Annotated in this window: 58 protein-coding genes and 1 tRNA gene (2 of these 59 only partly in view); 34 read left to right on the top strand and 25 right to left on the bottom strand. The window is 59.6% G+C overall.

The window, feature by feature from the left end:
- Together tpiA and secG are read left to right on the top strand one after the other, a co-directional pair.
- Positions 1-434, top strand: partial view of a triose-phosphate isomerase gene (gene tpiA, locus QP994_RS02360; protein WP_284855572.1) — the 3' portion only. Its footprint begins 352 nt before the window's first position; only the last 434 of its 786 coding nucleotides appear in the window; the start codon falls outside the window, past its left edge; its stop codon occupies positions 432-434.
- Positions 435-541: 107 nt separating this feature from the next.
- Positions 542-778: a preprotein translocase subunit SecG gene (gene secG / locus QP994_RS02355; RefSeq protein ID WP_102723281.1), complete on the top strand. Its 237-nt coding sequence runs from the start codon at positions 542-544 to the stop codon at positions 776-778.
- Positions 779-1097: 319 nt separating this feature from the next.
- On the opposite strand, the gene pgl is transcribed toward secG, so the two are convergent.
- From pgl to tkt, 5 genes are all read right to left on the bottom strand, one after another.
- Positions 1098-1829 carry a 6-phosphogluconolactonase gene (gene pgl, locus QP994_RS02350; RefSeq protein ID WP_284865236.1) on the bottom strand — a complete coding sequence of 244 codons (732 nt, stop codon included), beginning with the start codon at positions 1827-1829 and terminating at the stop codon, positions 1098-1100.
- A 40-nt stretch (positions 1830-1869) separates the two neighbouring features.
- Positions 1870-2805, bottom strand: coding sequence for a glucose-6-phosphate dehydrogenase assembly protein OpcA (locus QP994_RS02345; RefSeq protein ID WP_284865235.1), 936 nt, complete (start codon positions 2803-2805; stop codon positions 1870-1872).
- A gap of 23 nt (positions 2806-2828) precedes the next feature.
- The gene (gene zwf, locus QP994_RS02340; protein WP_284865234.1) at positions 2829-4367 is read right to left on the bottom strand and encodes a glucose-6-phosphate dehydrogenase; all 1539 of its coding nucleotides are present in this window, start codon (positions 4365-4367) and stop codon (positions 2829-2831) included.
- A 155-nt stretch (positions 4368-4522) separates the two neighbouring features.
- Positions 4523-5623: a transaldolase gene (gene tal, locus QP994_RS02335; protein ID WP_102723284.1), complete on the bottom strand. Its 1101-nt coding sequence runs from the start codon at positions 5621-5623 to the stop codon at positions 4523-4525.
- Between the two features lie 30 nt (positions 5624-5653).
- Positions 5654-7786 carry a transketolase gene (tkt, locus tag QP994_RS02330; RefSeq protein ID WP_284865299.1) on the bottom strand — a complete coding sequence of 711 codons (2133 nt, stop codon included), beginning with the start codon at positions 7784-7786 and terminating at the stop codon, positions 5654-5656.
- Between the two features lie 302 nt (positions 7787-8088).
- Here tkt and QP994_RS02325 point away from each other — a divergent pair, with 302 nt between their 5' ends.
- A complete protein-coding gene (locus QP994_RS02325) occupies positions 8089-9015 on the top strand; it encodes a heme o synthase (RefSeq protein WP_284855570.1) in 927 nt (308 codons plus the stop codon).
- On the opposite strand, the gene QP994_RS02320 is transcribed toward QP994_RS02325, so the two are convergent.
- The 5 genes from QP994_RS02320 to mptB all read right to left on the bottom strand — a co-directional run bounded on the left by QP994_RS02320 (position 9012) and on the right by mptB (position 14538).
- Positions 9012-9974 (bottom strand): quinone oxidoreductase family protein, encoded by a 963-nt coding sequence (locus tag QP994_RS02320; RefSeq protein ID WP_284865233.1) that lies wholly within the window; start codon positions 9972-9974, stop codon positions 9012-9014. The genes QP994_RS02325 and QP994_RS02320 overlap by 4 nt on opposite strands.
- A gap of 81 nt (positions 9975-10055) precedes the next feature.
- Positions 10056-10988 carry a COX15/CtaA family protein gene (locus tag QP994_RS02315; protein WP_284865298.1) on the bottom strand — a complete coding sequence of 311 codons (933 nt, stop codon included), beginning with the start codon at positions 10986-10988 and terminating at the stop codon, positions 10056-10058.
- A 161-nt stretch (positions 10989-11149) separates the two neighbouring features.
- On the bottom strand, positions 11150-11911 hold the full coding sequence (locus QP994_RS02310) for an ABC transporter permease (protein ID WP_284855568.1): 762 nt from the start codon (positions 11909-11911) through the stop codon (positions 11150-11152).
- 8 nt (positions 11912-11919) lie between these two features.
- Positions 11920-12885: an ABC transporter ATP-binding protein gene (locus QP994_RS02305; protein ID WP_284865232.1), complete on the bottom strand. Its 966-nt coding sequence runs from the start codon at positions 12883-12885 to the stop codon at positions 11920-11922.
- Between the two features lie 6 nt (positions 12886-12891).
- Complete coding sequence (gene mptB / locus QP994_RS02300; RefSeq protein ID WP_284855566.1) at positions 12892-14538, bottom strand: polyprenol phosphomannose-dependent alpha 1,6 mannosyltransferase MptB; 1647 nt, start codon at positions 14536-14538, stop codon at positions 12892-12894.
- Positions 14539-14626: 88 nt separating this feature from the next.
- Between mptB and QP994_RS02295 the strand changes: the two genes are divergently transcribed.
- The 10 genes from QP994_RS02295 to QP994_RS02250 all read left to right on the top strand — a co-directional run bounded on the left by QP994_RS02295 (position 14627) and on the right by QP994_RS02250 (position 23422).
- Positions 14627-15331 (top strand): helix-turn-helix transcriptional regulator, encoded by a 705-nt coding sequence (locus tag QP994_RS02295; protein WP_284865231.1) that lies wholly within the window; start codon positions 14627-14629, stop codon positions 15329-15331.
- Between the two features lie 31 nt (positions 15332-15362).
- A complete protein-coding gene (gene sufB / locus QP994_RS02290; protein ID WP_284865297.1) occupies positions 15363-16769 on the top strand; it encodes a Fe-S cluster assembly protein SufB in 1407 nt (468 codons plus the stop codon).
- Positions 16770-16772: 3 nt separating this feature from the next.
- Positions 16773-17951, top strand: coding sequence for a Fe-S cluster assembly protein SufD (gene sufD, locus QP994_RS02285; protein ID WP_284855564.1), 1179 nt, complete (start codon positions 16773-16775; stop codon positions 17949-17951).
- A gap of 66 nt (positions 17952-18017) precedes the next feature.
- Positions 18018-18773: a Fe-S cluster assembly ATPase SufC gene (gene sufC, locus QP994_RS02280; RefSeq protein WP_284855563.1), complete on the top strand. Its 756-nt coding sequence runs from the start codon at positions 18018-18020 to the stop codon at positions 18771-18773.
- 79 nt (positions 18774-18852) lie between these two features.
- The gene (locus tag QP994_RS02275) at positions 18853-20115 is read left to right on the top strand and encodes a cysteine desulfurase (RefSeq protein WP_284865230.1); all 1263 of its coding nucleotides are present in this window, start codon (positions 18853-18855) and stop codon (positions 20113-20115) included.
- Between the two features lie 64 nt (positions 20116-20179).
- On the top strand, positions 20180-20635 hold the full coding sequence (gene sufU / locus QP994_RS02270; protein ID WP_284865229.1) for a Fe-S cluster assembly sulfur transfer protein SufU: 456 nt from the start codon (positions 20180-20182) through the stop codon (positions 20633-20635).
- Between the two features lie 9 nt (positions 20636-20644).
- The gene (locus QP994_RS02265) at positions 20645-21049 is read left to right on the top strand and encodes a metal-sulfur cluster assembly factor (protein ID WP_284865228.1); all 405 of its coding nucleotides are present in this window, start codon (positions 20645-20647) and stop codon (positions 21047-21049) included.
- A 77-nt stretch (positions 21050-21126) separates the two neighbouring features.
- Positions 21127-21441, top strand: coding sequence for a hypothetical protein (locus tag QP994_RS02260; protein ID WP_284865227.1), 315 nt, complete (start codon positions 21127-21129; stop codon positions 21439-21441).
- Positions 21442-21443: 2 nt separating this feature from the next.
- Positions 21444-21758 (top strand): type II toxin-antitoxin system PemK/MazF family toxin, encoded by a 315-nt coding sequence (locus QP994_RS02255; RefSeq protein WP_284865226.1) that lies wholly within the window; start codon positions 21444-21446, stop codon positions 21756-21758.
- 35 nt (positions 21759-21793) lie between these two features.
- Entirely contained in the window at positions 21794-23422 is a 1629-nt protein-coding gene (locus QP994_RS02250; RefSeq protein WP_284865225.1) for an ABC-F family ATP-binding cassette domain-containing protein, read from the top strand.
- Here QP994_RS02250 and QP994_RS02245 read toward each other — a convergent pair.
- On the bottom strand, positions 23419-24153 hold the full coding sequence (locus tag QP994_RS02245; protein ID WP_284865224.1) for a glutamine amidotransferase-related protein: 735 nt from the start codon (positions 24151-24153) through the stop codon (positions 23419-23421). The two genes, QP994_RS02250 and QP994_RS02245, sit on opposite strands and share 4 nt — an antisense overlap.
- Before the next feature lie 29 nt (positions 24154-24182).
- Between QP994_RS02245 and QP994_RS02240 the strand changes: the two genes are divergently transcribed.
- Complete coding sequence (locus QP994_RS02240; RefSeq protein ID WP_284855557.1) at positions 24183-24416, top strand: hypothetical protein; 234 nt, start codon at positions 24183-24185, stop codon at positions 24414-24416.
- Here the strand turns inward: QP994_RS02240 and QP994_RS02235 are convergent.
- Genes QP994_RS02235 through QP994_RS02220 form a run of 4 tightly spaced genes read right to left on the bottom strand, consistent with a single transcriptional unit; the run spans position 24413 to position 27319 of the window.
- On the bottom strand, positions 24413-25000 hold the full coding sequence (locus QP994_RS02235) for a hypothetical protein (protein ID WP_284865223.1): 588 nt from the start codon (positions 24998-25000) through the stop codon (positions 24413-24415). The genes QP994_RS02240 and QP994_RS02235 overlap by 4 nt on opposite strands.
- On the bottom strand, positions 24993-25634 hold the full coding sequence (locus QP994_RS02230; protein WP_284865222.1) for a MerR family transcriptional regulator: 642 nt from the start codon (positions 25632-25634) through the stop codon (positions 24993-24995). Before QP994_RS02230 ends, QP994_RS02235 begins: the two co-directional genes overlap by 8 nt.
- A gap of 40 nt (positions 25635-25674) precedes the next feature.
- On the bottom strand, positions 25675-27045 hold the full coding sequence (locus QP994_RS02225; protein ID WP_284865296.1) for a PFL family protein: 1371 nt from the start codon (positions 27043-27045) through the stop codon (positions 25675-25677).
- A gap of 4 nt (positions 27046-27049) precedes the next feature.
- Complete coding sequence (locus QP994_RS02220; RefSeq protein WP_284855553.1) at positions 27050-27319, bottom strand: ACT domain-containing protein; 270 nt, start codon at positions 27317-27319, stop codon at positions 27050-27052.
- A 162-nt stretch (positions 27320-27481) separates the two neighbouring features.
- On the opposite strand from QP994_RS02220, the gene QP994_RS02215 reads away from it, so the two are divergent.
- The gene (locus QP994_RS02215; protein ID WP_284865221.1) at positions 27482-28564 is read left to right on the top strand and encodes an HNH endonuclease signature motif containing protein; all 1083 of its coding nucleotides are present in this window, start codon (positions 27482-27484) and stop codon (positions 28562-28564) included.
- Positions 28565-28574: 10 nt separating this feature from the next.
- Positions 28575-29243: an NAD(P)H-binding protein gene (locus QP994_RS02210; protein WP_284855551.1), complete on the top strand. Its 669-nt coding sequence runs from the start codon at positions 28575-28577 to the stop codon at positions 29241-29243.
- Here the strand turns inward: QP994_RS02210 and QP994_RS02205 are convergent.
- Together QP994_RS02205 and acnA are read right to left on the bottom strand one after the other, a co-directional pair.
- Positions 29232-29957 (bottom strand): glutamine amidotransferase-related protein, encoded by a 726-nt coding sequence (locus tag QP994_RS02205; RefSeq protein WP_284865220.1) that lies wholly within the window; start codon positions 29955-29957, stop codon positions 29232-29234. The two genes, QP994_RS02210 and QP994_RS02205, sit on opposite strands and share 12 nt — an antisense overlap.
- Positions 29958-30037: 80 nt before the next feature.
- On the bottom strand, positions 30038-32818 hold the full coding sequence (gene acnA / locus QP994_RS02200) for an aconitate hydratase AcnA (protein WP_284865219.1): 2781 nt from the start codon (positions 32816-32818) through the stop codon (positions 30038-30040).
- Between the two features lie 245 nt (positions 32819-33063).
- On the opposite strand from acnA, the gene QP994_RS02195 reads away from it, so the two are divergent.
- From QP994_RS02195 to QP994_RS02185, 3 genes are all read left to right on the top strand, one after another.
- Complete coding sequence (locus QP994_RS02195) at positions 33064-33546, top strand: Rv1476 family membrane protein (protein WP_284865218.1); 483 nt, start codon at positions 33064-33066, stop codon at positions 33544-33546.
- A gap of 607 nt (positions 33547-34153) precedes the next feature.
- A complete protein-coding gene (locus tag QP994_RS02190; RefSeq protein ID WP_284865217.1) occupies positions 34154-35683 on the top strand; it encodes a DIP1281 family NlpC/P60 protein in 1530 nt (509 codons plus the stop codon).
- A 46-nt stretch (positions 35684-35729) separates the two neighbouring features.
- A complete protein-coding gene (locus QP994_RS02185) occupies positions 35730-36758 on the top strand; it encodes a ferrochelatase (RefSeq protein ID WP_284865216.1) in 1029 nt (342 codons plus the stop codon).
- On the opposite strand, the gene QP994_RS02180 is transcribed toward QP994_RS02185, so the two are convergent.
- Entirely contained in the window at positions 36751-37506 is a 756-nt protein-coding gene (locus QP994_RS02180; protein ID WP_284865215.1) for an Rv1486c family protein, read from the bottom strand. The two genes, QP994_RS02185 and QP994_RS02180, sit on opposite strands and share 8 nt — an antisense overlap.
- A gap of 34 nt (positions 37507-37540) precedes the next feature.
- Here QP994_RS02180 and QP994_RS02175 point away from each other — a divergent pair, with 34 nt between their 5' ends.
- Genes QP994_RS02175 through QP994_RS02165 form a run of 3 tightly spaced genes read left to right on the top strand, consistent with a single transcriptional unit; the run spans position 37541 to position 40034 of the window.
- A complete protein-coding gene (locus QP994_RS02175; RefSeq protein WP_284855545.1) occupies positions 37541-38380 on the top strand; it encodes a DUF3097 domain-containing protein in 840 nt (279 codons plus the stop codon).
- Between the two features lie 17 nt (positions 38381-38397).
- Positions 38398-38823 carry an NfeD family protein gene (locus QP994_RS02170; protein WP_284855544.1) on the top strand — a complete coding sequence of 142 codons (426 nt, stop codon included), beginning with the start codon at positions 38398-38400 and terminating at the stop codon, positions 38821-38823.
- 2 nt (positions 38824-38825) lie between these two features.
- Positions 38826-40034, top strand: coding sequence for an SPFH domain-containing protein (locus QP994_RS02165; RefSeq protein ID WP_284855543.1), 1209 nt, complete (start codon positions 38826-38828; stop codon positions 40032-40034).
- On the opposite strand, the gene QP994_RS02160 is transcribed toward QP994_RS02165, so the two are convergent.
- Positions 40009-40566: a MarR family transcriptional regulator gene (locus QP994_RS02160; protein ID WP_284855542.1), complete on the bottom strand. Its 558-nt coding sequence runs from the start codon at positions 40564-40566 to the stop codon at positions 40009-40011. The genes QP994_RS02165 and QP994_RS02160 overlap by 26 nt on opposite strands.
- A gap of 17 nt (positions 40567-40583) precedes the next feature.
- Entirely contained in the window at positions 40584-41180 is a 597-nt protein-coding gene (locus QP994_RS02155) for a TVP38/TMEM64 family protein (RefSeq protein WP_284865295.1), read from the bottom strand.
- 258 nt (positions 41181-41438) lie between these two features.
- Here QP994_RS02155 and QP994_RS02150 point away from each other — a divergent pair, with 258 nt between their 5' ends.
- The gene (locus QP994_RS02150) at positions 41439-41825 is read left to right on the top strand and encodes a hypothetical protein (protein WP_284865214.1); all 387 of its coding nucleotides are present in this window, start codon (positions 41439-41441) and stop codon (positions 41823-41825) included.
- A gap of 57 nt (positions 41826-41882) precedes the next feature.
- On the opposite strand, the gene QP994_RS02145 is transcribed toward QP994_RS02150, so the two are convergent.
- Both QP994_RS02145 and QP994_RS02140 read right to left on the bottom strand, forming a co-directional pair.
- On the bottom strand, positions 41883-42977 hold the full coding sequence (locus QP994_RS02145) for an HNH endonuclease signature motif containing protein (RefSeq protein ID WP_284865213.1): 1095 nt from the start codon (positions 42975-42977) through the stop codon (positions 41883-41885).
- A gap of 266 nt (positions 42978-43243) precedes the next feature.
- A tRNA-Leu gene (locus QP994_RS02140) sits at positions 43244-43329 on the bottom strand.
- Between the two features lie 152 nt (positions 43330-43481).
- Between QP994_RS02140 and QP994_RS02135 the strand changes: the two genes are divergently transcribed.
- Together QP994_RS02135 and QP994_RS02130 are read left to right on the top strand one after the other, a co-directional pair.
- Positions 43482-44012, top strand: a complete 531-nt coding sequence (locus tag QP994_RS02135) for a YbhB/YbcL family Raf kinase inhibitor-like protein (protein WP_284865212.1) — start codon at positions 43482-43484, stop codon at positions 44010-44012.
- 57 nt (positions 44013-44069) lie between these two features.
- Positions 44070-44417: a hypothetical protein gene (locus QP994_RS02130; RefSeq protein ID WP_284865211.1), complete on the top strand. Its 348-nt coding sequence runs from the start codon at positions 44070-44072 to the stop codon at positions 44415-44417.
- Positions 44418-44446: 29 nt separating this feature from the next.
- Here the strand turns inward: QP994_RS02130 and QP994_RS02125 are convergent, their stop codons facing one another.
- Together QP994_RS02125 and QP994_RS02120 are read right to left on the bottom strand one after the other, a co-directional pair.
- Positions 44447-45523: a quinone-dependent dihydroorotate dehydrogenase gene (locus tag QP994_RS02125; protein ID WP_284865210.1), complete on the bottom strand. Its 1077-nt coding sequence runs from the start codon at positions 45521-45523 to the stop codon at positions 44447-44449.
- A 5-nt stretch (positions 45524-45528) separates the two neighbouring features.
- Positions 45529-46548, bottom strand: coding sequence for a WD40 repeat domain-containing protein (locus QP994_RS02120; RefSeq protein WP_284865208.1), 1020 nt, complete (start codon positions 46546-46548; stop codon positions 45529-45531).
- Positions 46549-46668: 120 nt separating this feature from the next.
- Here QP994_RS02120 and QP994_RS02115 point away from each other — a divergent pair, with 120 nt between their 5' ends.
- On the top strand, positions 46669-47511 hold the full coding sequence (locus QP994_RS02115) for an undecaprenyl-diphosphate phosphatase (RefSeq protein ID WP_284856366.1): 843 nt from the start codon (positions 46669-46671) through the stop codon (positions 47509-47511).
- Here the strand turns inward: QP994_RS02115 and QP994_RS02110 are convergent.
- Positions 47480-48826, bottom strand: coding sequence for a cutinase family protein (locus QP994_RS02110; RefSeq protein WP_284865207.1), 1347 nt, complete (start codon positions 48824-48826; stop codon positions 47480-47482). The genes QP994_RS02115 and QP994_RS02110 overlap by 32 nt on opposite strands.
- A 62-nt stretch (positions 48827-48888) precedes the next feature.
- On the opposite strand from QP994_RS02110, the gene mshC reads away from it, so the two are divergent.
- The 8 genes from mshC to QP994_RS02070 form a co-directional block, all read left to right on the top strand.
- Positions 48889-50097 (top strand): cysteine--1-D-myo-inosityl 2-amino-2-deoxy-alpha-D-glucopyranoside ligase, encoded by a 1209-nt coding sequence (mshC, locus tag QP994_RS02105; protein ID WP_284865205.1) that lies wholly within the window; start codon positions 48889-48891, stop codon positions 50095-50097.
- A 21-nt stretch (positions 50098-50118) separates the two neighbouring features.
- Entirely contained in the window at positions 50119-50499 is a 381-nt protein-coding gene (locus QP994_RS02100; protein WP_284865204.1) for a hypothetical protein, read from the top strand.
- The gene (locus tag QP994_RS02095; RefSeq protein ID WP_284865203.1) at positions 50492-51166 is read left to right on the top strand and encodes an HAD family hydrolase; all 675 of its coding nucleotides are present in this window, start codon (positions 50492-50494) and stop codon (positions 51164-51166) included. The genes QP994_RS02100 and QP994_RS02095 overlap by 8 nt, the downstream gene beginning before the upstream one ends.
- Positions 51167-51181: 15 nt before the next feature.
- Positions 51182-51445, top strand: coding sequence for a phosphoribosyl-ATP diphosphatase (locus QP994_RS02090; protein WP_284856357.1), 264 nt, complete (start codon positions 51182-51184; stop codon positions 51443-51445).
- A gap of 19 nt (positions 51446-51464) precedes the next feature.
- The gene (gene hisG, locus QP994_RS02085; protein WP_284856356.1) at positions 51465-52310 is read left to right on the top strand and encodes an ATP phosphoribosyltransferase; all 846 of its coding nucleotides are present in this window, start codon (positions 51465-51467) and stop codon (positions 52308-52310) included.
- A 20-nt stretch (positions 52311-52330) separates the two neighbouring features.
- Positions 52331-53749, top strand: coding sequence for an aspartate ammonia-lyase (gene aspA / locus QP994_RS02080; protein ID WP_284856355.1), 1419 nt, complete (start codon positions 52331-52333; stop codon positions 53747-53749).
- 134 nt (positions 53750-53883) lie between these two features.
- Positions 53884-55194, top strand: a complete 1311-nt coding sequence (locus QP994_RS02075) for an anaerobic C4-dicarboxylate transporter (RefSeq protein ID WP_284865202.1) — start codon at positions 53884-53886, stop codon at positions 55192-55194.
- A gap of 21 nt (positions 55195-55215) precedes the next feature.
- Positions 55216-55788, top strand: partial view of a formate--tetrahydrofolate ligase gene (locus tag QP994_RS02070; protein ID WP_284865201.1) — the beginning only. 1092 nt of this gene lie beyond the right edge of the window; the window shows 573 of its 1665 coding nt (coding positions 1-573); it begins with the start codon at positions 55216-55218; the stop codon falls past the right edge of the window.

Raw genomic sequence — 55788 nt, 5'->3', positions numbered from 1 at the left:
CCAAGGCAGCGTTGGGCCAGGGGATCACCCCGATCGTGTGTGTCGGCGAGCAGCTCGATGTGCGCGAGGCAGGTAACCACGTTGAATTCGTCGTTGAGCAAACCCGCGCGTCGCTCGCCGGGCTAGATGCCGCTGCGCTGGCAAACGTGGTTATTGCGTACGAGCCGGTCTGGGCGATCGGCACCGGTAAGAGCGCTTCCGCGGCTGATGCTCAGGAGATGTGCGCGGCAATTCGATCGCTCATTAGTGAGCTGGCAGGCCCCGACGTCGCCGCTGGCATCCGCATTCTTTACGGCGGCTCCGTGAAGACGGAGACGGTTGCTGAGATCATCGGCCAACCCGATGTTGATGGAGGCCTCGTCGGCGGAGCATCCCTCGACGGCGCTGACTTTGCCAAGTTGGTGGCGGTGGCCGGCGATGCAGTGCGCAGCTAAAACCACCCGGTACGCCACCACCGGGGCCAGCAATGCTGGAACTGTCCCGGCGCTGGTGTACCATATGACGAGTTAACCCGCACCCACATTTGGAGGCAGACACACCCATGACCCTGACACTGCAGATCATTCTGGTTATCGCATCAATCCTGATGAGTGTCTTTGTCCTCCTGCACCGCGGCAAAGGTGGCGGTCTGTCCAGCCTCTTCGGTGGCGGTGTCCAGGCAAATCTCTCTGGTTCGACCGTGGTGGAGAAGAACCTGAACCGCTACACCGTCATCGTCGCGGTTATCTGGATCCTCTGCATCATCGGCTTGAATCTCATTCAGGCGTACGGCCTCTAGCTCGTACAAGCAGTAAGCCGGGACGAAAATCGTCCCGGCTTTTTCACGTTCGAGAGGCAAAAATAAGCGTTAAGGGTGTGGCGAGGGGTGTCCTTGGTCACCGCTTTTAGCTGGGGCTGTGTAAAGATTTACATCGCGAAAAACTGGCACCGATAGAATCCCTGGTAGAAAATTTCTACTGCTTGGTAGTTACCGGTGCAATGTAAGCGTTTACACAGGGAGTTGGTGCTCAAGAGCTGAGCCGGGCTAAGCGGGGCCAAACAGGGATAAGCGGAGCCAAACAGAGCCAAATGGCGCACGGGCGGCGCCAAAGCAAGATCTAGATCTCTGGACTTGTGGCAGCGTCCTCGGTGATAAAAAGAACGGTGTACGCCAGCTCAGGGATGAGCGTGACGGGCCATTCGTCGGAGACTGTGCCGGCTATAAGCTGATGTGCTGCGGGGGCCTTCTCTGAACCGGAGACGAGCAGCCATACTTCGCGTGCGCGGGCCACGGCCGGCAAGGCGAGAGTGATGCGCTCTGCGGGTGGTTTCGGGGAGTCCTTCACAGCAACGACGAGCTGGTCACGCTCGGCCAGCTGCTTGGAGTGGGGGAACAGGGAATTGATGTGGCCGTCTGGGCCCATGCCCATCAGGTGAAGGTCAAAACCTAGCGGGGCGAATTGCTCGATTGCGCGCGCGTAGTTCTCCGCGGCGTCTTCCAACGTGGTGCTTCCGGCCCGGTAGCCATGAATGTTGGCTTCTGGGATGTGAACGTGGTTCAGCAGCGCGTAACGCGCCTGACCTTCGTTGGATTCTGGGTCATACACCGGCACGTTGCGCTCATCGCCGAAGAAGACGTGGATGCGGGACCAGTCGAGTGTCTTTGCTCGGACGAGGCGGGACAGCAGCTTGATGCCAGCACCGCCACCAGTGAAGACAACGCGCGCGATGCCATCCCCGTGGACGCCGCCGTCATCGGAGTTCACAACCTCCGCGACGGTGTCTACGAATCGACTGGATGCCTGATCAATCAAAACATCCAGGTTGGGGACTTTTTCGACGCTAACCATGTGCTCATCGCTCCTTGTGGTGCTTTACTGTCTTCCGACTTTAGACAACTTTCACGTTCGGTAGTGCTTTCAACGCCTGCGAGTACGCAAAGTCGGGATCAAGGTGCCGCAATTCTTCTGCCAAACAGTCTGCATCACTGCGCGTGCCAAGGGCTACGAATTGCGCGCCGATGCCGGGGACAGTGACGCGCACCGTTTTATCGTCCTTCACGCTGACTGTCACAGGGCCGGATTCGCGCTGCAGCGTAAGGCGGCGTACCGGGAAGTAGCGTGAGGGCTCGGAGCGCGTCTCCCCACTAGTCGTGCGGTGGACTTCGAGGTCAAGGCATGCTGCCAGCCAACCGGCTGCCATATCCACGCTCGGGTCATCGTTCGGCCCATCAATCTCCACCGCGGTGATCGGGTCGTGCGGGTACGCATCCACGGCTGAGGCAACAACGCCACGCCAGTTAGTGATGCGGGACCACATCATGTCCGAGTCCCCAGGGGAGTAGCCATTTGCCAGGCGCAGGAGGGTGTTGCCGTCCACATTCTCACGGGCATTCGTGATGCGCCGGTGGGCAAGGCGGCCCAATGGGTGCAGGATCGGATCCGCCGGTGCGGTTGATGGCCACCACGTCACAATCGGGGTGTCCGGTAGAAGCAAAGGCGTAACGACGGAATCAAGGTTGTTAGCCAAATCCCCGTGCAGATCCATCACGACGATCTCCGAAGCCCCAGCATCCGACGACAAGATAGCCTGCGCGTCCATTGAAGCTTCCCCGTCGGGGTTGCCTGTGATGAGCATGAGAACGCGTGCTGGGTGCTCATGGGAGGCGCTGCGGACGTTATCGAGGATGGATTCCACATCATCGGCGATATCCGCAACAACGATGAGGGTGAGTACTCGGCCCGTGGCCAAGGAGTGGTTTTCCTGATTGTCCAGGAGAAGTTTGGTGATCTCCCGGGTGGAGGTGTCAGACAGTGTGACGATCATGGTTTGTGACCTTTACTTGTCAGTTACGGACGGCGCCAGGACCTGCCGGAAGCGTGCATCATTTCATCAGCGGAAGTCGGACCCCATGTCCCAGCTGGGTACTCATCGGGGCGCCCGTTTTCAGCCCAGTAATCCAGGATCGGATCGAGGATTTCCCAACTGCGCTCGACTTCTTCGGAGGTGGGGAAGAGCCCGGTTTCGTCGAGAAGCGCATCAAGAATGAGACGCTCGTAGGCTTCCGGTGACTCTTCGGTGAAAGCCTCGGTGTAGGAGAAGTCCATGTTCACATCGCGGACTTCCATGGTGGAGCCCGGCACTTTGGAGCCAAAACGCATGAGGATGCCTTCGTCCGGCTGAATGCGGATGACCAAGGTGTTGGCGCCAAGCTGGCTAGTCAACCCTGGGTCGAACGGCTGGTGCGGCGCCTTTTTGAACACCATGGCAATCTCCGTCACACGGCGGCCAAGGCGCTTACCGGTGCGCAGGTAGAACGGCACGCCAGCCCAACGGCGGGAATTAATGCCCAGGGTGCAGGCAGCGTACGTTTCCGTTTTGGATTCAGGATCGAAGCCCTCCTCCTCCCGCAGGCCAACGACCTGCTCGGAGCCTTGCCACCCGGCGGTGTATTGGCCGCGCGCTGTCGTCTCCTCGAAAGGACCCACTGGTTTGGTGGCGCGCAAGATCTTCAACTTCTCGTAGCGCAGCTGCCGCGGCGAGAAAGACACCGGCTCATCCATAGCGACGAGGGCAAGGAGCTGCAGGAGGTGGTTCTGGATGACATCACGGGCAGCGCCGATGCCGTCGTAGTAACCAGCGCGCCCGCCGAGTCCGATGTCTTCCGCCATGGTGATCTGCACGTGGTCGACGTAGCGGGAGCTCCACACCGGTTCAAAGAGTTGGTTGGCAAAGCGGAAAGCCAAAATGTTCTGGACAGTTTCTTTGCCCAGGTAGTGGTCGATACGGAAGACCGCTCGCTCGGGGAAGACAGCATTGATCGTGGCATTGAGCTCTTTTGCCGACGCGAGGTCATGGCCGAAAGGCTTCTCAATGATCACACGGCGCCACTGTTCCTCCGTGGGGTGAGCCATGCCGGTGCGATCCAGCTGATCAATGACGTTGGAGAAGTACTCCGGCGGCACCGAGAGGTAAAACGCCCAGTTGCCGGCAGTGCCGCGGGTGCTATCCATTTTCTTGAGCAACGCCGCCATGTTGTCAAAGGCCTCGTCGTCATCGAAGGCGCCTTGGACAAAGTGCATGCCTTCAGCCAGGCGGGCCCACACATGCACATCAAAATCGGTGCGGGCACCCACCTCAACCTGCTCGCGCACGAAGGACTCAAATTCCTCTTTGGGCCAGGGTCGGCGGCCAAAGCCGACGAGGGTGAAACCGGCTGGCAACAAGCCACGGTAGGCAAGGTCATACACGGCTGGCAGAAGCTTGCGCTTGGCCAGGTCGCCGGTCACGCCGAAGATGACCATGCCGGATGCGCCAGCGATCCGGGGGAGTCGCCTGTCGGCGGGGGAACGGAGAGGGTTGACCCATTCGGGTGCCGGTTCCGACACGTCGAACACCTTTCGTCAGTTAAGCGGGTGCTTCCTTAATCTTCGAAGCTCCCCGCGCCAGTGCGATGTGATGGGAGGGGAGCTTCAGTGAAGTGGTGACCCAGATTACTTAAATAAAGTAAACCTCATTTTCGCGGCCACGACAAAGGTTTTGGTTATCCCAAGTTTTCGGACATGGAATCGAGCAATTCCTGCCACGCGTCGACGAATTTATCTACGCCCTCACGTTCAAGTACGCGCACGACATCAGCCACATCAATGCCGACCTGAGCTAGCCCGGCGAAGATCTCTGCAGCGCTATCTGCAGTACCCGTGAGGGTGTCGCCCGAGACGTTATCGCCAGCTAGAGCAGCATCAATCGTTGGTTCCGGCATCGTGTTCACGGTGTCTGGGCCAGCGAGCTGCGTGACGTACATGTCCGCTGGATAGTCTGGGTTCTTCACACCGGTGGAGGCCCACAGTGGGCGCTGCTTGTTGGTGCCCTGCGGCAGGGCAGCCATCGCGGCGGCATCGAATTCATCGAGGAAGAGCTGGTACGCCAGACGAGCATTGGCAATGCCAGACTTGCCCTTCAGTGCCTGTGCTTTCTCTACGTACTCGCCGGAGATGGTGTCAAGGCGGTTATCCACCTCGGTATCCATACGGGAGACGAAGAAGGACGCCACAGAGTGAATCTGGGACACGTCGTGCCCGTTCGCGGCAGCCTGGGTGATGCCGGCCTTGAACGCATCGATGACCTGCTTGTAGCGCTCGACGGAGAAAATCAAGGTGACGTTCACCGAGATACCCTCGGCCAGAGCAGCGGTGATCGCCGGCAGGGAAGCATCCGTTGCTGGGATCTTGATCATGGCGTTCGGGCGATCCACCTGCGCCCACAGTTCCTTCGCTTGAGCGACGGTAGCCGCCTCATCATCGGCATGGCGGGGATCCACCTCGATGGATACGCGACCGTCCTTGCCGCCGGTGGACTCGTAGACATCCATGAACAGGTCACACGCATCCTGCACGTCCTTGACGCTCATGGCGTATACAGCCTCATCGACGCTCGCGTTGCGCGCCTTGAGTTCTGCCAGTTGCGCATCATAGGCATTGCCCTTCGACATGGCTGCGGCAAAAATCGCCGGGTTCGTGGTCACTCCAACGATGGACTTGGTGGATTTCAGATCAACGATGTTGCCGGATGTGATGCGCTCCCGCGACAGATCATCCAGCCACGTGGAAGTGCCAAGGTCATACAGGCGGTCAATGGCGGTCATTGGAGGCAGCTCCTTAAAGCGAAGTGGGGTTTAGATCTGGTCGCCGCGGACGCGGTCAGCCTGTGGCTCCGATACGGACTCGGCCACGTTGCCCTGGGCGGAAGCAATGGACTCACGCGCAGCGGACACAACGGCATCCGTAGTGATGCCGAAGCGGGTGAACAGCTCGTCGCCTGGTGCGGAGGCGCCGAAGTGCTCGAGGGAGACGTTGCGTCCCTTGTCACCGGTGAAGCGGAACCATGGCATAGCAATGGCGGCCTCGACGGAGATGCGGGCAGGGACTGACGGCGGCAGGATCTCATCAATGTAGGAACGATCCTGTTCCAGGAACCATTCCATGCACGGCATGGACACAACGCGGGTGGCGGTCCCCTCGGCCTCGAGGGTCTTCGCTGCCTCAACTGCCAGCTGCACCTCCGAACCAGATGCCATGAGGATCACGTCCGGGGTTGGCTTGGAAGCCTCAACCAAGACGTAAGCGCCCTTTGACAGGCCGTCGAAAGCCTTCTCCTTCGTGCCCTCAAGCACCGGGAGATTCTGGCGGGACAGGGCCAAGATCTTCGGCTGCTCACGGCCTTCGATGGCGGACTTCCACGCAGCGGACGTCTCGTTCGCATCAGCTGGACGGATCACGGCGAGGTCCGGGATAGCGCGCAGCGCGGTAAGGGTTTCCACCGGCTGGTGGGTCGGGCCGTCCTCGCCCAGGCCGATCGAGTCGTGGGTGAACACGTAGTAGCCATCAATGCCGGACAAAGCTGCGACACGGATAGAGGGGTAGAGGTACTCCGAGAAGATAAGGAAGGTACCGCCGTAGACGCGGGTGCCACCGTGCAGAGCAATACCGTTCATGATCGCGCCCATGCCGTGCTCACGGATGCCAAAGTGCAGGTTACGGCCGTAAGGATGCGCCGTGAACATCTCAGTGGAGATTTCCTCTGGGCCGAAGGAGGGCTCGCCCTTGATCAGAGTGTTGTTAGAGCCAGCCAGGTCAGCGGAACCGCCCCACAGTTCGGGCAGGGTCTTTGCCAGCGCCTGGATGGCTGCCTCAGAAGCCTTACGGGTAGCCAGACCCTTGGCGTCCGGTTCCCACGTAGGCATCTCATCGGCCCAGCCATCGGGCAGGCCGCGGACGGTCATGCGGTCCAGCAGCTCCTTGTTGGCGGGGTTAGCGGCAGCCCAGTCGTCGAAAAGCTTCTGCCAATGAGCATGCGCCTGCGCACCGTGCTCAACGAGGCGACGGGTGTGGTTGATCACCTTCTCCTCGACCGGGAACATGACCTCCGGGTCAAAGCCCAGGATCTTCTTGGTTGCCGCAACTTCCTCCGCGCCGAGTGCTGCACCGTGGGCCGCGCCCGTGTTCATAAGGTTCGGGGCTGGGTAACCGATGACGGTTTTCACACGCACGAGAGTCGGACGGGAAGTTTCAGCCTTCGCCTGCTCGACAGCCTCCAGGATTGCAGCAACGTCCTCACCGGACTCCACGGTCAGCGTCTGCCAGCCGTAGGCCTCGTAGCGGGCCACCACGTCTTCGGTGAAGGCGATCTGTGTGTCATCCTCGATAGAAATACGGTTGTCATCCCAGAACGCAATCAGGTTGCCCAGCTTCTGCGTACCGGCCAAAGAGCAGGCCTCAGAGGTCACGCCCTCCTGCAGGTCGCCATCGCCCGCGATGACGTAAATGAAGTGATCAAAAGGAGACTGGCCCGGAGCAGCTTCTGGGTCGAAGAGGCCGCGCTCGCGGCGCGCAGCCATCGCCATGCCTACAGCGGATGCAAGGCCCTGACCTAGCGGACCAGTGGTGATCTCCACACCCGCAGTGTGGTTGTATTCCGGGTGACCCGGCGTCTTCGAGCCCCACGTGCGCAAGGACTGAAGGTCCTCAATCTCCAGCCCGAAACCGCCGAAGTACAGCTGAATATACTGAGTCAACGAAGAGTGACCGGCAGACAGCACGAAGCGGTCACGGCCCACCCAATTCGGATCGCTCGGATCATGGCGCATCACACGCTGGTACAAGGTGTAGGCCAGGGGAGCGAGAGACATCGCCGTGCCCGGGTGGCCAGACCCGCAGTTCTCAACGGAATCAGCAGCGAGGATGCGGGCGGTGTTCACCGCGCGGGTATCCACCTCCGTCCAGTCCTCCGGGTAGCGGGCCACGGTCATGGCCTTCAGCTCATCGGGCAGGTTGATCTCAGTGGAAGTCACGTGAAGTCCTCGCTTAAACAATCGTGCGAATATAACTTCCCCCACCCTAGTGCCAAAGGTCGAGCGGTTCAGCACCACCGTGCACAGTTGCTTATCGACGAAGGATTAGCGCCCAACGATGAACCGGCGGTAGCATGCCTTGGTGTCGCGGATAAACGAATGCTCTTTTCTGACACTGGGAACTATCTGCGCCTGCCCGGCGACTAATCAGAAAGACGTAAGCAAAAAGTGCGACGGTGCAGGATTAACGAGGAGATGTAGTGGAGATCATCAAGGCGTACTTCGGACTAACCAAGCCGAGGGTCATTGAACTCCTGCTCATCGCTGCAATCCCCGCGATGCTGCAGGCAGACCGCGGTGAAGTTCACGTTTGGCTGATCCTGGCAACTCTCTTTGGCGGCTGGATGGGTGCTGGTGCGGCGAACACCTTCAACATGGTCGCCGACTACGACATTGACCAGAAGATGGGACGTACCCGTGCGCGTCCGCTTGTGCGCCACAAAGTAACCAAACAACGTGCCCGCATTTTTGCGTGGGTGCTACTTGTCGCCTCCGTGCTGTGGCTTGGTTTTGTGTGTAAATCCTGGCTGGCCGCATTTTTCATCATTCTGACTAACGCCTTCTACATTTTCGTGTACACCAAGTGGCTCAAGCGCCGCACCTGGCAGAACGTCATTTGGGGTGGTGCTGCCGGCTGTATGCCGGTGATGGTTGGCTGGGCTGTGATCCGTGACAATGTCCACGATGGCAGCCCGGATCGCTGGTGGCAGGCGATCGTGCTCTTCCTCATCATCTTCTTCTGGACACCGCCGCACACCTGGGCGCTGGCCATGAAGTACCGCGAAGACTACGCCCGTGCAAACGTGCCCATGCTGCCCGTGGTGGCAACCGCGGAGGAAACAACCAAGCAGATCCTCATTTACTCCTGGGTAACCGTGCTGGTTTCCCTGCTGCTTGTGCCGGCCGCATCCTGGATCTACGCACTCATTGCTGTGCTCAGTGGCGGTGCCTTCCTAGTGATGGCGCAGCGTCTGCACACCGACATCAAAAATGGCGTGGACGTGAAACCGCTGAAGCTGTTCATCTTGTCGAACAACTACCTGGCTGTGCTCTTCCTTGGCCTGTCCTTCGACGCTGTTCTGGGCTTGAGCACCATGGCAGAGCTCTTCCCAGGTGGCCTGGGTTAGTTCACTTTCAGCACAACCGAACCAGTTGTCTTGCGCGCCTGGAGGTCCTCATGGGCCTGGCGCGCATTTTCTAATGCATAAGGCTCGTGGACACGGATGTTGAGTGTTCCGTCTTCCACAGCCCGCACGACAGCTTGGGCGCGCATCCGGAACTCATCTTCACTGGCGGTGTACGCACCGATGGACGGACGGGTGAGGAAGATGGACCCGTGTTTGTTGAGCAGCTGCGGATCGAACGGCTCCACCGGACCTGAGGCCGCCCCGAACAGACACACCAGCCCACGTGGCCTCACAGCTTCGAGGGATTCCGTGAACGTGTCCTTGCCCACGCCGTCATAGACAACGTCAACGCCTCTCCCGCCGCAGCGGCGCCTGACGGTTTCTGCCAGACCCTCGGAGTAGCGGAATACCTCCGTAGCGCCGGCGGCATAGGCGAGTTCCTCCTTCTCATCCGTGGACACGACGGAGAACACCGTTGCGCCCTCCGCCACGGCCATCTGTGTGAGCAGCAGACCCACACCACCAGCACCGGCGGTAAGCAGGATCGTGTCACCGGCTTTCGTCTCGCGCACTCCGTGCAGCAGGTAGTGCGCGGTGATGCCCTGCAGCAACATCGATGCGGCTACCTCGTGGGGGATGGACTGGGGGACGGCGACTAAGCGTGTGCGGTCCACGCAGACCTTTTCCGCATAAGAGCCTGGTGCGGATTCCCAGGCAACTAGAGTGCCTGGTGCGATCTCACCAGCCGGATCTTCGATGACCCGACCACAGCCTTCGGAACCGGGGATGAACGGCAATTGTGAGTGGTAGATCCCCTCGCGATAGTAGGTGTCAATGTAATTGACACCTGCATACTCCACGGCGATCAGCAATTGTCCTTCCGCGGGCTGAGGGTCCGCAACCTCAGCGGGGATAAGAACCTCTGGGCCACCGTTCTGAGTGATCTGAATTGCCTTCATGGCTTCCCAGGCTACGCAACCGACCCGCCCCAGTGGGGCAGGTCGGTTGGATTAGTCGAGGAATTCCGCTTAAGCGTGCGCTTAAGAGGTGGTGGTGTTGTACTGCTTTGGGCTCAGAATTGGCAGGCGGCGCTGTCCGTGGGCCCACAGGAATGCAGTGAAGGCAACCACGACGCTGGACATGATGATGTGCGCTGGCACGGTCCAACGCGGCACACCCAGGTAGAACTGGATCACGCCGATAGCCCACTGGACGACGATCATGGCCAGCAGAACCCATACTGTCTTCATGGCATCTTCCGGTGCCTTTTTCTTGCGCAGCACGAAGGCGGTAGCAAGGGTGAAAGCTAGGTAGACGTACATGCACGCCGCGTGGACGTATGCAAGCATCTTCGTATCCAGCTCGAGGCGACCTTCCATGCCCACGCCTGCATCGCCAGAGTGCGGGCCGGAACCCGTCACCATCGTGCCCGTGATCAGGACGAGGCACAGTGCGATGGCAGCGATGATCGCCAGGGTGCTTGCGGTCGAATCAAAGCGACGCTGCGGCTCCGCATCATCCGGCTCAGCCAGACGCATGTACAGCACTGCAGCAACCGCCACCAGAATCATCGACGGCAGGAAGTGCAGAGCAACCGCCCACCACTGCAGATCCAACTTCACCGAGATACCACCGATCACGGCCTGGACGATGACGCCAATGCCAGATGCAACGGCCAGGTCCACCAGACTCTTACGCCGGTCAGCCTTCTTCACCGCGTAGAATACCAAGATCGTGGCAGCGACCACGACAAAGGTGAGGGCGCGGTTGCCAAACTCGATGAACTGCTGAACCCACGGAGCAGCACCGCGTACAGGGAAGAGCGAACCTTCGTGGCACAGTGGCCACTCATTGCAGCCCAGCCCCGAACCAGTCACGCGAACGAGCGAGCCGGTGAAGGTAATGCCAGCCTGTACCACCAGCAGGATGAACGCGAAGATGCGCTGTGTCTTCACCGTGGGGACCTGCTTGATCCGTTCAGAGAAGGGGAGTGCTGCGGTATTCCCGTCGGCGGTTGTATCGAGGTGCGGTGCGGAGCTCACGAGGTTTCCGTGCCTTTCCTTAAGTTAAGAGCGGGTATTAAATCCGTTGGTATTCATTTTCGCAGAGGTGAGCGGGGGAGCCCAATTGGGCGCTAACCGTCAAAACGGAACCAGCGTATGGTGCCCAGCACACCCATCACGGTCCAGAACAACAGCGACATCCAGGCGGTGAGGTTGATAACGCCGTGAAGTGCGCCCGTCATGGCGCTAGCCAGAGCAACCGATGGTGCCAGATCCCACAGACCCGGTGCGCCCAGGTACCCGGAGTAGACAACCCAGCCAAGAATGCCCAGCAGGATGAACCAAATCAGGTTGGATACCGCCAGCACCACTTCGGAAGATTGCGTGCCACCCAGCAGCAAACCCAGCGCCGTAAAAGCAGTGACACCTATGAACAGCGCCACGATCCCCAACACAGCACCGGCAAGAGAGACCGTCCATCCGAGCAGGAAAGCGATCGTGCCCAAAACGACAATCTGCACGAGCACCGTGGTCAACACCGCGATAATTTTGCCCGCAATGATGGTCCACGTGGGCACACCAGAGGCGCCGGAACGTTTCAGGGCGCCATAGCGCCTATCAAAGGCAAGAGAGATGGCCTGGCCAGTGAAACCAGCGCTTGCAGCCGCAACAGCGAAGACCATCGGGACAAGTTCGTCCAAACTCGTGTCGCCACCGAAGATGTCCATCTTGGCGGCGCCGATGAGGATTGCGGCGGGGATGATCAGGCTAAGCAGCAGCTGTTCGCCGTGACGCAACATGAGCTTGGCCTCAATGCGCCCTTGTGCGGCAGCCATCCGCGCCACACTGGCGCGCTGAGGGGCGGGAGTGAAAGTTCCGGGTGCAAAATCCATGATGATTCCTAAGACCTCAACTCTCGTCCGGTGATATCTAAAAACACGTCCTCCAAGGTGTGGGGCCGCACGCCCAAGTGCTTGATCAGCACGTTCTGACGTGCCGCTTCAGTTGCCACCGAGGCGATGATCTGCGGGTCGGCGGCTGTATCAAGCCGATACACCAACTCTTCAGCAGACGGTTTGAGCTCAGCTGTTGATGATTCCGCCACCGCCTCCAAATCCAATGGTCGATCTGTGTGGAGTTCGAGGGCGGCAGGTGAGGTGCCGTCGATAAGCTCTGTGGGCGTGCCTTCGACGAGCAGCGACCCATGATCAATGATGGCTACGTAATCCGCTAGGGATTCGGCCTCATCCATGAGGTGCGTGGTCAAAATGACAGTGACGCCATCGCGTTTCAACGCGCGAATGAGATCCCACACTGCGCGACGCGATTGGGCATCCATGCCGGCAGTGGGCTCATCGAGGAAGATCATCTCCGGACGACCAATGAGCGCGAGTGCTAAAGACAAGCGCTGCTGCTGGCCGCCGGAAAGACGCCGGTAGGTCGTCTTAGCCACACCTTCAAGCCCCAGGACCTCCATGAGCCACGCGGGGTCCAGTGGGTCCTTGTTGTAGGAGGCGGTGAGATCCAGCATCTCTTTCACGCGGATGCCGGAATAAGACCCGCCACCTTGCAGCATGATGCCGATGCGCGAACGAACTTCCTCCGGTTGGCGCTGCGGATCAAAGCCAAGCACATTGATCTGGCCGGAGGTGGGGGTGGTGAAGCCCTCGCACATCTCAATCGTGGTCGACTTGCCGGCGCCATTGGGCCCAAGCAAAGCGAAAACCTCCCCGCGACGAGCGGACAGGCTTAAGTCGTTGACAGCAGTCTTAGGGCCGAACTTTTTAGTCACGCCCTCGATGAGCAGTGCAACTTCATCGTCAGACAACGAGCGTGACTGGGTTGGGCGAGAAACAGGTGCATTCATCGCACATCAGTCTAGGACGCGCGGGCGACGAAGCTTTAACCACACGATGACCAGAACAGCAAAGGTGAGCGCGGCAACGACTGCCATCGAGTAAATGACGGCCACTGTCGCTGGCGGCAAGGCGAGACCACGCGGCAACACGAGGAATGCAAAAACCGACGAATATATGGCCACACCTGCACGGAAGAACGTCCGGTTTGCCCACGCAGCAAGCGGCATGATGCCCCACAACGGGTACCACGGGTGCACGACGGGGAACAGAATGACCAACACGAGCGTGGCCACACCTAGCCCCCCAACGGGGTCAATCGTGCCCTTATAGGTTGCGAACAACATGCGTGCACAAAACGCCACAGCGACGAGCAGCGCCACCGTACGTGTGACGGTGAGCATGGCTACCGAATGATCCCCGAGGCCGAGAAGTTCGCCGAAAAAAGACGCGGCAAGACCGATGTCCGTGCTCAAAGACAGCCAACTGCGGATTGTTGCCGCACCCCCTTGGCCCGTGACCCAGCCGAGTCCAATACTCGTAGCCACGGTAATAACTGCGATGGTGCCCACCATGATTGCACTTTTCAGAACAGTTGCGCCCGCGATGCCGCGTACTCCGCCCCAGCGTCGCGCCAATGCCATTCCCACAAATCCGAGCGCCATAAACCCGGTGACTTTCACCATGCCAGCACAGCTGATCAGGGCGCCAGAGACAATAATCAAGCTGATTCCGTGCGCCGTACTGGTATCAAGCCGCTCAATTCCGCGCAGACCCAGCTCAAAACCAACGAGCAAAATGCCCATCATGATCGCCTCATTGTGAATGCCACCAATGAGGTGCAGAATCACCAGCGGGTTGAGCACGCCCAGCCACACCGCGACAGGGCCACTCACATTGCAGCGACGTGCCAAGGCGACGATGCCCCAGGCCGCAGCAGCCACGCCAAGAAGCGAGACCAGGCGGTGGCAGACCACGCCCCAAAAGATTGAGTTGCCGGTGAGCATAGAAATGCCTGCGGAAATGGCTAGAGCCACAGGACCGTACGGGCTCGGGGACTCCGCCCAAATGAACGGGACTGAACGCGCCAGTGGATTCTCACTCCCCAGCAATTCCACCGGCCCCGCGGAGTAAGGATCCAGCCCCTGTGCCACAATCGAGCCTTGCGCGAGATAGGAATAAATGTCCTGGGTAAATAGGGGAGCAGTGAACACCAACGGCAGGACCCATACGCCGAACGTGCGCAGCAACAGTGGCACACCCACGCGCGCACGCCCGCCATCCGCGCCCACAAATGAACCCATCAGGAGCCACGCCAGAACCAGGAAGCCAACGCCAAGCAGCACAATGCTTGACGACGCCACCATCATCCTCCCCATCAGCGCCCCGAAAGGAAAAGACCCATAGGGGTTATTCACCACCGGTAATGCACCAGCGCCGAGTCCGCCAAGACCGATGAGCAAAGTGCCCACCATGCCGAGGATGCGCAGAATCTCAAAGCGGTTGCGCTCCGCAATACTGGGGGGCAGTGGGGTCGTAGCGGACGTACCAGCAACTGTGCCGGCATGGAGCTCGGCTGAACGAGAACCGGGTTGCCCAAGGCGTGGCAATTCGCCAGTGAAGCGATACAGCTTCCGCCTTGGGGTCTCACGGTCCGTTTTCACAGGAAGCAGTCTACAAAACAGTGAAGGTTGAGGTCCGCACCGATTAAAGGCACACTAGTGTTGTCTAAAGGAGAGATCAGGAGGAGAGATGAACCAGGTCGCGCGATCCACCGACGGGGTGACCCGTGGGCGCATCATGTCGGCCATACTCACCTCCGCACCTGTGACAGCTTCACAGCTGGCGAAGGACATTGGGATCTCACCTGCTGGCGTTCGGCGCCACATAGACAAGTTGCTTGAGGAAGGTCTCGTTGAGCATAGCTCTCAGCCGTCCCGTTCCACCGGGAAGGCAGGGCGTGGTAGGCCAGCACAGCACTACCAACTCACTGAATCTGGCCGTGACAGCTTCGGCAGCGGTTACGACGAGTTGGCCCTAGAAGCCTTCGCGGCCGTCGAAGAAATCGGCGGGCGTGAGGCAGTGAAGAAGCTGGCCCGTAAACGAGCCGAGAAACTGCTCGGAGCCCTACGTAGTAAGCCACAGGGCGAGATCGCCGACGTGGCCAATGACGTAGCGGACACAATGGCAGCCCAAGGCTACGCAGCTGAAGCAAACCACGTAGGCTCGGGAATGCAATTGTGTCAGCATCACTGTCCGGTACACGCTGTTGCGGCGGAGTATCCGGAAATCTGTGAAGCAGAACACGAGCTGATTTCGGAGCTAGTGGGGTCCGCCGTCGCTCCCTTGGCCTTGATAGCCAATGGGGATGGCGTGTGTACAGCCCACATCAGCATGATCGAAAGCAGCACCTTTGCTGGAGGAACCACAATGGAAAGGAGCGGAGGACGTGACTAGCAGCACTCCCGCACCCGGCCTTGAAAGGCCGATGAATGATGATGAGATTATTGCGTCGATGGGCCCGTATAACTACGGGTGGCGCGACTCTGATACGGCAGGTGAGAATGCCCGCCGTGGTCTCGATGAGGATGTAGTTCGCTCCATCTCTGCCGCTAAGAATGAGCCGGAGTGGATGTTGGAGCAGCGCCTCAAGGCACTGGACATCTACAACAAGAAGCCGCTACCGAACTGGGGCCCGGACCTGACCGGCATTGACTTCGACCAGATTAAGTACTTCGTCCGTTCCACCGAGAAGCAGGCCACCAGCTGGGAAGACCTGCCGGAGGACATCAAGAACACCTACGACCGTCTGGGTATCCCGGACGCAGAGAAGCAGCGCCTCGTTGCTGGTGTCGCTGCTCAGTACGAATCTGAGGTTGTCTACCACAAGATCCGTGAGGACCTTGAGGAGCAGGGCGTGATCTTCGTGGACACCGATACGGGTCTGCGTGAGTACCCGGAGCTGTTCAAGGAGTACTTCGGTTCTGTCGTTCCGGCTGGTGACAACAAGTTCTCCGCACTGAACGCTGCCGTGTGGTCCGGAGGATCCTTCATCTACGTTCCGAAGGGCGTGCACGTGGAGATCCCGCTGCAGGCATACTTCCGCATCAACACCGAGAACATGGGTCAGTTCGAGCGCACCCTCATCGTTGTGGATGAGGACGCATACGTGCACTACGTCGAGGGCTGTACCGCCCCGATCTACAAGACGGACTCCCTGCACGCTGCGGTGGTGGAGATCATCGTGAAGAAGAACGCACGTTGCCGCTACACCACGATCCAGAACTGGTCCAACAACGTGTACAACCTGGTGACTCAGCGTGCCCGCGCCGAGGAAGGCGCCACCATGGAGTGGGTCGATGGCAACATCGGCTCCAAGGTCAACATGAAGTACCCGGCCGTCTGGATGACCGGCCCGAACGCTCGTGGTGAGGTCCTGTCCGCTCAGTTCTGTGGCGAGGGCCAGGTGCAGGACACCGGTGCAAAGGTCGTCCACATGGCGCCGAACACCTCCTCCAACATCGTGTCTAAGTCTGTGTCCCGCAATGGTGGTCGTGCTGCCTACCGTGGTCTGGTGCAGATCAACGCGAATGCGAAAAACTCCCACTCCAACATTGAGTGTGACGCGCTGCTGGTGGACAACATCTCCCGCACGGACACCTACCCATACAACGACATCCGCAATGACCACGTGACTCTGGGCCATGAGGCAAAGGTGTCCAAGGTGAGCGAGGAGCAGCTGTTCTACCTCATGTCCCGCGGTATTTCTGAGGAAGATGCGATGGCCATGATCGTGCGTGGCTTCATTGAGCCGATTGCGAAGGAACTCCCAATGGAGTATGCACTCGAGCTCAACCGTCTTATTGAGCTGCAGATGGAAGGATCGGTTGGTTAAACAATGACTGAAGCACCCGCAAAAAAGAGGGTCGGAAACGCGACCTTCCACGACAACAAGGGCGATCTTTTCGCCTCTTACGACGTCAACGACTTCGAGGTCCCGCAGGGCCGCGACGAGATCTGGCGCTTCGTGTCCTTGCGTCGTCTGCGTGGCCTGCACAACGGTACTTTCGCGCCGCAGGGTGAGGCCCAGGTCGAGGTTGCAGCACCGGCTGAGGTGACTGTGGAGAAGGTCGACAGCGATGACGCGCGTTTGAAGACCACGCCCGCACCAGTTGACCGCATCGCTGCACAGGCCTGGACCTCCATGCCGCACGCGACCGTCGTGACTGTTCCGGCGAACGCGGACATCGCTGAGCCGATCGTCATCACTACCACCGGTGCTGGCCTGGATGTGACCACGTTTGCTGGTATCCACATTGAGGTAGGGCAGGGCGCTCGCGCGACCTTCATCGTGCAGTACACCGGTTCCGGTACTCACGCTGACAACGTCAACTACAACATCGGTGACAACGCGCACGTGTCTGTCATCGTTGATGGCCAGTGGGCAAATGATGCCGTTCACGTCGGTGCGCAGAGCATCGTCGTTGGCCGTGACGCTGTGCTGCGCCACACCGCCGCTAACTTCGGTGGCGAAGTTGTCCGCAACACCCCGCGCGTGCGCTACGCCGGCTCTGGTGGCGACGCTGAGCTGCTGGGCGTCTACTACGCAGACGACGGCCAGTACATTGAGAACCGTCTCTTGGTGGACCACAACCACCCGTACTGCCGCTCCAACGTGCTGTACAAGGGCGCACTGCAGGGCGACAAGTCCTCCAAGCTGCCCGATGCACGTACGTGCTGGGTGGGCGACGTGCTCATCCGCTCCAACGCATCCGGTACTGAAACCTACGAGGCGAACCGCAACATCGTGCTGACCGACGGCGCACGTGCGGACGCCATCCCGAACCTGGAGATCGAAACCGGCGACATCCCTGGTGCTGGCCACGCCGCCACCGTTGGTCGCTTCGACGAAGAGCAGCTGTTCTACCTCAAGTCCCGCGGTATCCCGGACGGGGAGGCACGCCGCCTGATCGTTCGTGGTTTCTTCAACGAGGTGCTCAACCGCATCCCAGTTGAATCTGTACGCGACGAACTGATCAACCGCGTCTCCGGCGAACTCGAGCAGGTGAACCTGTAAGGCCGCACCCGCGGCCCCACAGGGGATCAACGACAGACAACACAGGTAAGTAGAAAGAAAGAATCTATGTCCACTCTGGAAATTAAGAACCTCCACGCATCTGTCCTGCCTCTCGAGGAGGGACAGGACCCGACCCCGATTCTCAAGGGCGTCAACCTGACCATCAAGTCCGGTGAGACCCACGCCATCATGGGCCCGAACGGCTCCGGCAAGTCCACCCTGGCCTACACCCTGGCCGGTCACCCGTCCTACGAGGTCACCGAGGGAGAGGTGCTTCTCGACGGCGAGAACATCCTCGAGATGGAAGTCGACGAGCGTGCCCGCGCTGGTCTCTTCCTGGCCATGCAGTACCCGGTTGAGGTCCCTGGTGTGTCCTCCTCCAACTTCATGCGCTCCGCTGTCACCGCTGTTCGCGGCGAGGCGCCGAAGCTGCGCGAGTGGGTACAGGAGCTCAACCAGGTGCGCGATGATCTGAAGATCGATCCGTCGTTTAGCGAGCGCTCCGTGAACGAGGGCTTCTCCGGCGGCGAGAAGAAGCGCCACGAGGTCATGCAGCTCTCCCTGATGAAGCCGAAGTTCGCTGTCATGGACGAGACTGACTCCGGCCTCGACGTTGACGCGCTACGCATCGTCTCGGACGGCATCAACCGTTACCAGGAGGAGACCAATGGCGGCATCCTCATGATTACGCACTACCAGCGCATTCTGAACTACGTGCGCCCGGATCATGTGCACATCTTCGACGACGGTGTGATCAAGCACACCGGTGGTTTCGAGCTGGCTGAGAAGCTCGAGGCCGAGGGTTACGAAGCATTCCTGTAAACCCTTCCAAACGGCCGGCCACGTATTTCGCTGGCCGTTTCCTTTTTCCTATATCCCACATACGCGAGAACCGAGTTCTATGACTGAGTACGTTAATCCCGATGGATCCTTGAACACCGACGCTATTCGCGCGGAGTTCCCAATCCTGTCGCGCACCGTGCGTGATAACACGCCGTTGGTGTACCTGGATTCGGGTGCGACGTCGCAGCGACCGGAGCGAGTGTGGCGTGCGGAGGAGGAGTTTGTGCTTCACACCTTCGCACCGGTTCACCGTGGCGCGTATCAGCTGGCCGAGGAGGCCACCGATGCGTACGAGTCCGCGCGCGGCAAGATCGCGGCATTCGTGGGGGCCCAGGATCATGAGATCGCGTTTACAAAGAATGCGACGGAAGCACTCAATCTCGTTGCTTTCACGCTTGGCGACGATCGCGCTGGCGACCTCTGCATCACCGCCGAGGACACAATCGTGGTCACCGAACTTGAGCACCACGCGAACCTGGTGCCGTGGCAGGAACTCGCACGACGCACCGGCGCCAGCTTGAAGTGGTACGGGTTGACAGATGACGGGCGCATTGACCTGGAGTCCCTCGAGTTGGATGAGACCGTCAAGGTTGTTGCCTTTACGCACCAGTCCAACGTGACGGGTGCCGTCGCTGATGTCGCGGAAATGGTGCGCCGTGCGAAGGCTGTCGGCGCGCTCACCGTGTTGGATGCGTGCCAGTCCGTGCCACACATGCCGGTGGACCTGCACGCTCTTGACGTGGGCTTTGCGGCGTTTTCCGGCCACAAGATGTGTGGTCCCTCCGGCGTCGGTGTTGTCTACGGTAAGGGGACGCTGCTGAACCAGCTGCCACCGTTTTTGACCGGTGGCTCCATGATCGAGGTTGTCCGCATGGATGGTTCCACCTTCGCCCCGGCACCGCAGCGCTTTGAGGCGGGCACGCAGATGACCAGCCAGGTCGTTGGTCTTGGTGCTGCCGTTGATTTCCTCCAGGAGATCGGTATGGACAACATCGCCGCCCATGAGCACAAGCTGACCGCGTATGCGCTGAAGCGTCTTCAGGAGATCGAAGGGCTGAAAATCACCGGGCCTCTTACAGCAGAGCAGCGCGGGGGCGCCATCTCCTTTGTGGTCGATGGAATCCACCCGCACGATCTCGGCCAGGTCCTAGATTCGAAGGGTGTGTGCATCCGCGTGGGCCACCACTGCGCATGGCCAGCACACCGCGGGCTGAACGCGCAGTCCACCGCGCGCGCCAGTTTCTACCTGTACAACACCACCGAAGAGATCGACGCGCTGATTGATGGCATCGAGGCTGCCAAGGAATTCTTCGGTGCCTAGCGCCGTTGAAACAAGGTAGAACTAAAACTAACCGTTTAAAGGTCAAGGCAGAAGAAAGAAGAGCATGAACCTAGAGGCGATGTACCAAGAGGTCATCCTCGACCACTACAAGAACCCGCAAAATGCGGGCCTGCGTGAGCCGTATGAGGCGGAGGTTCACCACGTCAACCCCTCTTGCGGTGATGAGCTCACGCTGCGTGTTCACCTGTCGCCGGATGGCAACACAGTGGAGGACATCTCGTATGACGCGGAGGGGTGTTCGATCTCTCAGGCGTCGACAAGCGTGCTCACAGAAGAAGTGATCGGCCTGCCTGTTGCTGAGGCGATGAAGAAACTCGACGCTTTCGAAGAGATGATTACCTCTAAGGGTGAGAAGGACGGCGACGCCAACCTCATCGGCGACGGCATCGCGTTTTCCGGCGTATCCAAATTCCCCGCACGCGTGAAATGTGCGCTGTTCGGCTGGAAGGCCTTCCAAGCGGCAACGAGCGACGCGATCACGAACCTCGAGAAAAACTAGGAGACACACATGGCTACCGACAACACCGACACCACAAGCCAGTCCAACTTCGACGGGCCCGGCGAGCGCCCTGAGCAAACCGAAAAGCAGATCCAGATTGCTTCCGATGTTGCCGAATACCTGCACGACGTCATCGACCCCGAGCTGGGCATCAACGTCGTTGATCTCGGCCTTGTGTACGACATCTGGATCGAAGAGGAAGGCGACAAGAAGACCGCCATTATCAGCATGACGCTGACCTCGCCGGCGTGCCCCCTTACGGACGTCATCGAGGAGCAAGTTGAAAACGCCGCTGTTGGCTCCGGCACCGTGGATGCCATTTCCCTCCACTGGGTGTGGATGCCACCGTGGGGCCCGCACATGATCACTGAGGACGGCCGCGAGCAGCTGCGCGCACTCGGCTTCGCCGTCTAGCTTCCGCCTTTTTAGCGCCGCACAATCTGCAGCAAAAACTGTTGCACATTGTGTGGCGTATTTTTTATGATGAAATCATGACTGCTTCAACCACCCGCAAATCCGTTGCCTTGACTGCCGGCGACCTCGACGTTGTTCAGCGCATTCGGGAGATTGGTAGCCCTGAACGCGACTATCTCGAATCCACTCTTGGTGAAATGCCGGTGAATCTTTCGGAATCTCAAGCGATCGCGGAACTGGTTGCGCTGGGCGCGCGTTCCGTGAGGGAGCGGGCGCTCGATTCTGCCTATGAGGCATACGCGCAAGAGCTTCTCGCTGAGGACGAAGAGTTTAAAAGTGCAGCCAAAAATCGTCGCCGAACCCGCGCTGATCGACGTGAGAATGGGTACTGAGCATGACATTTCTGCGGGGGCAGATCTACTGGCTCGATCTTGGATACGGAGAAAAACCGTGGATCGTGGTTTCTAATAACTCGCGCAACCGGGCCCTAGGGAGTGCACTCGTTGCGCGAGTGACCACTTCACACAAGCCACCGTTGCCAAGCATCGTCGAGCTCGATAGCCAGGATCCTGTAGTTGGTTCCGTTATTTGCGACGATATCGAAACAATCTATTTCGATGATGAGCCACGCTTCGGCGGGGCAGTATCGCTTGAAACTCTCAAACGAATTAATGCAGCGTTGCGCGTTGCCTTGGGGTTGGCCACTTAATCAGCGTGCAGTCGGCGCCGGTACACTGACCCGTTGTGATTGTCACCAACGACCTCGAAGTCCGCGTCGGCGCCCGGACCCTTTTGAACGCCCCCGGCCAGCACCTGCGTGTGCAGCCGGGGGATCGCATTGGTCTTGTCGGTCGCAACGGTGCGGGCAAGACCACCACGATGCGCATCCTGGCGGGGGAGACCGAGCCATACGGTGGTTCCGTGACGCGTTCCGGGGAGATTGGGTACCTGCCGCAGGATTCGCGCGAGGGCAATATTGAGCAGTCTGCGCGTGACCGCGTGCTTTCGGCACGTGGGCTTGACCAGCTGCGGTCCTCCATGGACCGGCAGCAGGAGATCATGGAGACCGAAGAGGGCTCCAAGCGCGATGCCGCGATTGCCAAATACTCCCGCTTTGAGGAGCGTTTTCAGGCCCTCGGCGGGTATGAGGCCGACGCGGAGGCCGCGCAGATCTGCGACAATCTCGGGCTGCCCGCGCGTATTTTGGACCAGCCACTCAAGACCCTGTCCGGTGGTCAGCGCCGTCGCGTGGAGCTCGCACAAATTCTCTTCGCCGCCAACGACGGTGCGGGCAAGTCCAAGACCACTTTGCTTCTCGACGAGCCCACCAACCACCTCGACGCCGACTCCATCACCTGGCTCCGCGATTTCCTGTCCAAGCATGAGGGCGGACTCATCATGATCTCCCACGACGTGGAACTGCTCGAAGCCGTGTGTAACAAGGTGTGGTTCCTCGACGCCGTGCGCGGGGAAGCGGACGTGTACAACATGGGCTTTGCCAAGTACAAGGATGCCCGTGCGCTCGACGAGGCACGTCGCCGGCGCGAGCGCGCCAATGCGGAGAAGAAAGCATCCGCCTTGCAGAAGCAGGCCGCCAAGCTCGGCGCGAAGGCGACGAAGGCTGCTGCTGCGAAGCAGATGCTTGCCCGTGCGGATCGCATGATGAATGAGCTGGATGAGGTGCGGGTGGCGGACAAGGTGGCGTCGATAAGCTTCCCTGAGCCCGCACCCTGTGGAAAGACCCCGCTGTTCGGCAAAGGTTTGACCAAGATGTACGGCTCGCTGGAAGTCTTCGCGGGTGTGGATCTGGCGATTGATAAAGGCTCCCGCGTGGTGGTGCTAGGCACAAACGGTGCCGGTAAAACGACGCTGCTTAAGTTGCTGGCAGGCGTGGAGCGCACCGATGGTGAGGGCGGCTTGGTCACCGGCCACGGCCTGAAGCTCGGCTACTTCGCCCAGGAGCACGACACGATTGACCCCGACAAGACCGTGTGGGAAAACACCATTCAAGCGTGCCCCGACGCCGGCCAACAGGACCTGCGCGGGTTGCTCGGCGCGTTCATGTTCTCCGGCGAGAAGCTCGAACAACCCGCCGGGACGCTTTCCGGCGGTGAGAAAACCCGCCTCGCGCTCGCGACCCTCGTGTCATCGCGCGCCAACGTGCTGCTTCTCGACGAGCCCACCAACAACCTCGACCCCCAATCCCGCGAACAAGTGTTGGATGCCCTGAAGACCTACACCGGTGCGGTTGTCCTCGTCACCCACGACCCCGGCGCGGTCAAAGCTCTGGAGCCTGAGCGCGTGATCATCATGCCGGAGGGCGATGAGGACATGTGGAGCGACGACTACATGGAAATCGTGGAGTTGGCCTAGCGCGCGTAGCGGGCGGCGAAATTAGCCAGGATGGCGTTGTTGGCGGAGTAGTCGTAGTCGTAGCCTTTCGCGATCTGGGATTCGAAGGTCTCTGTCGACGTGTACCCGTGGTGGGCGTAGAGGCGGAGGCGGAACTCGAGGGCTTCCGCGGTGAGCTCCGGATGGAACTGCGTGGCGTAGACATGCTGGCGGACGCGGAACATCTGGGTGGGGCAAGCCTCGCCGGTGACAAGCGTGGTGATGCGCGGGTCCTCCGGCATCTGTGCGATCGCTTCTTTGTGTCCGACGATGGTGTCGAACTGGACGGGTGTGTCACCCAGGACGTCGTCGTGCTCATTGGTACGTGACACCGTGACTGGGCCAGCTTCCTCCGCATACTGGTCCGACAAACGCGCACCGATCGCCGTGCCAATCGCACCGATGCCGTAGCACGCACCGAGCAACGGGAAATCCCGGTCAATGCACTCCGCGACTAAGGTCCCGATTTCCCGTTCCACGCGCAGCTGCAACGGGGACTTCATCAACTCCATGTTGTTGAACGGGCTGCCACCGAGCAGTACTGCCGAATAGTCGTCTAGGTTCACCTCGCCGAGTTCGGTTTGGTCGAGGCGACGTTGCTCGATGGAGGAGGCGCGGAGAAGCATGGCATTAGCGAAGCTCTCGAGCTCTTCCGCAGCGGCTTCATCTTCGGGACGCGTGCTCAACAGCAAAAACGGGCGGGGAGTGGTCACTCAAGTAAATCTAGACGATGATGGACTCTATGAACCCAATTGATTCACTCAAAGATGCCTGGAACTCCCTCAGCAAGGAAGAAAAGACAGTCGCCGGAATCTTCGGCGCACTCGACACCGCGCTCAAGGGCTACGCACTGTGGGACCTCGCGCGCACTGACGCCAACCGCCTCCGAGGCCCGAAATGGTTCTGGACCCCGTTCATCGGCGGTGTGAACACGATCGGGTGGGCGGCCTACTTCACGGTGGGCAAGAAGCGCTAACGAATAACCCCGCCTGAATAGAAGCGGACACGGCTGACCGGTTGTGTGCGCTTCTTTTGCCATGGGTAGGTGTCTTCGGCGGCGTCGATAGGCGTACGCAGAGTGAGTAGGGTGTCGGTGCCCGCAGGTCCACCGAGGGTGAGCTCCCCGTCGCTGACCACCGTCTCAGCAGCGTGACTGCGTGAGTGCGATTGCTTCGCGATGAGTTCCCGGGGGATGTCTGCGAAGATCTTCCGACCACGGCGAAGAACCACGCGTTCACTGTCAGAATAGGACGGGCGGATCCGCTCGCTTGCAATGAGCGCCCAGATGAACACAATGCCCCACACCGACAACAGCAGTGCGAGGATGCGGAGTGCACCTTCGGGTAACAGCAGGTGCACGACGACGATCTCGATAAGGATGACCACGGTGAACATGGCGACCAGCTGGAGCCGCCCGGGCTGGTGAGGAAGAGCCTCGGCGCTCGCCGGCACGAGCGTCTGGCCTCGGGCCCACCGCCAGAGGTCGCGGTAGAGGCTCCATTCGTACTGCGCCGCACGTATCGCCGGGTGACGGCGCACAAGCTGGAGCACCTTAGTCACGGAACTCACCCGCAAGCTTCTCCACGATATCCGGGGACTCGGTGTCACCAGCTGTTAGCGGAACATCGCCTGGTACAAGCGTGCCAGTGAGATCGCGCATGATTCCGCGCGGGAGAAGCTCCGCTAGCTTATCGACGTCCCCCGCCTCCCACGCCACCGCAAACTCGTCTGTTGCCTTGACGCAGTCGGGGTTGGCAAGGTTGGCACGTAGTTGATCCCATGTTGCGGGCGTGGCTACACCGGTGAGTGCCATGAGGTCGAAGCTCTCTATCTCGCCCCAGAGGAAATCAGTGTCGCCCAGCACTTCTAGCAAACGTGCGCGCACGTCTTCCGGCATTCCCAGGGGAGCGGCTTTCAGCGTGGTAAGACGCTCCCGTTGGCGGGTGAGGTGGGCAATCTGGGCGTCGATGAGGTCCAAAGAACGGTCGATGGCATTGGGAGAGTGGATGTGGGAGAGAGGAACTCCGGCGTCGATAAGCGCGCGGGCACGCAGTATCGCCGCGAGGTCGCGCACTGTGTAGTCGCGGTAGTTGCCCGGCGTGCGCGCGGGCTCCGGTACTGCTCCGGTTTCGTGCAAGTGGCGAATGGCGCGCACGGAGCAGCCGGCAGTGCGTGCAACGTCAGAGATCCTCATGCGGACATTCTGAACTATGACGCCACGTGAGGGTCAAGAGCTAGTTGCGGAAGCCGTGAACCGGGGCGGGGATGAAGCCGCCACGCTCGATGAACGGCGCGTTGCTCACCTGGTTCACGGGGATCACCGGCGCATAGCCGAGGAGGCCACCGAAGTTGACCTCGTCGCCAGGTTTCGTACCCGGCACAGGAATGAGGCGAGTGGCGGTGGTCTTGTGGTTCATCACGCCAATGGCGGCTTCATCAGCGATCATGCCGGAGATGGTCGCGGCGGTGGTGTCGCCGGGGATGGCGATCATGTCGAAACCCACCGAACAAATCGACGTCATCGCTTCGAGCTTGTCCATGGTGATCGAACCGGAGCGCACCGCGTCGATCATGCCCTGATCCTCCGACACGGGGATGAAGGAGCCGGATAGACCGCCGACGCGGGAGCAGGCCATCATGCCGCCTTTCTTGACGGCGTCGTTAAGCAATGCAAGCGCGGCAGTAGTGCCGTGCGTGCCCACTTGGTTTAGCCCCATGTGCTCGAGGATGTGCGCGACAGAATCGCCGACCTCGGCTGTCGGGGCGAGCGAAAGATCAACGATGCCGAACGGCACACCGAGCCGCTGCGCTGCGAGTGTGCCCACGAGCTGGCCCGCGCGCGTGATCTTAAACGCGGCCTTCTTGATCTCCTCGGCAACCTCATTGAGAGACTTGCCCTTCAACGGCGTGATCGCACGATCCACCACGCCCGGGCCGGAGACACCGACTGAAATCACGGTATCCGGCTCCTCAATACCGTGGAAAGCACCAGCCATGAAGGGGTTGTCACCCACAGCGTTCGCGAAAACAACGAGCTTCGCGCAGCTTATCGACGACCTCTCCGCCGTCAACTCTGCCGCCTCCTTCACCACCTCACCCATGATTTTCACTGCGTCCATGTTGACGCCGGCGCGGGAAGACGCGACGTTGACGGAACCGCAAACGAACTCTGTGTCGGACAGGGCTTCCGGGATGGAGGTGATGAGGCGCTCGTCGGCTTCCGTCGCGCCCTTTTCCACGAGCGCGGAGTACCCGCCGATGAAGTTCACGCCAAGCTCGCGGGCGGCTTTATCGAGGGCGTGGGCGATGTCAGCCGGGTTGCCCTCAACTCCCGCTGCGACAAGCGCGATCGGGGAGACAGAGACACGCTTGTTCACGATGGGGATGCCGAGTTCGCGTTCGATGTCCTGGCAGACGTCGACAAGCCGTGCGGCGCGCGTGGTCACCCGGTCGTAGACAGCCTGCGCAGTGGCAGCCATCGTGGAGCGCGTGCAGCCAATGAGCGAAATACCCATGGTGACGGTGCGGATGTCCAGGCGGTAGTCCTCGATCATCGAGATGACGTCGATAATGCTGGCAGACTTGAAGTTAAGTTCGTTGCCCATCGTGCTAGATCTCATTCATCGCGGTGAACAGGGCCTCGCTCTGGACGCGGATGTCCACGCCAAGGTCTGCGCCCACCGTAGTGAGCGTGTCCTGCAGCGCGGCAATGTCAAAGCCTTCTTCCGGCAGTGCAACGCGCATGATCATGGTGAAGAAATCACTCATGAGCGTCTGCGACAGGTCGACGATGTTGATGTTGTGGTCCGCCGCAGCCTGAGCGACTCCGGCGATGATGCCGGTCCGGTCCGGGCCGGTTGTGGTGATGATCGCGTACATGGTTTCCCATGCTAGACCCCAAACCGCCAGTCTACGACAGCGGGGCAGCAGGCGCGCGCGGTTTGCCGGAATCTGTGGATAACTTTCGCTGGTTCTGGAGTTATCCACAGGTTTTTGAGGTGGCCCTTTACAGCCGTTGGTGGCCGTGTCAGGGTGGCAGACATGAATGGTTTCGGAGAGTTCCTCGGCGCTGTCGCCGCTGGGGTGGACACCTTGGCGGGCTTTGACCGCCAGGCGGCGTTTGACGCCGGGGTGCAGCCGAAACGCGTGCGCGACTGGGCCAAGGTGCACGAGGTGTACTTCGGGTCGACGAGGTTGAAGCGGCAGCAGAGGGTGGGCGTGGCTAAGGCCCGCGCGAACCGTGTGTCCATGGACACTCTGATCCTGATCGAAGAGAGCACGAAGCTTATTACCGATCCCTTGGAGCGCTGGCGCCTCCGCCACACCCTGCTGGACGTGCGGGGCAATTATGAAACCGTGCGTCGGCGCGCGAAGGAGATCGTGCCAGCCGTGGAGCCGCCTCCGCCGGCAGATGGGGTCAGCTTCACTGGGTCACGCAGTACCAAGCGCACAATGATGGTGACGGGGCCGGAGCGCTTCATGGCTGACCTGGAGCACGCGATGAGTCAGGACATTGATCCTTCCCGGCCGCGGGGCCCACAGTTGTTTGAGGCGTTTAGGAAGCTAATGGAGTCCGGTGGTGGTGTTACGCGAGCCGTGCCGCGCCCGTTGGTGCTGGTGCCGTTGCCGGAGCACATCCGCATTGTGCGCCATGAGGGGGATGAGACGATCCTCGGTCTCACGGACGGCACCACAATGACTGGTGCGGAGTTCCTCGCTGCGTTCCACGGTGCTGACTTGGAAGTCGGTTTGTTCCACCCGCAGGAAGGCGCGGTGAACCTGTACCGCGGGCAGCGCTTGGCTAACCAGAAGCAGCGCGACTTAGCGCGGGCCGTGACGCCTACGTGTCCGGTGCCTGGCTGCCGGCACGGCGCAGATGCGTGCGAACTCCACCACATGACGGCCTGGAAGCACGGGGGAGAGACTAACCTGTCGAATTTGGTGCCACTGTGCCGCTATCACAATCGGGTCAATGACGATGATCCGTGGCGGCAGGCCCGCGGGCGCGTCGAACCGATCCGGGGTGCGCCGATCTGGGTGTCGCCCCGAGGCTATCCGGTGTTGAATGAACGTCACCCTTTTGGAGCGCTGCGCTCCCCCTTCGGCGTCCTCATTTTTCGCTAGCGTGGATGGCATGGAATTAGAGTTCACTCAGTTCGTTCTCGTCATTGGCGCTGGCGGAAAGGTCAGCCGGTTGAGCGTGCCGCTGCTCGTCGCGGAGGGGCACAAGGTCGCCGGCCTCGTGCGCAACCCTTCGCATGCGCAGCAGCTTATCGACGCCTCCGCCACCGCCATCGTCACCGACCTCACCCACCTGGACACGGAGGAGTGGGCGCGTCTTGTCACACCGTTTGATGTGGTGGTGTGGTCCGCTGGTGCCGGCGGAGGAGACCCGGAGCGAACGTATGCGGTGGATAGGGACGCCGCGCTGCGCCTGATCGATGCGCTGGAGGAATTGGGGGAGTTCGCACCGCGCCTGGTCATGGTGTCCTATGCGGGTGCCGCTCAGGCGACGGCGGAGGATGACGGAAGTAGCTGGTATGCGTATGTGGAGGCGAAGAAGGCCGTCGATAAGCGCCTGTTGGCGTCGGAGCTCGACTACATCATCTTGGGGCCAACGAGGTTGACCATGGAGCGCTCACGTGGCGGGCGAGCTGTCGATGAGCACACGGGCGCGGATTCGACCACGTCGCGTGAGCTCGTCGCGCAGGTGATTGTGGAGGCCGTTGGACGGGAGGCGATGCCGGCGAATCCTTTCGACTTCGAGGACGGGGACACCCCAGCGCGGGAGTTAGCGCTCTAGGCAGAATTCCGCGAAACGCTTCACGAGCGCGTTCGCCGCCGTGGTATCCACGCTGGGGAGGGCAGCGACGATGTTGTCGTACTCGTCCTGCGGGAAGTAGCCGTAGTCGTAATAGAAATCCATGCGCGTCTTCATTGCGGGGGCGTCCATCTCCGCGTGGAACTGCGTGGCCCACACGCGATCGCGGTAACGCAGAATCTGCACGGGGCACGAAGGGCCTTCCGCGAGCAACGTTGCGCCCTCGGGGGAGGCCAGTGGGTTTTCCGTGTGGCCTGTCAACGCGGTGAAAAGCTTGGGCAGGCCAGCCATGAGCGGATCCTCCTCCGCGGCAGGCAATGCGCTCACGATTGTCGGGCCCGAGTTCTCCGGATGGGAATGCCCCACCTGTCCACCCAAGTGGTGAGTGAGCCAGCTAATGCCGTAACAGACGAAGAAAACGGGAATGTCACCCTCCGCCAGTTCAGCGAGGATCTCATGAATATGCTTCTGCCACGGCGAATACTCCTCATTGGTGATGTTCAAGGAGCTGCCACCCACAAAGATGCCATTGATGCCGTCGAGGCTGCCCACCGTCGTCGTCTCGTCGGGGATGGAGCGCAGCTCGATGTCATCAGTGCTCAAACCGGTTGCACGCAACGTGTCGTGGTATTCAGCGTGGGACACCGCAGGGCCAATGGGGCCGTTGCGCAAAGACAGGAAAAGCAGTTTGGGCATAAAAGGGGATTGTAAGTGGGGGAACGTAGATAAGCGAAAAGCCGGCTCCCACAAGGGGAACCGGCCTTTAGCTATGCAGCTTAGTTCTTGACCATCTGGCGCAGAACGTACTGCAGAATGCCACCGTGGCGGTAGTACTCAGCCTCACCAGGTGTATCCACGCGAACCTTGGCGTCGAACTCAACCTTCTCGCCGCCGTCCTTCGTGGCGGTGACGTGGACAGTCTCCGGAATGGTGTCGCCCTCGTTGAAGGCGGTGATGCCGGTGATGTCGAAGGTTTCGGTGCCGTCCAGGCCAAGGGAAGCGTGGGTCTCACCCTCCGGGAACTGCAACGGCAGAACACCCATACCGATCAGGTTCGAGCGGTGAATACGCTCGAAGGACTCGGTAATGACAGCGCGGACGCCGAGCAGGTTGGTGCCCTTCGCAGCCCAGTCACGGGAGGAACCGGTGCCGTACTCCTTGCCAGCCAGGACGACCAGCGGGATGTTCTTCTCGGCGTAGTTCTGAGCAGCGTCGTAGATGAACGCCTGCGGTGCGCCTTCCTGGGTGAAGTCGCGGGTGTAACCGCCGGCCTCTTCCACCAGCTGGTTGCGCAGGCGGATGTTGGCGAAGGTACCGCGGACCATGACTTCGTGGTTACCACGACGGGAGCCGAAGGAGTTGTAGTCGTGGCGAGCCACACCGTTTGCATCCAGGTAGTTCGCAGCCGGGGTGCCCGGCTTGATGGAGGAAGCAGGGGAGATATGGTCCGTGGTCACGGAGTCGCCCAGCTTTGCCAGCACGCGTGCGCCTGTAATGTCCTGAACAGCCTCCGGCTGCTCCGGCATACCGTCGAAGTACGGTGCCTTGCGGATGTAGGTGGAGTCCTCGTTCCAGGAGAAGGTCTTGCCCTGCGGGATGTCGAGTTCCTGCCACTGCTTGTCGCCCTTGAAGACGTCAGCGTAGTCCTTCTCGTACATCTCACGGGAGATGGTGTCAGCGATGACACCCTCGATCTCGTCAGCGGACGGCCACACGTCCTTCAGGAAGACGTCGTTGCCGTCAGCGTCCTGGCCAAGCGGCTGGGTCTCGAAGTCGAAGTCCATGGTGCCGGCGATGGAGTACGCGATAACCAGCAGCGGGGATGCCAGGTAGTTCATCTTCACATCGGGGGAGATGCGTCCCTCGAAGTTACGGTTACCGGACAGGACTGCGGTTGCGGTCAGGTCGTACTCGTTGATCGCAGCGGAGATCTCGTTCGGCAGCGGGCCGGAGTTACCAATGCAGGAAGCGCAGCCGAAGCCGGAGAGGTAGAAGCCGACAGCCTCCAGGTCCTTCCACAGGTCAGCACGGTTGTAGTAACCGTCGACGACCTGGGAGCCCGGAGCCATAATGGTCTTCACCCATGGCTTGGCCTTCAGGCCCTTCTCAGCAGCCTTGCGTGCCAGCAGTGCCGCACCGACCATGACGGACGGGTTGGAGGTGTTGGTGCAGGAAGTGATGGCGGCGATAGCAACCATGCCGTGGTCGAGGGTGTACTCGCCACCCTGCGGGGACTCGACGATGACCGGCTTGGAAGCACGGCCCTCAGAGCCATCAGCAGCGGACTCGCCGTTTGCCGGCCAGGACTCGTTGTAGGAAACGGTCTCAACCTTCTCGGCGCGTACCGGCTCTGCGTGGCCGTCGCCAGCAGTGTTGTAGTCCGGCAGCTGCTTGCGGAAGGTTTCCTTGGACTCTGCGAGCAAGATGCGGTCCTGTGGGCGCTTCGGGCCAGCGATGGACGGCTTGACGGTGGACAGGTCGAGCTCGAGGTACTCGGAGTACTCGGCTTCCTTTGCACCCTGCTCGAGCCACATGCCCTGAGCCTTGGCGTAAGCCTCGACGCGGTCGATGGTCTCCTGGTCGCGGCCGGTGAGGTGCAGGTAGTTGATGGTCTCCTCGTCGATCGGGAAGATCGCACAGGTGGAGCCAAACTCCGGAGACATGTTGCCGATGGTGGCGCGGTTTGCCAGCGGAATCTCCTTGACACCATCGCCGTAGAACTCGACGAACTTCTGAACCACACCGTGGTCACGCAGCATCTCGGTGACGGTCAGCACCACGTCGGTAGCGGTCACGCCGACCGGGATCTCACCGGTGAGCTTGAAGCCGACGACGCGCGGGATGAGCATGGACACCGGCTGGCCGAGCATTGCTGCCTCAGCCTCGATGCCACCGACACCCCAGCCCAGGATGCCCAGACCGTTCTCCATGGTGGTGTGGGAGTCCGTACCAATACAGGTATCCGGGTACGCAACACCGTCGTTGTCAAAGACAACGCGGGACAGGTACTCGATGTTCACCTGGTGGACAATGCCGGTTCCCGGCGGGACGACGCGGAAGTTGGAGAAGTTCTCTGCACCCCAGCGCAGGAACTGGTAGCGCTCCTCGTTGCGCTCGTACTCAATCTCAACGTTCTTATCCAGAGCGCTCTCGGAGCCGAACGCCTCGATGATCACGGAGTGGTCAATGACCATCTCAGCCGGGTTCAGCGGGTTAACCTGGTCCGGGTTACCGCCGAGGGAGGAGACAGCCTCGCGCATGGTGGCGAGGTCAACCACACAGGGCACACCGGTGAAGTCCTGCATGAGGACGCGTGCCGGGGTGAACTGGATCTCAATGGACGGCTCTGCCGACGGATCCCAGTTAGCAATCGCCTTGATGTGCTCCTCGGTGACGTTCTTGCCATCTTCGGTGCGCAGCAGGTTCTCGCCCAGCACCTTCAGGGAGTAGGGGAGTTTCTCCATACCTTCGACTGCGTCGAGGGCGTAGTAGTCGTAGGACTTACCGCCGACCTCGAGAGTCTTCTTCGCGTTAAAGGAGTTCTTGCTCTCAGACACGTGAGCTCCGTTTCTCGTTGTCAAACTTAGAATCTGGGTGTTGCGACCCATAGGGGTCCCTACCAGCACATCCTAGGGCACTCGACCTTGAAAGTCGGTAATATGGCTCACCTAACGGCTTTCTATGGAACTTTTAGCTACCCCGTCATCGGAAAACCCCTCACATCGGGGGTCTCGGTGCCACCTGCTGCGTTGTCCTGCGCGCCTCCGGAAAGCAGGGGGAAAGAACGCTAACCTTTGCCGGTATGGCTCCTGTGAACGTCGATAAGGCTTCTTTGACTGCCCAGCTTGCGGATGATTGGGTTGCGTTTGAGACGGATAACCCGATGAATCTTGTTATCGAGCCGGAGTTGTTGCGGGCGGTCAATGACGCTAGTTCGCAGGAAGCCGGGCCTTTTGGTTATGTCGTGCTGGAAACGGTGGGGGCGGGCCCGGGCGCGCTGCGTGATCTCGCCCAAGAGCTTCTCGACGCCACCCAGGCCACCACCGTCATCGTCCGCGCCCCTGATGCGACCGCTGCAGTGAGCAACGAATTGACGCGCGCACAGATTGAAAAGGCTGAGTTCGCCTTGATCCGTGAGCCAGACTATGCGCTTGGGGTAGACGCCTTCGCGCAAGATGTGGCGAGCAACGGGGAACCGCAGTGGGGCGTTATTGGCGCGATTGTGGCGGTCGTTATCGCAGGGGCGGCCCTCATTACGCGTATGTCGGTCAAGCGTCACGCCTAGACTTACGCGACACGCCGGGCCGGGTAACTGTCCATCAAAGTGCTTCGTGTTAACGCGTGTTACGCGATAAACCCATTGATGTGATTGAGATCACACGTGTTTGCCATGCCGTTAAAGTCCCAGCGTGCCCAAAAGTAACAGTCATGTGATTTGGCTTGACCAATGTGAAAATTGGTAAAGGATATGCACCAGACATCTGAAGTGACCTATGGTTTCTATGTCAGCTCGCGGGCTGATAGCTGTTACTTCTAACGCACTCGTAACATTTTTTGAATAACGCAAAACTGAACTCTGGCCCCTGGCCGGTGGGAGGTTTGAATCAATTCGGGCATGTGGGGAAGCACGCCAAGAATTGAGCTCGTCTCCGTCGCTGTATTTGTTGGCGACGGGGCGAACTCGTGTTGCGGTCAAGTTTGAGGTACGGACGATTACCCGCGGGCTCACATCCGTGATCGTTCTAAAGTCCGTACGTCGGCCGGAGGGCCGGGCTTAGTTTGTGCTGCCGCACGCGCTGAGCTAGTGCGGTGAGAGGAATACCTCCGTGGTTTTCACAGTCCGTTCTAATCGTTCTGTGCAGTTTGGTTCCCGGTCGCAACGTTGCCTCCGGATGCTCTTGCCTGCAACGGCCTGCGCTGTGTCGCTGTCCGTGATGAGCAGTGCGACATCGGTGGCGCAAGAGTCCCCGATTACTGCACTCGTTTCTGACATCACTGGCTTTGAGGCTGATATCAATCGCATCAACCTTGAGCTTGGTGGGTTGCAGGAAGCGGTGAACCAGGCGCTCGTCGATCTGCACGATGCTCAGTCTTTGGCCGAGCAGGCTCGCCAGGGTGCTCAGGAGGCGAAGGAACGCCTTAATGCATCACAGGCCGACGTTGATCGTGCGCAAGAAGAGTTGGATGCGGTATCCCGCTCTTCGTACCGCGCGCAGAATTCTGCTTCTCCGGCCCAGTTGGGCTCGGGAGATGCACGGAAAGATTCGCTGGACCGTCAGACTTACCTGCGCCGTGAGTCCGATGAGAAGCGTGGTGCACTCGAGGAATTGGTGCGCAATCGCACCATCGCCGCAAATGATGAGTCCACCTTGCGTCAAGCGAGCAGGCTTGCCGACGATCGCGAGCGCCAAGCAACCCAAGCCGAGTCCGACGCCCGAGGGACGCTGGATAACGCGATGAACGAGCTTTCAAATAAGCTCGCCGCCCGTGATACGGCTTCGGCAGATCTCGCCAACGCTCAGAGCGAATTGGCGGAGCTGCGTCCAGATCACCCGCTCGCGGACACCACCCCGGAGCCGTCTGAGACCGCTGATGTCCCAGAGGAATCTCCGGTGCCGGCTGAGACTGAGACTCCAGCAGCACCAGCTGATCCATCGCCAGAGACATCTGCTGTAGAGACCCCGGCACAGCAGGAAGTGTCCGAAACCACCCCGAGTGTTGAACCCAGCACTGAGGCAACGGCGACCACGGACACACCCCAACAGGACACCGTGACCGCCGCAATGGATGCGTTGGCTGAGGCTGTGGGCAAATCTCAGGCTGACCACTCCACCTTTGAGGACCCGTATGGGAATGGGGCGACGGGGGAGATTGCGGCGACCTCGGGAAGCGAGTCTACGAATGACGCTGTCGAGGAATCTGTGGCGGAAGTGCTTCCGGAGGTGAAGGATAGCTCGGCAGTGACGGAAGAAATTCGCGAGGATTCTTCCTTGACGGTGGCTGATGGCAACCGTCAGCAGCAGATTGAGGCTGTTATTGCGCGTGCGGAGTCTCAGATTGGTACCCCCTACGTGTGGGGTGGTGGTGACGCGAATGGTCCGACTGCGGGCATTAGTGACGGCCGGACTCCGCGCACGGGTCAGCTTGGCTTCGACTGCTCTGGCCTAGTCTTGTACGCCTTTGCCGGTGTGGGGATTTCGCTTCCGCATTACACCGGTTATCAGTACCAGCGTGGTGAGAAGATCCCGGTGGCACAGGCTGAGCGCGGCGACCTGTTGTTCTGGGGTGATGGGGGTAGCCGTCACGTGGCTATTTACCTGGGTAACGGTCAGATGCTCGAAGCGCCACAGACCGGTATGAACGTGCAGAAGACTGCGGTGCGCCAGAGCGGTATGGCACCGTATGCGGTCCGACTCATTTAGCACAATCAGCCATCGGGGTAGTCACGGTTGATCTAGACTAGCGTCCATGTCGTTTAGTGATTTTGATGCACTCCTCGTTCTTTCTTTCGGTGGCCCCGAAGGGGAGGACGAGGTTATTCCATTTCTAGAGAACGTAACGAGAGGTCGGGGTATACCGCGCGAACGTCTTGCGGCTGTCGGTGAACACTATTTCCACTTCGGAGGTGTGAGCCCGATTAATGATCAGAATCGCACGATCATCAGCAATGTAGAGGCGGAGATCGCGCGTCGCGGGGAGTCTTTGCCGGTCTATTTCGGTAACCGTAATTGGCACCCTTTCGCACAAGAGGCTGCGGAGAAGATCAAGGCGGACGGTCACCGTAAGGTGGCAGTGTTCGCTACTTCCGCGTGGGGTGGCTATTCTGCGTGCCGTCAGTACGATGAGGACATCACGAAGCTCCGTGACTCCCACGGTGATATTGAGTTCACCAAGCTGTGGCAGTTCTACGGTCATCCGATCTTCGTCAAGCTCATGGCTGATCATGTGCGCGAGGCTTGGGAGTCAGCTGATCAGGACTCTACCCGTGTACTCTTCGCTGCTCACTCAGTGCCCAACGCAGCTGATGATGCGTCTGGCGGATCCAAGGATTCAAATCTTTATTCGCGCCAGGTAGAGGAAGCCTCCCGCCTCATTGCTGAAGCGGCGGGCGTGCCTTCCTATGAGGTCGTGTGGCAGTCACGGTCCGGTAATCCCGCGACACCGTGGCTTGATCCGGATGTAGTGGACCGTACCGAAGAACTTCATGCGTCAGATCCTTCGATTAAACACATCATTTGTGTCCCTGTCGGCTTCATCACGGATCACATGGAGGTTGTGTGGGACCTCGACACGGAACTCAAAGAGGCTTGTGAGGAGCGCGGTATGACACTCACGCGTACCGCAACTGTCGGGTTGGAGCCGGAGTTTGCCAACCTGATCCTTGACCTTGTGGAGAAAACTGCCGCCCGCAGTGTGCCTGAGACACTCTCGACAGTCACCGTGCAGGGCTGCACGCGTAACGGTGCGCCTTGTAAACCGGATTGCTGCGTTAGCTAGTCTGCTGGCAATTCAGCACCGCATCAGCAACTCCAGCCATGCGCGCTGTACGGATGTGGCGCCAAAGGCTGAAGAGTTGGGGGTCGAAGGAGTGATCGCCAAGCTTATCGACGACCACCTCAATCACCGCCGCCACCCGGTCCGTCCGAGCGAACAGCTTGGCGGCCCGCGGGGTGATGGAGCTTGGCAGACCGGGTGTGTCGTAGAAATCGGCGAGAGAACCAACCGTGAGTCGGGGATCGGGCAGATCTGAACGGGTGCCGCCGGTAGCTCGAATGAGCTCGGCGGCTTCTGTCGTTGCTTGGGAGAGCAACGCATCGGCCTCACCGGGGCTGAGCCAAGCGGGTTCTGGTAGACGCTTGTGTTCCTCAAACCAGCGCCACGTGGTTCCCTCGGGGGTGTAGTGCGGGAGCAGTACATGCGTGACACCGTCATAGCCACGAAGGGCGAGGGCAGCTTGTCCGGCTTCGTTGAGCGCCATAGCCGCGGGGGAGCCGGCGGGCAGTTCTGGGGGTTGACCGGGGCCCGACAGAATGAGTCTGACCGCAGGGCCTTCTACATCGAGGTTGGTGGCTTCGCGGATGTCTCGGAGGAGCGTCGTTAAGGCTTCGTCCTGGTAAACATGCGGGGCGCCAAGGTCATGCAGTGCCGAGATGACATTGTCCGTAGATTCGTGCCCGCACAACCACGCGGATAGCCACACGGCAGTGTTCTGGAGTGGGGAGAAGACTTCGGCGCGCGTACTCATTTGGGGGAGTATATCGGATACGCTGTGGCCCACTATGAGATCAACGGACCCGTACTCAGGCGATATCTTTGCAGGCCATGCACGTAACCAACCCCGCACCTTCCCGGAAGTGTCGGCGACACGTGACATTGTTGCGGAAGTGTTCGGCGATGACTTCGTCGGCGCGGTCATTGGCTGCGAGAGGACATACGACGGAGATTTTGTTCGCCTAGAGGACCGTCGAGGCGTGCAGCGCCTGTTCAAGCTATTGCCTGGGGCGTTTCTGGTGGAGGGCCAGCGGGTGACATTGAGGCGCCCGGTCGCTGCGCCCGTGCAACAGAAATCGAATTCGGGTTCCCGCAAGGTTGAAAATGTGCGGGCGAAGGTGGCCATGCCGTCGCGGATTTGGGTGGAGGGTGTGCATGATGCGGCGATCGTCGAAAAGATTTGGGGCCATGACTTGAGGGTTGAAGGCGTGGTCGTGGAATATCTCGAAGGGCTGGACAACCTTCCGGAGCGACTCGCGGAATTCCAGCCGGGGCCCGGCCGTCGCATTGGTGTGCTGGCCGATCACCTCATCGAAGGGACGAAGGAATCGCGTCTTGTTGAAGGTGTCGGGCCTCACGTGTTGGTTACCGGCCACCCCTACGTGGATATTTGGGCGGCAGTGAAACCAGAACGGCTGGGGATGCGAGCGTGGCCCGAGGTGCCAAAGGGGGAGGACTGGAAGACAGGCATCTGCCAACGTTTGGGATGGTCTGATCCGCGGGAAGGCTGGAGCCGTGTGTACAACGCGGTGGAATCCTTCCGGGATGTAGACCATACGCTCATCGGGGCAGTAGAACGCCTCGTGGATTTTGTTACGAACCCAGATCTGAGCAAGCACGATCTGTAGCCGGTAGAGTTACTTCCGTGGGTGCAATTATTTGGCTAATAGGAGCGCTAGGACTCGCTGGCCTTGAGCTTGCGGTCGGCGAATTTACTTTTCTCATGCTCGCTAGTGGTGCACTGGTGACATCGGGGGCATCTTTGCTGGGGCTGCCCGTTTGGGCCGAATTGGTTATTTTCGGCGTCTCCTCTGCAGCCCTCATCTTGTTCTTGCGCCCATTTTTGCACCGCCGTTATTTGACCCCCAGCAAGTTGGACACCTCGCCGAAAGCTCTTGTTGGCAAAGGCGCAGTTGTGGTGGAGGACATCACACCGACCAGCGGGCAAGTTCGCCTGGATGGCTCGATCTGGTCTGCCCGTGCGGTGGATCCTGCCCACACTATTCCTGAGGGGGATCATGTGACGGTCGCCGACATTGACGGAATCATTGCAGTCGTTTGGAAGGACTAGCTATGGCAGCAACTATTTTTCTAGTTGTCCTCTTCATCTTTATTATCTCGGTGATCTTCCGCGCTATTGCGCTGATCCCGCAGGGTGAAGCAGCGGTTATTGAGAGGTTGGGGCGCTACACGCGCACCGTGTCCGGGGGAATCACGTTGCTGGTTCCATTCGTCGATAGGGTGCGTGAGCGTGTGGATACGCGTGAACGTGTTGTGTCCTTCCCACCGCAAGCTGTGATTACGCAGGATAACTTGACGGTGGCCATCGATACGGTGGTGACCTTCCAGATCAACGATCCGGCCCGCGCAATCTACGGCGTGGATAACTACATCGTTGGTGTGGAGCAGATTTCTACCGCAACTCTCCGTGACGTCGTGGGTGGTATGACCCTGGAAGAAACCCTGACCTCGCGCGAGACGATTAATCGCCGGCTGCGCGGTGAGCTCGATGCTGCAACAGCCAAGTGGGGCCTACGCATCAGCCGAGTTGAGCTCAAGGCAATTGATCCGCCACCATCGATCCAGCAGTCGATGGAGATGCAGATGAAGGCAGACCGTGAGAAGCGCGCGATGATCCTCACCGCTGAGGGTCGCCGTGAGTCTGACATTAAGACTGCTGAGGGTGAGAAGCAGGCGCGCATCCTGGCCGCTGAGGGTGAGAAGCATGCGTCGATTCTCGCGGCTGAAGCTGAGCGCCAGGCAGCGATCTTGCGCGCGGAAGGTGAGCGCGCCGCGAAGTTCCTGGAGGCACAGGGTGAGGCCCGCGCGATCCAGAAGGTCAACGCAGCGATCAAGTCGTCCGGCGTCACGCCAGAGCTGCTGGCCTACCAGTACATGGAGAAGTTGCCCAAGATCGCCGAGGGCAATGGCTCTTCGATGTGGATGATCCCGTCCCAGTTCGGTGATTCGCTGGAGAGCTTTGCCAAGGCGTTTGCTAAGAAGGACGATGACGGTGTCTTCCGCTACGAGCCGGGCCAGGTTGATCCGCAGGCTCAGGAGATCGCCTCCCAGGATGACACGGACCAGTGGTTCGAAATGTCCTCCGACCCGGAGATTGCTAAGGCTGTGGCTGAGGCTCGCGCCGTGGCCAACAAGCCGGTTGATGGTGCTCTCGAGGAACCCCAAGAGGTGCAGAGCTACCAGCCGCCGAGCCAGGAGCAGCCTAACTTTGAGCAGTCTGGCTGGGAGCAGCCGTCTACTGAGTATCCCCGGCAGCTCTAGACATCAAGTTCACGGCTAGCTGCCATCCCGCTTGCTCGGCTTGCCATCCGGCTGCTTGCAGGCGTTGGCTCATTGCCTGTTTGGAAATACCGAGCTGTGCTGCCGCTTCGTTTTGATTGAGTCCGGAGCGGACAAGTGCTGTTGCCTCGCGGCCCTCAACCGTGCGCTTGGCCAGCACATGACCGAGCAGAGCAAAAGCCGAAGCAATGTCTGCCGCATCAGTGCCGGGTTGTTGCTTTTCGACGACAACCCCCACAGCCCCCGCCTTCACCCCAACCGCATCCGTTGCGGCGTAGATGGCGGGGCCTTTGCGTGTGATGCCGATGCCGATGGCCCAATTGCCATCAGATAGCAACGCCATCCCGAGCATGCATGCTGCCTCCGCATCATCAACGTGCGCGCGAATATCTTCCACGCCCACAACCTCGAAGCGCCCGACGCCGTCAAGGGTGGACAGTGCTTCGGCGGAACGTTTCACCAAATCGGCACGACGAGAATCGTGGCCTCGGTAGCGAGCGTGGACGGCAATCATGGGGAACAGTGTAGACCCTAAGAAGGGTTGTCTACGGTAGGGACTTGACGGAGGGGTGTTGTGGCGTCGATAAGCAAGCCCGTGCACCCAACAACCGCGAGTATCACCATGATGGCAACGAAGGTGGAGTCGGGGCGGTCGGTGAGAGTATCCCCGAACATAGTGACCAGTATCGTGCCTGGTGCTGAGCCGATAAAAGTGGCGATGGCGAACGGCACGACGGGTACGCGGGTGAGCGCCGCGGCGTAATTCATGATGGAAAACGGGATCCCAGCAATCATGCGCAGACTCGTGACTGCCAACCAGCCGCGCTGCTCCAGACGTTGGTTGATGCGCTGAACCGACGGGTGCGTAAGTCGGGGTTCGACCCATTCTCGAAGTAGGAAGCGCACGAGGAGCAGGGAGATCACCGCGGACACCGTCGTCGCCGTGAGAGCCAACAGTACGCCTTTGACCGCACCGAATAGGATCCCCGCAGAGACCGTCAGCAGAGTGCGGGGGATAGGGAACTGGGTGATGGCCACGTACGCGAGCCAGAAGACCACGGGGAACCATGCGCCGGTTGTGTCGGACCAGGAGCGGAGTTGGGGGAGGGAGGGGACGTCGATAAGCATCCACGCGGCGATGAAAAGCGCGGCCGCAACGATGACGAGAAGAGTTTTGTTGCGGGTGCTTGATGGACGAAGACTCACGGCAACATCTTCCCCCGCAGGTACCCTGGGGCCAAACTCGACGGGACACACGATGGTCTGCGAAGGCCCGAAAGCCCTCCCGTCCATATTGTTCATGGCAGGCCTGGTGTTCATCGCGGTGGCGCTTTTGCTGCGGAAGAAGAACCTGATTTTGCCCTGGTGTTGAGTGAACTCGCTGCGGTGTTCGGACTGACCTTCCTGGGGTTACCCTTCGCCTGCGCTACCTTTGCGGTGCTAATGGTGCTGTCCTCGAACATCATCCTTATGCTCTTGTATCCCGTGCTGAAAGTGGGGGTTAGAAGCTGCTTTTTGATGGGCATGATCGTCCAAGCAGTTGTGAGTCTGGTGATGCTTGCTGCCTTTGTGCTTGGTGTGAAAAACGTCGTGGTCGGACCTACACAAGGCCGCAGCTTGAGTGGGGAAGCGATGGACTTTGGGGTCCAGCACCACGCTGTCCAAGGTCAGCTTTTCCTCGCTGCTGGGGCCTTGGCGTGGTTGGGCTGGTTTGACTATCGTGCTTTGCGCCGATCCGCGACCTGCGGTTTTGCCGTGCGTGATTTGCGATAGTCAAACCAATCTTTTCTAGGCACACCAAATGGCCGGGCATGCCGGCTACTTGGTGGGTTACCGCCCGTACAGGAGTGTCATGGCTCCGTAGGGGTGGATGGTGTTGGGGATGAGGTGTCCGTTTTGTGATCTCCATATGGGTGCGCCCCGGATGTTCTCCACTCTGCCGTAGTGGGATCTGGTGGGGTCATCGTCGTTGGTGCGGTTGTGATACCGGCACAGCATGGCCAGGTTGTCAATGTTGGTTAACCCACCCTGTGACCAGGCTTTGATGTGGTGGACCTGACAGTTATCCGCCGCATGCCGGCAATCCGGTACTGGACACGTTGGTGACAACGCTCTGGCTAGGTCGCGTTGTTTCTGGTTGGCAAACCGTTGCGTGTCATACAGGTTGACCGCACCAGCTTGTGGGTGGAATACCGCTACTTCGAGTACGTCCCCAAAATTCTGGGCCAAGTATTCCGCACCTGTCATGGTGGTGCCGTCGGTCAGCCCCAGGATGATGTCATCGCCAACACCACGGATGATCTTGATGTGTTCTTCTAGTGGGATCAGGATCAAGGGGCGGGGAACAGCAGGAGCAATCCGAGCTGGAGTCTCGCCCACAGTGTCGGGGCGAAGACCCAGGATGGTCATGAATGCTTCGTACATCTGTGGCCCGGTCGGCCCATCACCAGTGATTTTTTGGCGTAGTGCGTACTCGATGGCTGCCATGTCGTGTTCTGGGCCCATGACGTTCATGGGGCGGGACTGTTTACGTGAGCGACCAAACCGGATTGTTGGTTTCGGGGCAGGTGTGTCTACCTCGGGGACGATGTCTTTTGCACGACGTTTGAGTGTGTCGTAGTTCCCGGGAATGGACAGCAACGCTAGGCGCAGCCGCCATTTCTCGTGGGGATTGTTGATCTCCACGAGGCGGGATTCGATGTAGGCAAGCTGATCCAAGGACTTCTTCGTCGAGCGTGCCACTGTGATCGCGTTGGCTTGTTTGCGGGTGAACTTGGTGGGCCCGTAGTAGACCTTGTGAACTTTGGTCCATTCGCGTACAAGGGTGGGTTTGCAGCCAGCGTCGAGGAGGACCTGGGCATCAAAGGATGCCAGGGTCTCGATCGGGTTGGTTAAACCCGTAACTAGTGCTGCAAAAGTGTTCATGCCACGCACACTAAACCGAAAACCAAAAACGTGCAGATAGGGGCCAAAAAGCCTGTGGATAACCCAAAAACTATCCACAGGGGGCGAGCGCTAAAGCGCACACCCGATCACGTAAAGAAGCCACATAACCAGCGTGAACGGATCGGGTTCCCGCCAAAGCCAAAAAAGTTTCAGACACTTGAAGCGGAATCAACCAGCTGGCCCCAACTGTCGTTTGGAAGAATGCAGAACACCCCTCCGAATCGCTTCGGAAGGGTGTTGGGCCGTGCCCGGAGGGGGACTTGAACCCCCACGTCCGTTAATAGGACACTAGCACCTCAAGCTAGCGCGTCTGCCATTCCGCCACCCGGGCTTTGGGTGTTGTCAGCCTTGGAGGCTGGGCACTCGTAGAACTATAGGACGTTGCGCATGAGTCCGCCAAATCGGCATTACAAACTATGAATCCTGCGAGTGTTATTTGCTCAATTCGTAGCCAGCGAGTCAGTTCATCGGTACAAAGGAACCATGACTGCTTCATATGTATCTGATCGCTTCCCAGGCCCTGACCCGTACGAGCCACTCGTTGACGTGCCGGCATTCCCCGTTTCCTCATCTGATTTGGTGGAAGGGGAGCAGCTTCCCGTCGCCCAGCGGGGCGATGAGGGTGTCTCCCCGCAGTTGTCGTGGTCTGATCTTCCGGAAGGCACGAAGAGTATTGCTATCACGTGTTTTGACCCGGATGCGCCGACCGCTTCGGGTTTCTGGCACTGGGCTGCGTATAACATTCCCGTTGATGTTACGGAGCTTCCAGCTGATGCCGGATCCAAGGATGGTCTCGGCGTGGGTGCCGTTGTGTTGACCGGTTGCTCCGGTATCAAGGGGTACTACGGCTCTAATCCGCCTGCAGGCCACGGCCCGCATCGTTACTTGTTTGCGGTGCACGCTGTGGATACGGTCCTGCCTGCTGATGGTATTGCCAACCCGACACAGCTTGGTTTCAACCTGAATTTCCATTCGCTCGGTCGCGCGATTATCTGGGGCTGGGACGAAAACTAGGCAAACGCGGCATCAACCTGACCGTGTTGTGGTGCCTCGCCAGGTAGTATCTGCACAATGGTTCCGATTCAGATGCGTGCTGGCGGGGCATTTATCGCCCTTGCCGTAGTTTTGGTGATTTTGGCTGTTATCGCATTCTTCACAGGTAACGCCTTGTTCACATTCACTCCGGCAACGGTGTTGATCTGTATCGCTGCGCTCCTCTTCGGGGCGTTCGTGGTTATTTCGCCAGACGGCAAAGGTACCCGCACCCGCTTTGTCGCGCAGTTGGCGGCGACCGTGATGATTATCGTGTCGCTGTTCATTCCGGACACGGCGCTGTTTGTCACACAGACTTATTGGTTGGTGCTGTGGGCAGGTGCAGCGGTGCTGTGCGCGCTGGTGCTGCGTCGTTCCATCGCCTAATAGTGGGTCCTAGCCCAGTACTGGTTGGGTTAGTTCTTCCATGCCAAGCCGCTTCCCACGGCTTCGCTAATGTTTGACAGCCCGTGTCCTCGGACTTGGCTGGCCAAGCCGCGGTGGATGCCGCTGATCCATCCGATGCCGCCGTAAATAAACGGTGTGTATCCCTGCAAGAGGCTTGCACCATTGGTGATGCGTTCCCAGGCTTGCTGCGGTGTGGAGATGCCTCCCACGCTGATGAGCACAATCTGGTCGCCCACACGGGTATGCAGGCGCTTGAGTACGTCCAATGAACGGGCCTGGACAGGGGCGCCAGAGATGCCACCAGCGCCCATGGCTTTGACCTCAGCGGGATCGGTTTTCAGGCCGTCCCGGCTGATGGTGGTGTTCGTGGCCACGATGCCGTCGAGGCCAAGTTCAATGGCTAAGTCCGCCACGGCATCGATGTCCTCGTCGCTTAGATCGGGGGCGATCTTGACTAGAACGGGGGTGTCCGTGGCGTCTTTGACCGCGGACAGAATTGGACGCAGCTCTTCAATGGCTTGCAAATCGCGCAGACCAGGGGTGTTCGGGGAGGAGACATTGACCACCAAGTAGTCCGCGAGTGGGCCGAGCAGGCTTGCGCCGGAGCGGTAGTCGGCCACAGCGTCAGTAGCTGTTTTGTTCTTGCCAATGTTGATGCCCACCACGTTGCCGGGGCGACGTTGCTTTAAGTTGCTGGCAACGGTGAGAGCACCTGAATTATTGAACCCCATGCGGTTGAGAATTGCTTTGTCCGCGGGTAAACGGAAGAGGCGCGGGGCTGGGTTGCCAGGTTGACCTTTCGGGGTGACGGTGCCCATCTCGGCGTAGCCGAAGCCGAGAGCAGACCACGCGTTGATGGCTGTGGCGTTCTTGTCAAAGCCGGCGGCCAGGCCCAGTGGAGCCGGAAACTGCACACCGAAGACCTCTTGCGAAAGTACAGGGTCGCGGTGGGGCAGGATGCGGCTCAGTCCATCGCTGACAATGCGGGAGCGGCTCACACCGCTAAACACTGTGCTCAAGATGCCGTGGATGCGCTCTGGGGGGAGCAGGAACATTGCCTTAAGCAAGAGGTCGTATGGTCGCATGACGGTTACTCCTTGTCCGCGCTGTCAGGGTTGATTACTTGGAGGCCGTCACCGGTGGCGGACCCAATGATCAGCGTGCCGTTGTCCACCACGGCAAGGCTTTGTGGTGCGGCCACGGTGTTAAAACGCATTTTCTCTAGGGGTACGCCTTGGGAGATGTCGTAGCCAACGACGGTGTTATCGGCGGTGGAGGTTACCCACGCGAGCTTCCGCTTGCTGTCCCAAGCGACAGCCCAGGGGCGGCCGTCCGTGGGAACCATTTGGTGCAGGCGCACGACCTCATCGGTGGTGTAGATGAACAACCTGTCGCCAGTGGCGTCAGCCGCGAGGACCACACCATCTTCAGCAAAAGCTACCTTGCCCACGCCAAGGCCAACGCGCAGCGTGCCGCCCTGGTTGCCTTCAGACACGTGAAGGTCCTGGATCGTGGTGTCAAAGCGATTCACGCGCACGACTCGGTCCTCACCATCAAGCGATTGCGCAAGGATGTGATCAGAGGGCCGCGCCACTTTGAACGTGGCCTTCTCCATGCCGTCCTTGGAGTACACCCACACGCGTTCAACGGAGTCAGAGCCGGCAACGATGCTGTCCGAGGTCAAGGGGGCAGCCACCGTGATGTCGTCTCCGACGGGAATGCGGGTGGAGGAGTGGCCCGTGGAAGCGTCGATAAGCTCCACCGTGTTGCTTTCTGTGCAGACGACGGCAAAGCGCCCCGCATTCGCGGAGATGTCGCCGACAGAAGCATCCACGCCGATCGACTGCACCGTGCCAGAGCGGAAAGCCGCCAGGTCGCCGACCTGCAATGCGTCTGCCAGGCGCACGCCCAAGATGTCCCCGGTCGCATCAATATCCGCGATCGCGGGCGCCGGGATGATCTCTCCATCCGGCGCCGTGGAGGCAGGGGATTGAGCGGGTTCGGCGTTACCCATGTTCAGCGCTTGTTCGGTTTTGTCCTGCACTGCTGGGGAGCACCCGGCAAGAAGCAGACATGTCGCGGCAAGGGGCACAAGACGGAGAGTTTTCACGCGGTTAAGCCTATCAACCTTGTTTGGTCACGCCGCGCCATGCCAGCGTTGACGGTTCGCGGTTGTAGGGTGTCCACCGTGATGGATTTCAGTGCACCAGCATTAGCCGCCCCTGAAGCCATGTCGTGGGCCCAGGTGGTTGTTTTGTCGATCGTGCAGGGACTCACGGAGTTTCTGCCTGTCTCTTCCTCCGGTCACCTGCGTATTGTGTCCGAGTTGTTTTGGGGGCAAGATGCGGGCGCCAGTTTCACTGCGGTCATTCAGTTGGGAACTGAGCTTGCTGTTCTCGTGTTCTTTGCCAAGGAGATTTGGCAGATTCTCACGGGGTGGTTCGCTGGCTTGTTCAATCCGGAGAAGCGTGGCTTTGATTACCGGATGGGGTGGATGGTCATCGTGGGCACGATCCCCGTCGCGGTTGCGGGTCTGCTGCTCAAGGACCTGATTCGTGAGAACTTCCGCAATCTGTGGATCACCGCCGCGGTGCTCATCCTGTTTTCGTTCGTGTTCATATTCGCGGAGCGAGTGGGCAAGAAGACACGCGGGTATGAGGAACTGACCATGAAGGATGCCGTTGCTATGGGTTTGTGGCAGTGCCTCGCGCTCATCCCGGGTGTCTCGCGCTCAGGTGGCACAATTTCGGGTGGTCTCTTCCGTGGTCTGGACCGTGAGGTGGCCACGCGTTTCAGCTTCCTGCTCGCCATCCCGGCTGTCCTCGCATCAGGGCTCTTTTCGCTTCCCGACGCCTTCGCCCCCCAAGCCGGTCAAGCCGCATCAGGCGGTCAGCTCCTCGTGGGCTCCGTCATCGCGTTTGCGTTGGGGTACGCGTCGATCGCGTGGCTGCTCAAGTTCGTGTCCCACCATTCCTTCGCCTGGTTCGCTGCGTATCGCATCCCGCTGGGCATCATTGTGATGATTTTGCTGGCTACCGGGGTCATGGATGCTTCAGGAGGGGCTGTGCTCTAGCCCCCCCAATAATCCTCGCCTCCATATCATCGCGCATCCACTTATCGACGACTTTCCCACCCACCGTGTACGGCCCAGTGCCATCCTGGCTGGAATTGTTCGAACCTGTAGGGTCTTCCGTGAAATAGTGCACATGGTGGTGTCCTTTGAGCATCTGAGTCACGGCAACACTGCTTAAGCGGGAGGACTGGGAGCTCCCGCCGTCAGTGGACAGTTTGTCTACTTCGGGGTCGAAAGGTGTGACAGCAGGCCCCGTGTTCGAAGACTGCGCTTGGTGGTACGTATTGGTCACGTGTCCGATCAGGGTAATTTCGCTGGCCACTGCGCGTACAGCAGCCCTCTGCGCAGCGTTGAGACTAATCAGGCCTGCAACTGAATCGATGAGTTTCGGGATGGGGGAGTAGAACCCGAGTGACGTGAGAATGAGTAGTGGCAGACTAACGAGGAAAAGGGCACCGAGCACTTTGGGGTCTGACATAGCGTCCTTCGCCGCCAACGTGTGATCGGGCGTATCTTCCCACTCATTGAGCGTTTTCCCTAGGTTTTGTGGAAGACGGTGAGATGCAGTTGCACAGGCGGAGTCAAGGGGGTGGCAGAAAGACAGGACTCGGTCCCCAAAGGGAGAAAAGGAGCCAGCTGCACGAGGCCCAGTGAGCCCGTCGTAGGTAGCGGGTGGTAGGCCTTGGTCGACGGGGACGAGGATTTCTCCGGTGGCGCTGCGGAGTCCCCGCGTGCCGTCCTGCAATAGTACTTCCTCATTGGTGGTCCGAGAGCGTCCCGGATCCGCAAGAAGGTATGCGCCGAGGATTGCATCGGCAGTGACCCCTGGGACCGCGCCACGTCCAGCAGCAGCAACAGCGTCACCGATGACAGAAGCGCCCTGCGAGTACCCGGCGAGAATGAACTGCACGTCAGGGCACCGGCTCACAAATTCTGACATGTGTTCCGCAGTCAGGCGCACGCCTTCCGCACGGGACGCTCCGTAAGGGAGATAGCCCTTGTCACGTTCCGCGAGGGTGCGATTGTCCAATGCGGAGCCCATCGCGGTCACAGTGGATGGATAGGGCAGCTGCCAGGCACTCACGGTTCCTGGGTACGCGTCTTGTAGTTCAGCAGCGAAATTAACACCATGTGCAAAACCGCGGATGTCTTGCGGTGAGTCTGCCGTGGTTGATTCATGCGCTCCGGAGACCACGACGATGTGTACCGACGGGCAGGAAGGTGCAGTGCTGGGCTCTGTAGCCATTGCTGGGATGGTGGATGCGGTGAGGGCAATCGCGGTGGTAAACGCGGTAATCACGGAGCGCTTCTTCATGCAGGTGACTCTAGCGCCCCCACTGGACACGCGAATCTACATGGGCTTGTAGGCTGGCCACCATGCGTTCTTGGCCAACTCCCGTAGTGCCTACCGTTGCTGGTGGGCCAGTCCCTTTGTCCCTCTTTGATACTGCTGATCAGCAGGTCAAGGAGGTTCACGTCCGCGATGGGGAAGTGGGAATGTACGTCTGCGGCATTACTCCCTACGATTCGACGCATCTAGGTCACGCGGCCACCTACCTGGCTTTTGATCTGGTGTACCGCCAACTGCTGGCTAATGGTCACAATGTGACGTACGTGCAGAACATCACGGATGTGGATGACCCGCTGTTTGAGCGTGCGGAGCGCGATGGCGTGGATTGGCGTGAGCTGGGCACAAGCCAAATTGATCTTTTCCGCAGCGATATGGAGATTCTGTCTGTCATCCCGCCACGCGATTACATCGGTGCGATGGAATCGGTCGACGAGGTCATCGGGATGGTGCAGATGCTTCTCGATGCAGGCAGTGCCTACCAACTTGACCACGGCGATATCTACGCCCCGATCACCGCCACTGAGCAGTTCGGTTACGAATCCAATTTGGATCGCGCAACGATGGAGGAGTACTTCGCCGAGCGTGGTGGGGACCCGGAGCGTGAGGGCAAGCGCGACCCGCTCGATGCGTTGTTGTGGCGCGGTCATCGTCCTGGCGAGCCATCATGGGATGCCCCTTTTGGCGCAGGAAGGCCGGGTTGGCACATCGAGTGCTCAGCCATTGCGACGAACCGTTTGGGGCGCAGCTTTGCCATCCAGGGGGGTGGCTCGGACCTGGCTTTCCCGCATCATGAGTTCTCTGCCGCCCATGCTGAGTCGGCTTATGGTGTGGACCGCATGGCGGAGCACTACGTGCACACAGGAATGATTGCCCTCAACGGGGTGAAGATGTCCAAGTCCCTGGGCAACCTTGTCTTCGTGCACAAGCTCACCGAAGCGGGACATGAGGCCGGCGCCATCCGCCTCGCTGTGTTTGCCGGCCACTACCGCCAGGATCGCGATTTCTCGTATGAGGCCCTTGACGTCGCAGCTAAGCGTCTCGCTGCGTGGCGGGAGGCGTTCGGCACAGAGGTGAGTGAGGAGGTGGCGCTGGGCGTCGTCGATAAGCTACGTGCTGCTTTGGCTGATGATCTGAACACGCCGCTGGCCCTTGAGATCATTGATGGTGCACCCGGTGACCACGGGGGATTGATCGCGGACGCGGTTTATGGATTGCTTGGTGTGCAGCTGTACTAATTCTGGGCGACAATAGCGACTATGACGATCCGTGAACAGTTCCAGGACGATGTCAACGAGTTCATCGACGACCTGACCACCTTTGCCACTGGCTCCTACCTCAACGAGGGTGACAAGGAGTTCTGGGACGAGCCTTTTGATCCGGCTGTGCTGCCTGATCTGAAGCGACTTTTGGAAATGTACCTTGATGCCCTCGATCTCGTCGATGCTGACCCGGGTGCGGACAAGCTGAATGCCGTGGTGGAACCGTTTTTCACGAACCTCCATGAGTTCAACGCGCAGCACGCGGATGCGGTGCTCGAGCCAGAAGAGAAGGCTGATCTCCAGGACTTCGCTTACCGTGCGGCGGCAGCAACGGGCGCTACTGAGGACGCCCTGAATTCCCTGCCTGAGCTTGACTAGCGCGCGGCCTGCCGCTGTCTTTTGGGACATGGACGGCACGATGGTGGATACGGAGCCTCTGTGGGGCATAGCCACGTTTGAGCTTTCTGAAAAGCTTGGTCGCAGACTCGATGCAGAACAGCGCGAGCGGACTGTCGGTGGCAGCTTTGCCAACACGCTGCGCGTGTGTGCCGAGTGGGCAGGCGTGGAGCTTCAGCCCGGTGACTATGAGCATTACCGCGCGTGGATGTATGAGCGGATGGGTGAGCTGTTGTCAGCGGATGTGCAGCCGAATCCGGGAGTGCGGGAATTGCTCGCATCGTTGCTTATCGACGGCATCCCCATGATGGTCACCACCAACACCGAACGCGAGTTGGCGGATCGTTGCATCGATGCAGTGGGGCGTGAATTCTTCTGTGGTTCTGTGACTGGGGATGAGGTGCTCAACCCGAAGCCGGCCCCGGATATGTATCTGGCTGCTGCTCAAGCAGTGGGGCAGGACCCCAAGGATTGCCTCGTGTTTGAGGATTCGTGGGCAGGAATGAGCGCTGCCGCTGCGGCTGGATGCGTGGGCCTTGGTCTTGCAGAGAAGGTTCCGGAGGGTGTTGTGCCGCTGGACCCGCAGGAATTTGTGGGTGCTGATGCGGAGTGGGTTTATGCCCGGTTCCGTGCAGCAAGCTCGCAATAGATTAGAGTGATCTGCGTGAAAAACTTCGATGAACTCTTCGCAGAACTATCCACTAAAGCTGTCGAGCGTCCTACTGGTTCCGGCACGGTAGAGGCACTGGATAAAGGCCCGCATGCGATTGGCAAGAAGATCATCGAGGAAGCTGGCGAGGTGTGGATCGCCTCCGAGTACCAGTCCGATGAGGAACTCGCCGAGGAAATGAGCCAGCTCATCTACTGGACGCAGGTGATGATGGTCTCCCGTGGCCTGACCCCCGACGACATTTACAAGTACCTCTAGAGGAGAACACACCGCCGCCATGATCAAGATCGCTGTTCCCAACAAGGGTTCCCTGTCTGAAGCTGCCACTGAGATTCTCAAGGAGGCCGGCTACAAGGGCCGCGGAATCTCCAAGGCGTTGAATATTGTCGACGAAGCCAATGACGTCGAGTTCTTCTTCCTGCGTCCGAAGGACATTGCCATCTACGTCGCTGGTGGTCACCTTGACCTCGGTATTACCGGCCGTGATCTTGCCAAGGACTCCCGCGCGGAAGTAGAAGAGGTTTTGAGCCTCGGGTTCGGCGGTTCGACCTTCCGCTTCGCTGCGCCAGCAGATGAAACCTGGACGGTGGAGGATCTGCACGGAAAGCGCCTGGCTACCTCCTACCCGCACTTGGCGGCTGACTACCTCGCTGAACGTGGCGTTGAGGCAGAGGTCATCCGTCTTGATGGTGCGGTGGAGATCGCCATCAAGCTCGGTGTTGCAGATGCGATTGCGGACGTGGTGTCCACAGGTGCAACGCTGCGCCAACAGGGGCTGGCTCCGTTTGGGGAGCCGATTGTGAAGAGTGAGGCTGTCGTCGTGAAGCGAAAAGGCCGTGAACTCACCGCGAACGATGAGGTGGTGCTTTCCCGCATTCGGGGTATTCTCACTGCTCACAACTTCCTCATGCTCGACTACAACATCTCGCGCGAGAACCTGGATGCAGCAGTGGCGGTGACCCCAGGGTTAACCGGTCCGACCGTGTCGCCACTTCAGCGTGAGAATTGGGTTGCTGTTCGTGCAATGGTTCCGCGGAAAGAAGCGAACCTTCTCATGGATCGACTTGCAGCTACGGGCGCGGAAGCGATTCTGGCTTCTGAACTGCGCATCGCCCGCATCTAGAATGTGGTAATAGTGGCCCCATGGGCTACAGAACTGAAGAAGACTTGCTTGGGACGATTGATGTCCCCAATGAGAATTACTACGGCGTCCACACCATGCGTGCCGTAGACAACTTCCACATCTCCTCCACCAAGGTCCAGGATTTCCCGGACTTCGTGCGTGGCATGGTCATGGTGAAGAAGGCTGCAGCGATGGCTAACCGTCGTCTGCACACGTTGCCGAAGGACAAGGCTGACGCGATCATCGCCGCATGTGACCTCATTCTGGATGAGGGGCGCTGCATGGATCAGTTCCCCACGGATGCCTTCCAGGGTGGCGCTGGTACGTCGGTGAACATGAACACCAACGAGGTTGTGGCCAACCTCGCGTTGGAAACGCTGGGCCATGAAAAGGGCCGCTACGACATCATCAACCCTAATGATGATGTGAACATGTCCCAGTCCACCAACGACGCGTACCCCACTGGTTTCCGTCTTGGTCTGTACCACGCACTGCAGGGCCTGCTCGAAGAGTTTGACAAGCTGCAGCATGCGTTCCGTGCAAAGGGCGATGAGTTTGGGGACATTTTGAAGATGGGCCGCACCCAGCTGCAGGATGCTGTACCGATGACTCTGGGTGCTGAATTCACTGCGTTTGGCTCCAACTTGGCGGAGGAACAGCGCACGCTGAAGAGCGCGGCGAATGATCTTCTGGAGATCAACCTTGGCGCCACCGCCATCGGTACTGGTGTGAACACCCCAAGTGGCTACCGCGACCAGGTTGTTGCGGCGATGCGTGAGGTGACCGGTCTGCCTATCTCCACGTCTCCGGATCTGATTGAGGCAACCTCTGATACCGGCGGATACGTGATGGCTCACTCTGCGATCAAGCGTGCAGCGATGAAGCTGTCCAAGATATGTAATGATCTTCGCCTGCTGTCCTCTGGCCCGCGCGCTGGCCTCAACGAGATCAATTTGCCGGAGCGCCAGGCTGGTTCGTCCATCATGCCGGCGAAGGTCAACCCGGTGATCCCCGAAGTGGTCAACCAGGTGTGCTTCAAGGTCTTCGGCAACGACCTCACCGTGAGCATGGCTGCTGAAGCTGGTCAGCTGCAGCTCAACGTGATGGAGCCGGTGATCGCGCAGTCCCTGTTTGAGTCCATTCACTTGCTGGCCAATGCTGCTCGCACCCTGCGTGAGAAGTGTGTTGTGGGCATTACCGCTAATGAGGATGTGTGCCAAGCGTACGTGGACAACTCCATCGGCATCATCACTTACCTCAACCCGTTCATCGGTCACCACAACGGAGATCTGGTGGGCAAGGAAGCTGCTGCAACCGGTCGTGGTGTCCGCGAGCTCGTTCTGGAGAAGGGCTTGCTGGATGAAGAAACGCTCAATGAAGTTCTGAGCAAGCAGAACCTAATGCACCCGGAGTACCGCGGAAAGCTGTATCTGGACTAGCGCGAAGAGACATCGGTATCTTCCGGGTTTGTTAAACCGCACACAATCGGGAAAGAATCCGCTTGGTTTTATGGCCAAGCGGATTTTTACATTCCATACTGGCAAGAGGACTGTTTTTGGAAAGTGGGATCACCATGTTGCTCGTCCTTCAACTCATCATCTTGTTCGGCGCTATTGTTCTTGGCGCACGGTATGGATCCATTGCGATTGGTTTCGCAGGCGGCTTGGGGGTGTTGCTGCTCGGCGCGACAGGAATGTCGGTGACGGCCGAAGATATTCCCTTCGACGTCATTGGCATCATCATGTGCGTTATCGCCGCGATCTCCGCCATGCAACGTGCGGGTGGCATGGATTACCTCGTCTACCTAGCGGAGAGGTTCTTGCGGCGGGATCCGAAACACGTCACTTTATACGCGCCTATTGTCACCTGGCTGATGACGGTTCTGGCGGGGACTGGGCACACTGCTTTTTCTACGCTTCCAGTCATCGTGGAGGTGGCCAAAGAAGGGAAAGTGCGACCATCACGCCCGTTGTCCGTGGCCGTTATTGCCTCGCAGATGGCAATCGTGGCATCACCCATCTCCGCCGCCGTCGTGTTCATGGCTTCGATCCTGGAACCGCTCGGTGTGAGCTATCTTCAGTTGCTGGCCGTAATGCTTCCAGCGACTTTCCTGGCTATTTTCCCTACCGCCTGGATTGCTAACCGTTTAGGCAAAGACCTGGGCGATGATCCCGTATATCAAAAGCGACTGGCGGACGGACTGGTTAAACCACCAGCTTCGGAGACCGGATATGTGCCGACACGGGCAGCGAAGGCTTCGGTTGCGATCTTCCTTCTGGCGATTGTGGTTGTGATGTTCTACGCAACCCTGATCTCCGATCAGGTGGGCCTGATCGCTGATCCAACTATTCCGCGTAACGAAGCAATCATGGCGATCATGCTGGCTGCAGCTATGTTGATTGTGATTGTCACCAAGATTTCAGCAGCGGAGATCCTTGGCACCCAAGTTTTTCGTTCCGGTATGTCCGCCACGGTCTGTGTGCTTGGTGTTGCTTGGCTGGGCACGACCTTCATTAACCACTACATCGATGACATCCAAAGCATTTCTGGCAATGTCTTGCAATCCCAGCCGTGGTTGCTTGCTGTGGTGCTGTTCTTTGCTGCCTCTTTGCTGTACTCACAGGCAGCGACCGCAAAAGCTCTTATGCCGGCGGCTCTTGCCATCGGGGTGAGCCCTCTGACTGCTGTCGCGGCCTTTCCCGCTGCGTCGGCGCTATTCGTTCTTCCCACGTATCCGACTCTGCTCGCAGCGGTGGAAATGGATGACACTGGCTCTACGCGAATCGGCCACTACGTCTTTGATCACCCCTTTATTGTCCCCGGCGTGTTCTGTATCTTCGTCTCAGTGCTGCTGGGTTATGGCATCGGGGCGGTTGTCCTCTAGCTTTCGCCTAGGCTGGAAAATATGAACCAACCGATGACTGACGTTGAAATTGCACAAGCCCACACACTCGAGCCGATCACAGACATTGCAGCAAAAGCGGGGGTTCCCGAAGATGTACTGATTCCTTATGGCCATTCGATGGCCAAGGTGGATCTGCAGAAGATTGAGGGGACTCCGAAGGGCAAGCTCGTCCTTGTCACCGGTGTGTCCCCGACCCCGGCGGGTGAGGGTAAGTCCACTGTGCTCATTGGTCTCACCGATGCCTTGGCACAGCGCGGACACAACGTTGCCGTGGCGCTGCGTGAGCCGTCGCTCGGCCCAGTCATGGGCATTAAGGGTGGTGCTGCCGGCGGTGGTTACTCTCAGGTCGTGCCAATGGAGAACATCAACCTGCATTTCACGGGGGACTTCCACGCAATTACCAGCGCCAACAATACGCTCGCTGCGATGATCGACAACCACATCCAGCAGGGCAATGAGTTGCGTATCGACGAACGCCGGATCACCTGGCAGCGCTGCCTTGACGTGAATGACCGCTCACTGCGCAAAGTGGTCACGGGCCTTGGTGGACCAGGTAATGGTTTGCCAGCAGAA

It is taken from the genome of Corynebacterium sp. MSK044 (assembly GCF_030232825.1).
Classification (GTDB): domain Bacteria; phylum Actinomycetota; class Actinomycetes; order Mycobacteriales; family Mycobacteriaceae; genus Corynebacterium.
This window is presented reverse-complemented; position numbering and strand designations above follow the sequence as displayed.

Excerpts from the sequence above, each read along its gene's own strand:
- QP994_RS02265 (WP_284865228.1), top strand. The coding sequence starts at position 20,645 with ATGGCTACCGACAACACCGACACCACAAGCCAGTCCAACTTCGACGGG.
- QP994_RS02155 (WP_284865295.1), bottom strand. The coding sequence starts at position 41,180 with ATGCTTATCGACGTCCCCTCCCTCCCCCAACTCCGCTCCTGGTCCGAC.
- QP994_RS02210 (WP_284855551.1), top strand. The coding sequence starts at position 28,575 with ATGGAATTAGAGTTCACTCAGTTCGTTCTCGTCATTGGCGCTGGCGGA.
- QP994_RS02075 (WP_284865202.1), top strand. The coding sequence starts at position 53,884 with ATGTTGCTCGTCCTTCAACTCATCATCTTGTTCGGCGCTATTGTTCTT.
- tkt (WP_284865299.1), bottom strand. The coding sequence starts at position 7,786 with ATGACCGTGGCCCGCTACCCGGAGGACTGGACGGAGGTGGATACCCGC.
- QP994_RS02190 (WP_284865217.1), top strand. The coding sequence starts at position 34,154 with ATGCTCTTGCCTGCAACGGCCTGCGCTGTGTCGCTGTCCGTGATGAGC.
- QP994_RS02125 (WP_284865210.1), bottom strand. The coding sequence starts at position 45,523 with ATGCGACCATACGACCTCTTGCTTAAGGCAATGTTCCTGCTCCCCCCA.
- QP994_RS02305 (WP_284865232.1), bottom strand. The coding sequence starts at position 12,885 with ATGAATGCACCTGTTTCTCGCCCAACCCAGTCACGCTCGTTGTCTGAC.
- pgl (WP_284865236.1), bottom strand. The coding sequence starts at position 1,829 with ATGGTTAGCGTCGAAAAAGTCCCCAACCTGGATGTTTTGATTGATCAG.
- mshC (WP_284865205.1), top strand. The coding sequence starts at position 48,889 with ATGCGTTCTTGGCCAACTCCCGTAGTGCCTACCGTTGCTGGTGGGCCA.
- aspA (WP_284856355.1), top strand. The coding sequence starts at position 52,331 with ATGGGCTACAGAACTGAAGAAGACTTGCTTGGGACGATTGATGTCCCC.
- QP994_RS02175 (WP_284855545.1), top strand. The coding sequence starts at position 37,541 with ATGAGATCAACGGACCCGTACTCAGGCGATATCTTTGCAGGCCATGCA.
- QP994_RS02240 (WP_284855557.1), top strand. The coding sequence starts at position 24,183 with ATGAACCCAATTGATTCACTCAAAGATGCCTGGAACTCCCTCAGCAAG.
- QP994_RS02310 (WP_284855568.1), bottom strand. The coding sequence starts at position 11,911 with ATGGATTTTGCACCCGGAACTTTCACTCCCGCCCCTCAGCGCGCCAGT.
- sufB (WP_284865297.1), top strand. The coding sequence starts at position 15,363 with ATGAATGATGATGAGATTATTGCGTCGATGGGCCCGTATAACTACGGG.
- sufC (WP_284855563.1), top strand. The coding sequence starts at position 18,018 with ATGTCCACTCTGGAAATTAAGAACCTCCACGCATCTGTCCTGCCTCTC.
- QP994_RS02260 (WP_284865227.1), top strand. The coding sequence starts at position 21,127 with ATGACTGCTTCAACCACCCGCAAATCCGTTGCCTTGACTGCCGGCGAC.
- QP994_RS02205 (WP_284865220.1), bottom strand. The coding sequence starts at position 29,957 with ATGCCCAAACTGCTTTTCCTGTCTTTGCGCAACGGCCCCATTGGCCCT.
- QP994_RS02255 (WP_284865226.1), top strand. The coding sequence starts at position 21,444 with ATGACATTTCTGCGGGGGCAGATCTACTGGCTCGATCTTGGATACGGA.
- QP994_RS02110 (WP_284865207.1), bottom strand. The coding sequence starts at position 48,826 with ATGAAGAAGCGCTCCGTGATTACCGCGTTTACCACCGCGATTGCCCTC.
- sufU (WP_284865229.1), top strand. The coding sequence starts at position 20,180 with ATGAACCTAGAGGCGATGTACCAAGAGGTCATCCTCGACCACTACAAG.
- tal (WP_102723284.1), bottom strand. The coding sequence starts at position 5,623 with ATGACCGCCATTGACCGCCTGTATGACCTTGGCACTTCCACGTGGCTG.
- QP994_RS02215 (WP_284865221.1), top strand. The coding sequence starts at position 27,482 with ATGAATGGTTTCGGAGAGTTCCTCGGCGCTGTCGCCGCTGGGGTGGAC.
- secG (WP_102723281.1), top strand. The coding sequence starts at position 542 with ATGACCCTGACACTGCAGATCATTCTGGTTATCGCATCAATCCTGATG.
- QP994_RS02295 (WP_284865231.1), top strand. The coding sequence starts at position 14,627 with ATGAACCAGGTCGCGCGATCCACCGACGGGGTGACCCGTGGGCGCATC.
- QP994_RS02160 (WP_284855542.1), bottom strand. The coding sequence starts at position 40,566 with ATGATTGCCGTCCACGCTCGCTACCGAGGCCACGATTCTCGTCGTGCC.
- QP994_RS02130 (WP_284865211.1), top strand. The coding sequence starts at position 44,070 with ATGGTTCCGATTCAGATGCGTGCTGGCGGGGCATTTATCGCCCTTGCC.
- QP994_RS02195 (WP_284865218.1), top strand. The coding sequence starts at position 33,064 with ATGGCTCCTGTGAACGTCGATAAGGCTTCTTTGACTGCCCAGCTTGCG.
- QP994_RS02345 (WP_284865235.1), bottom strand. The coding sequence starts at position 2,805 with ATGATCGTCACACTGTCTGACACCTCCACCCGGGAGATCACCAAACTT.
- QP994_RS02275 (WP_284865230.1), top strand. The coding sequence starts at position 18,853 with ATGACTGAGTACGTTAATCCCGATGGATCCTTGAACACCGACGCTATT.
- QP994_RS02185 (WP_284865216.1), top strand. The coding sequence starts at position 35,730 with ATGTCGTTTAGTGATTTTGATGCACTCCTCGTTCTTTCTTTCGGTGGC.
- QP994_RS02145 (WP_284865213.1), bottom strand. The coding sequence starts at position 42,977 with ATGAACACTTTTGCAGCACTAGTTACGGGTTTAACCAACCCGATCGAG.
- QP994_RS02165 (WP_284855543.1), top strand. The coding sequence starts at position 38,826 with ATGGCAGCAACTATTTTTCTAGTTGTCCTCTTCATCTTTATTATCTCG.
- hisG (WP_284856356.1), top strand. The coding sequence starts at position 51,465 with ATGATCAAGATCGCTGTTCCCAACAAGGGTTCCCTGTCTGAAGCTGCC.
- QP994_RS02220 (WP_284855553.1), bottom strand. The coding sequence starts at position 27,319 with ATGTACGCGATCATCACCACAACCGGCCCGGACCGGACCGGCATCATC.
- QP994_RS02230 (WP_284865222.1), bottom strand. The coding sequence starts at position 25,634 with ATGAGGATCTCTGACGTTGCACGCACTGCCGGCTGCTCCGTGCGCGCC.
- QP994_RS02225 (WP_284865296.1), bottom strand. The coding sequence starts at position 27,045 with ATGGGCAACGAACTTAACTTCAAGTCTGCCAGCATTATCGACGTCATC.
- QP994_RS02320 (WP_284865233.1), bottom strand. The coding sequence starts at position 9,974 with ATGAAGGCAATTCAGATCACTCAGAACGGTGGCCCAGAGGTTCTTATC.
- QP994_RS02100 (WP_284865204.1), top strand. The coding sequence starts at position 50,119 with ATGACGATCCGTGAACAGTTCCAGGACGATGTCAACGAGTTCATCGAC.
- sufD (WP_284855564.1), top strand. The coding sequence starts at position 16,773 with ATGACTGAAGCACCCGCAAAAAAGAGGGTCGGAAACGCGACCTTCCAC.
- QP994_RS02115 (WP_284856366.1), top strand. The coding sequence starts at position 46,669 with ATGTCGTGGGCCCAGGTGGTTGTTTTGTCGATCGTGCAGGGACTCACG.
- QP994_RS02135 (WP_284865212.1), top strand. The coding sequence starts at position 43,482 with ATGACTGCTTCATATGTATCTGATCGCTTCCCAGGCCCTGACCCGTAC.
- QP994_RS02180 (WP_284865215.1), bottom strand. The coding sequence starts at position 37,506 with ATGAGTACGCGCGCCGAAGTCTTCTCCCCACTCCAGAACACTGCCGTG.